Below are 55,236 nucleotides of genomic sequence, written 5' to 3'. Positions count from 1 at the left end.
AGATGGTCCTGGACACCTCGGCGGTCTTGGCGATCCTCCTTCGCGAGCCCGGTTATGAGACCTTGTTGCAGCGGATCGTCCGCGGAGGGCCTCCAAAGATAGGGGCGCCTACCCTTGCGGAAGCTGGGATAGTGGTGGTAGCAAGGTTGGGGTTCAGCTATCTCCATCTGCTTTACGAACTCCTGGAGGCGCTTGGAGCCGAGGTGATCCCCTTTACCGAGAAGCACGCTCGGGAAGCCATCCGTGCCTATAAAGAGTTCGGCCGCGCCCAACACCCTGCGGGACTAAACTTCGGGGATTGCTTAAGCTATGCCACAGCCCGTGTGGAGGGAATGCCTCTGCTCTATAAAGGGGATGACTTTGCCCAGACGGATTTAGGCCAAAAGTGAAATCGCTCCTTTTAGCCACCTTCCGCCAGGCCCTCGAGGAAGCCCACCCCTACCGCCTCACCCTTAGGGCCCTTCCCAAGGCCAGGCCCCACCTGATCCTAGCGGTGGGCAAGGGAGCCTCCTGGATGCTAAAGGCAGCCTTGGATCGCTACGGGGAGGTACCCTACCACCTCACCCTGCCCAAGGGGCAGGATGCCCTGGGGCTACGAGCGGTCTTCGCCGGCCATCCCTTGCCCGATGGGGAAAGCCTAAGGGCGGCCCAGGAGGTCCTGGAACTCCTCAAGGGGCTTTCCCCCAAGGCGCGGGTTTTAGCCCTGGTTTCGGGCGGGGGAAGCGCCCTTTGGTGCCTGCCCCTGGGGATCTCCCTGGAGGCGAAGCGGGCCCTCACGGAGGCCCTCCTGAAAAGCGGGGCCAGCATTAGGGAAATCAACGCCGTGCGCAAGCATCTCTCCCAGGTGAAGGGGGGAAGGCTTCTAAAGGCCACCCAAGCCCGGCTTCATGTGCTTCTCCTCTCCGACGTGCCAGGGGATGACCCCGGGGTTATTGCCTCGGGACCCTTCCATCCCGATTCCAGCACCTACCTCGAGGCCCTGGCCGTCCTGGACCGGTATGGCCTGGCCTTTCCCGAAGCCAGGCAGGTGTTGGAAAAAGGACTAAGAGGCCGGTTCCCCGAAACCCTGAAGCCCCAAGACCCCGCCCTAAAACAGCTTTCCTACCGGATCGTCGGGCGCAACCTGGACCTCCTAAAGGCCGCCCAAGGGTTCTTAAGGCGGCAAGGCTACCGGGCGGTGATCCTCTCGGACCGCTTCGGCGGCGAGGCCCGGGCCCTGGCCCGCTTCCATGCGGAGCTGGTGGAAACCCTCCGCGCCCATGGCTTTCCCTTCAAAAAGCCCCTTTTCCTCCTCTCCGGGGGCGAAGCCCAGGTACAGGTGAGGGGAAAGGGTAGGGGGGGCCGGAACCTGGAGTTCCTCCTCGCCCTCTACGCCCACCTCCAAGCCCCCCTTTACGCCCTGGCCGCGGACTCCGACGGGCTGGATGGACCCTCAGAAGCGGCGGGAGCCCTCCTCACCCCGGAGGTCTGGAACCTGGGGCTGGACCCAAGGCCCTTCTTGGAAGCCAACGACAGCTACGGCTTCTTTGAACAGGCGGGAACCCTCCTAAAAACCGGGCCTACCGGCACCAACCTCAACGACTTCCGCCTCCTCTTTGTAGACTGAAAAGGTGGAGTACCCAGAGCTGGCCCCGGTCCTCGAGGCCATCCTTAAAACCGTCCCGGCGCAGAAGATCATCCTCTTCGGCAGCCGGGCCCGGGGAGAGGCCCACCCGGAAAGCGACTACGACCTCCTCATCGTGGTGCCTCCAGAGTATAAAACCATGCGGGTGTGGAAAGACCTGTACCTGGCCGCCAGCAAGGCCCAAAAAGGCTTCAGCCTGGACCTGGTCTTGGCCACTGAGGAGGATCTGGCCAGGTACCGGGATGCCTGGATGACCATCTACCCGGAGGCGCTAAAGGAGGGCCGGGTGCTCTATGCTGCGTGAGACCTCGGACCCCTGGACCTGGCTTACCCGGGCCAAGAGCAACCTGGCCAGGGCCCGTCTGGGGCGGACCAGCCCGGAGGTGACCTGGGAGGACCCTTGCTTTGACGCCCAGCAAGCTGCGGAAAAGGCCCTCAAAGCCCTCCTCATCGCCCTTGGCATCCCCTTTCCCAAAACCCACGACCTGGCACGGCTTTTGGAGCTGATCCGTCCCCATCTCCCCGTGCCCGTGGAGCTAGAAGCCCTGGCTCGGCTTAACCCCTTCGCCGTGGCGGGCCGCTATCCAGGGGACCTCCCTGAGGCCACGGAAGAGGATTGGAAAGAGGCTCTTCTTCTAGCCGAGCAGACCGTGGCCTGGGCAGAAAGGGTCTTGGCTGGCGATTGACGCCCCGCGCCTCGGCGCAAAGAGATGGGCCTTTGAAGTCCATCCGCTAACCCACAAGCTTTCCTACCTATAGACTAAAGGGGTGGAGTACCCGGAGCTGGCCCCGGTCCTCGAGGCCACCCTCCAGACCGTCCCGGCATAGAAGATTTCCCTCCACCATGGCTAGCCTCTACCTCCACGTCCCCTTCTGCCCCACCCTCTGCCCCTACTGCGACTTCCACGTGGTGCGCCGGGGCCCAGGGTGGGTGGAAGCCTACCTGAAACGCCTTAAGGAGGAAGCCCAAAGGCTTTACGAGATCCACCCTGAGCCCCTAAAGACCCTCTACCTGGGCGGGGGTACCCCGAGCTTTCTCCGGGACCGGGAACTCATCGCCCTCTTCCAGGCCCTTCCCTGGAAGCTGGAAGCGGATGCGGAGGTGACCCTCGAGGCCAACCCCGGCACCTTGAACCGGCAACGGATGGCCCTTCTCAAGGACCTCGGGGTAAACCGCCTCTCCTTAGGGGTCCAGAGCTTCCAGGAGGCGGTGCTGCAGTTCCTGGGCCGGGCCCATGGACGAAGGGGCGCCTTGAAAGCCGTGGAGATGGCCTTGGAGGGGGGCTTCCGGGTTTCCCTGGATCTCATCCTGGGCCTGCCCATGCAGGAGGTGGAGAAGGATCTAAAGGAGGCCGCCTCCCTAGGGGTGGGGCATGTATCCGCCTACACCCTGCAGGTGGAAAAGGGTACCCCCTTCGCCCTGTCGGGCCTGAAGGAGGATCCGGAAGGGGAAGCCTGGGCCATGGGGAAGGCGGAGGCGATCCTGGAGGGTGCCGGCTTTGTGCGCTACGAGATATCCAACTTTGCAAGGCCCGGCGAGGAGGCCCGCCACAACCTGGCCTACTGGCGGAATGGCTTTTGGCTGGCCCTGGGTCCCAGCGCCGCAGGCCAGTACCCGGGCACGGGGCCGGTTTACGCCTTCCGCCGCACCAACCCTCCCCTTCCCCGCTGGCTCCTGGGGGAACCCCCCCAGGAGGAAGCCATCTCCCCTCTAGAACACGCCAAGGAAAGCCTGATGCTGGGCCTGCGCCTGAAGGAGGGGGTGGATGTGGAGGCCGTGGAGAGGAGAACGGGCCTAAGCCTCTGGCCCAGCCTACAGCCTGCTGCTATATCCCTGGCGGAAGCAGGCTTTTTGGAAGTGGAAGGCCCCCGCCTCAAGCCCACCCGCCGGGCTTTCCCCCTCCTCCATCCGGTGGTCCTGAAGTTGTGGGAGGCCCTCGAGGCCTCCTCCAGCCGCCGGATGTAATAAACTTTGACCCAGTTAAAGGAGGAGATCGTGGACCTGAACCAGCTGGGCAAAGAGGTGCTGAAGGCCCAACCCTTCAGCCAGTACCTGGGGATGGAGCTCCTTTCCGCAGGGGAGGAGGGAGTGGAACTGGCCCTAAAAGTCCGTCCGGAGTTCTACCAGCACCTGGGGGTGGTCCACGGAGGGGTCATCGCCGCGCTTATGGACAACGCCCTCACCTTCGCCGGAGGCCTGGTCTTAGGACCCGAGGTGCTCACCGTGGAGTTCAAGCTGAACTTTCTCCGCCCCGCCAAGGGGGAAAGGCTTTTGGCCCGCAGTAAGGTGGTGCAGGCGGGTAAACGCCTGGCGGTGGTCCAGGGCGAGATCTACAGCGAGGAACCCGAGCCCAGGCTGGTGGCCCTAGGCCAGGGCACCATCGCCAAGGTTTAGGCGAAGGCCAAGGCCTCCCGTGCCCGGTCGGCCAGGGCGAAGAAGCGCTCCTTGGTAAGGGGGATTTTTCCCGTCACCAAGCCTTTTCCTGGCTCGTAGTGGGCGTGCAGGTGGATGTGGGCCCGGGGAAGGCGGATGCCGATGCGCTTCAACTTGGCGTGCCGGGGAGAGACGTCCGCAAGAAGGAAGGGCTCCCCCAAGGCATCGGAAAGGGAAGCGGTCATGATGGTGGTGGGAAGGTCGTAGGGGCGCTCCATGCGGTAGATGAAATCGGGGAAGTCCGCCTCCTTCTCGAACCGGACCCCCTTCTCCCTGGCGTATTCCCGCATCCAGGAAAGGAGCTCCACCCAGGCCTCATAGAGTTCCCGTTCGTGCGAGGCGCTCATGGCCCGAGTATACCAAGAGGCTAGGGCGCGCTGGCCCTAATACAGGAATTCCCGGATGTCGTACCGGGCTACCCGCAGGCCCAAGCGGCGGAGTTCCCTGGCCCAAGCAGCAAGCTCCGCCTCCACATCGGGAAGAGGCTTTAGACCCAGGAGAGCGTAGGGGGTACCCGGCTCCTCCTGGAAAGGGGATAGGTAAACCACATCCTCTTTCCCCAAGGGGAGCTCGGCCAAAAGGGCCAAGCTCTCCCGGCGGTGGGCCTCAGCGTAGGCTAGGCCCCCAGCCCCCACCATGAGGATTACCCCCAAGGAAAGCCCCGCTTCCTTCAAAGCGTTCACCAGGGGTAAGGCCTCCCGGGGATGCCCGGGCTTGTTAAGGAGGGCAAGCAACGGAGCATGCCCGGTCTCGAGGCCAATGTAAACCCGTCTAAGCCCCAAGGCCCTAAGCCTTTCCCACCAAGCAGCCTCCTTCTTCAACCCGGTAAAGAGGTCCAAAAAGCCCAGGATGGGCTCCCCGGGAAAGGCCCGCCGGACCTCTTCCAGAAGGGGAAGAAGGGGCTCGCCCAGGGCCAAGGCGTTGCCATCTCCCAGGAAAACCCCCCGCCTTAAAAGCCTTCCCCTTCCCAAAAGCTCCAAAACCCGTTCCACATGCTCCCGGAAGGCGTCGGGACTGCGCTTCTGAAAGGGGCGGTCCTGGTAGAAGGAGCAGAAGGCGCACCGGTTCCAGGTGCATCCCGTGGTGGCCTGGAGGACCACGGAAAGGTAGGCATCCGGAGGGAGAATGCTCACGGGCCAGGCGTAGGCCCGGCGATAAGGGGTGGGGTCGGAAAGGGCCTCCGGGGTCCAGCGAAGCACCTCCTCCCGGCGTCCGGGATCCTTGAGATGGGCCTCCGCTATGCCCAGGATCTCGCGGTAGACCTCCAGGGCCTCCGCCTTCTCTAGGCGTCGCCTCCTCCTCTCCCCCTCCCGGTAGCGCAGGTGCAGGCTTCCGTCCAGGGCCCGCTTGTAGGTGAGCCCCTGGCGGAAGTAGTGGTAAGGCCGGCCCTCCCGGTCAAAGGAGAGGACCCTGTCCCCCAGGGAGAGGACCGTGGCCTCCGGGCGCAAAAGCTCCACGCCCTTAGGTTACGCGTTGCCGGGGATGGGGTTGAGGAAGACCTATGCAAAGCCATACTCACGGGGCATTTCATCCCCCTCGAGGCCCTTAGAATAAGCCCCGTGGTGCTCTCGGCCCTGAAGGGCCTCCTCTCCCCCGATACCCTCTCTCGCCTTACCCCCCTGGGCGGCTTTGAAGCCCGGGTGTACACGGATGGGGAAAGGGTCTACAAGGTATACCGGCCTGGCGAGGCCCACCTGGCGGCCCTCGAGGCCGAGAGGATGGCCCGCGCCGGCTTGGGAAGCTTCGTCCTGGGGGTGGCCCAGGTGGAGGGACAAGGGGTCCTGGTCATCCGCCGTTTTCCCGGAAAACCCTTCAGCCCCGAAGCCTTCACCCCCAAGGCCCTCGCCGCCCTCTCCCACCTCTTCCTCTCCCTCCACCGCCTCCCCGAGCCGGGGTATGTGGGGGGGGAAGAGCTTTTGGAGAGGCTAGAGCGCTTCGCTGAAAGCCTGGGCTCCGTGCCCGAGGCCTTAAGCCTCATCAAGGCCCTTATGCGGGAGGTCACCTGGGTGGCGGGGGTGGAGAAGCGCTTCTGCCATCGGGACGCCTGGGCGGGGAACCTCCTGCTTAAGACCCAGGAAAACCCCTCCCACGACGACCCCGAGGTGCTCCTGGTGGACTGGGTCCGCTCCGGAGGCGACGATCCCGCCCGGGACCTGGCCCTCCTCAAGACGGGAAGCCTGGACCTTCTGGGTGAAGAAGGGGCCCGGGAGGCCCTTTTCCGCCTGGTGCAGTTCTACCCCAAAGAGGTGCGGGAGCGCCTGGCCTTTTACGTGCCCCTCACCTACCTCCACGACCTCCACTGGTTCCGCACGAAAAAGCCCGAGGGATTCCTCGAGGCCTTGGCGGACAAGCTCCCCCGGGCCCTGAGCTTCTTTCAAGACTGCTTTCCCCTAAGAAACCGGGCGTGTTAGGCTTTGGGGGATGAGGATCACCCTGGTGGACCATCCCTTGGTCCAGCACAAGCTGGCCCACCTCCGGGATAAGCGCACGGGCGCCAAGGACTTTCGCGAGCTGGCGGAGGAGGTATCCCTCCTCATGGCCTACGAGGCCATGAGGGACCTGGAGCTTACGGAAACCACCGTGGAAACCCCCGTGGCCCCCGCCCGGGTCAAGGTGCTTTCCGGCAAGAAGCTGGCCCTGGTGGCTATCTTACGGGCTGGATTGGTCATGGTGGAGGGCATCCTCAAGCTGGTGCCCCATGCCCGCGTGGGGCACATCGGCCTCTACCGGGACCCCGAGTCCCTAAAGCCCGTCCAGTACTACGCCAAGCTACCCCCGGATATCCACGAGCGCCGGGTCTTCCTCCTGGACCCCATGCTGGCCACGGGCGGGAGCGCCAGCCACGCCCTTACCCTTCTTAAGGAGAAGGGGGCCACGGGACTCAAGCTCATGTGCCTCATCGCCGCCCCCGAGGGCCTGGAGCGCATCGCCCAGGATCATCCCGACACCGAGGTGGTGGTGGCGGCCATCGACGAGCGCCTAAACGACCACGGTTACATCGTTCCCGGCCTGGGGGACGCCGGGGACCGGATCTACGGGACCAAATGACCGAGCTTCTCAAGAAGATAGGCATCGCCGAACCCACGGGCACAGGCTGGCTCACCGTGGCCTTCGCCTTCCTGGTGGCCCTTTTCTTCACCTGGCGCTTCCTTCCCCATGTGCGCCGCTTCGCCCTCAAGGTGGGCTGGGCGGACATGCCCAACGAAAGGCGCCTCAACCGGGAGCCCTTGCCCAACGCCGGGGGCCTGGCGGTGTACGCCGGGGTGGTGCTGGCCCTGGTGGTGGCCGCCTTCCTAAGGCCCATCCTGGTGGAACAGGTGCTTATCCAAATCCTCGCCATCCTCTTGGGAGGAGCTTGGCTGGTGCTGGTGGGCTTCATCGACGATCAGTTCGGCCTCCCCCCCCTCTTCCGCCTCTTCGTGCAAACCCTGGCCGCCCTCCTCCTCATGGCGGTGGGGGTGCGGTTCGAAGCCGCCTTCGGCACCCCCCTGGATCCCGTCTGGGGGTTTTTCCTCACCTGGCTCTGGGTGGTGGGAATCACCAACGCCCTGAACCTCATGGACGGCCTGGATGGGCTGGCGGGCGGGGTGGCGTACATTAGCGCCACGAGCCTCCTCTTCGTGAGCGCCCAGTTTCCCTACTGGGCGGCAGGCACCCTGGTCCTGGCGGCCCTGGCCGGGGCAGCCCTGGGCTTCCTGCGGCACAACCTTCACCCAAGCCGCATCATCCTGGGGGATGCGGGGGCTTACTTCCTGGGCTTCACCCTGGCGGCCACCTCCCTTCTTGGCAACCTGAAGCTCACCACCTTTTTGGGCCTCCTGCCCCCGGCCCTTTTTCTTCTTCTCCCCATCCTGGACACCACCCAGGTGGTGGTGCGAAGGCTATTGCGGGGGCAAAACCCCCTTTCCACCCCCGGCAAGGACCACATCCACCACCGCCTTCTCGCCCGGGGACTTTCCCAAAGGCGGGTGGCCTTCCTCCTGTGGGGGCTTGCCCTCCTCTTCAACCTTCTGGCCATGGCCTACCTGGGCATGCCCAAGGAGGCCATCCTGGCAAGCCTTTTCGCCACGGTTTCCGGCCTGGGGTGGGTGACCTACCGCCGCCTCAGGGCCCTTTGGAGGGGGGCAGAATAGCATGAAGCGGGTGGTCCTAGCCTTCGGCACCCGGCCCGAGGCCACCAAGATGGCCCCGGTCTACCTGGCTTTGAGGGAGTATCCCCACATCAAGCCCCTCATCCTCCTCACCGGCCAGCATCGGGAACAACTAAGGCAGGCCTTGGGGCTTTTCGGCATCCAAGAGGACCGGAACCTGGACGTGATGCAAGAGCGCCAGGCCCTGCCGGACCTGGCTGCCCGCATCCTGCCCCAGGCGGCCAGGGCCCTCGAGGAGATGCGGGCGGACTACGTGCTGGTCCACGGGGACACCCTCACCACCTTCGCCGTGGCCTGGGCTGCCTTTCTGGTGGGGCTTCCCGTGGGGCACGTGGAGGCAGGCCTAAGAAGCGGTAACCTCAAAGAACCCTTCCCCGAGGAGGCCAACCGCCGCCTCACCGATGCGCTCACCGACCTGGACTTCGCCCCCACCCCCCTGGCCAAGGAGAACCTGCTAAGGGAGGGCAAGAAGGAGGAAACCATCCTGGTCACCGGCCAGACGGGGGTGGATGCCGTGCTCCTGGCCGCCCGGCTGGGCCGGCTTCCTGAGGGACTTCCCCCTGGCCCCTACGTGACCGTTACCATGCACCGGCGGGAAAACTGGCCCATCCTGGGGGAGCTGGCCCGGGCCCTCAAGCGGGTGGCCGAGGCCTTCCCCCACCTCACCTTCGTCTACCCCGTGCACCTGAACCCCGTGGTGCGGGAGGCGGTCTTCCCCGTGCTCAAAGGGGTGAAGAACTTTCTCCTCCTGGACCCCTTGGACTACGGGCCCATGGCCGCCTTGATGCGGGAAAGCCTCCTCCTCGTCACCGATTCCGGGGGGCTCCAGGAGGAAGGAGCCGCCCTGGGGGTTCCCGTGGTGGTGCTCAGGAACGTCACGGAAAGGCCGGAAGGCCTCGAGGCGGGCATCCTGAGGCTGGCGGGCACCGAGCCCGAAAGGGTTTACCGCACGGTGAAGGCGCTACTGGAAAACCCCGAGGAGCTTGAGCGCATGCGCCAGGCCAAGAACCCCTACGGGGATGGGAAGGCGGGGATTCGGGTGGCCCAGGGAGTGGCCTGGCGGCTCGGCCTGGGGCCTAGGCCGGAGGACTGGGTTCCTTAGAGAAAAGAGGGGGTGTGGGGGAGCTATAATCCCCCGGTTTCCAAGATAGCCCTACGGGCTGACCAAACCGGGGATACATGGACTTCCCCACGCCGCCCGGTTTTGGCGGCTGGGTCACGGGCGGTCACGGGTGAAGCCCGTATCTTGCAGCCCGTATCTTGATGCCGCACAAAGCTCGCCAAATGTCGTATCATGTGCAAGTACCGAAGACGATGCGTAAGGCTTTCAAGTATCGTCTCTACCCCACCAAGCCGCAAACCAGGGATCTGGAGAAGACCCTGGACCTCTGCCGCCAACTCTACAACGCCGCCCTGCAAGAGCGCAGGGATGCTTACAGGAAGGCGGGCAAGACGGTGGGCTTCTACGAGCAGAAGCGCTATTTACCGGAGATACGCCAAAATTTGCCAGAGTACAAAAGGATCCACTCACAGATCTTGCAGGACGTCATCCAACGGGTAGACCGGGCGTTCAAGGGCTTCTTCCGTAGGGTCAAGGCGGGACGGAAAGCCGGATATCCTCGCTTCAAGGGGAAGGGCCGCTACGACTCCTTCACCTTCCCTCAGGCCGGGACTGGCGGGGTCAGGCTCCAGAAAGACGGAAAGCGGGTCTTCCTCTACGGGATAGGCTCCGTGAAGATCAAGCTACACAGACCACTTGAAGGCAAGATAAAGACCGCCACAGTCAAAAGGGAAGAAGACCACTGGTACATCGTCTTTGTCTGTGAGGTGGAGCCCAAGCCTCTTCCTCCCACTGACAAAGCCGTAGGCATAGACCTGGGCACCAACCCCCATTTCCTTGTCACCTCGGACGGCGAAACGGTAGAGGCCCCACGGTACTTCCAGAAGGCACAGGAAAGACTGGCTAAAGCCCAGAGGGAACTTTCCCGCAAGAAAAAGGGTAGTTATCGTCACAAGCAGGCTAAGAAGCAGGTAGCTAAGCTACACCGCAAGATAGCCAATCAGCGCAGGGACTTCCACCACAAACTCGCCAGGAGATTGGTGGACGAATATGGTACCATTGTCCACGAAGACCTAAACATCACCGGTTTGGCCCGCTCCTATGTTGCGAAAGGAGTAATGGATGCGGGTTGGGGACAGTTTTTAAGAATCCTTGCCTACAAAGCGGCAGAGGCCGGTAGGCAGGTGATAAAGGTAGATCCAAAGTACACAAGCCAGGATTGCCCGGTGTGCGGGTACCGGGAGAAGAAACCCCTGTGGGTGCGGGAGTATACCTGCCCCCAGTGCGGGGCTCACCTACACCGGGACATAGCGGCGGCGCAGAACATCCTGGCTAGGGCTCGGACGGAGCCTGCGGGGATGGGTACGGCATGGGCCGTCCCGTGAGAACCGCGAAGCCCCGTTCTTCAGAGCGGGGAGTCGTCACGCCAGGAGCGCAGCTGGTAAAGCCCCACCATCAGCACCGCTCCTCCCAGGACCAAGGCGGCCAAGCGCCCCCCGAGAAGCTCAAAGAGAAGCCCGGTGAGGTAGGCCCCAAGGGGCCCGGTGCCCAGCATCACCAGGCTGTACACCGCCATCACCCGGCCCCGAATCCGGTCGGGCACGGATAGCTGCACCAGGGTGTTGGCGTTGATGAGCACGGAGATCATCCCGAACCCTCCCAGGGCCAAAAAGAAGGGGACCAGGAAGGCGTAGGGCAGGAAGAGGCCCAGGTGGGCCAGGGAAAGGGAAAAGACCCCAAGAAGAAGCCTCCCCGGCTTGGGCCTACCCGTGAAGGCCATGACCAAGGCAGCCCCCAGGGCCCCCAACCCCACGCTGGAAAGGAGGCCACCATAACCCGTGGCGGAAAGGCCCAGCACCAGCCGGGCATAGGCGGGCACCAGGGTCTGGAAGTTCATGCCCAAGAGGCTTGCGAAGAGCACCAGCCCCACCACCCGGCGCACCACCGGATGCTCGAGGACAAACCGCACCCCCTCCTGGGCCTCCCGCCACCAGCGGCCATCCCCTTCCTCCCCCCTAGGCCCCAAAGGGACCCGGCGCAGGACGAAGAGAAGGGGCAAAAAGGAGAGGGCATTGGCCAGATAGGCCACCCCCACGCCAAAGAGGGCGATCAACACCCCAGCTAGGGCCGGCCCCAACAACCTGCTGGTGTTGAAGCCAAAGGAGTTAAGGGCGATGGCTCCCGGATACCGGTCCCTGCCCGCCAGCTCCACGGTGAAGCTCTGGCGCACCGGGAGGTCCATGGCGTTGAGGGCCCCATAGAGGAAGGCGAAGAGGAGTACGTGGCCATAGCGCACCTGCCCGGTAAGGATGAGGAAGGCCATGAGGAGGGCCAGAACCATCATGCCCCCCTGGGTAAAAATAAGAAGGTTCCGCTTGGGGTAACGGTCCGCCAACACCCCGGCGGGGAGGGAGAAGAGCAAGGAAGGCAGGAACTGCAAGGCCACCACCAGCCCAAGCCTCTCCGCACTTCCCGTAAGGAGGAGGACCAGCCAGCCCTGGGCCGCCGACTGCATCCAGGTGCCCATCTGAGAGGTGAAAAGGGCGAGCCAGTAAGAACGATAAAGAGAGTCTTTCAGGAGGGCCAAGGCCAGCACCCCCTTATCCTACGGCTGACTGACCGGTCATTACCAACCCCACCGCCAGCCTGTGCCTATACTGAGGCATGTTCCAGCGCGGCTTTCCTCTGTTCCGCATTCTCGGGATCCCCCTTTACCTGGATTTCTCCTTTCTCCTGATGCTGCCCCTCCTGGCCTTCCTCATCGGTAGCAACCTGTCCCTTTATCTGGAGTTATTTCACCTTCCCCAGGACCCCTCCCTGCTCCAGGGCACCCTGCCCTTCCTTCTGGGACTTTCCGCGGCCCTTGGCCTTTTCGCCTCCGTGCTTTTACACGAGCTCGGGCACGCCCTGGTAGCCCAGTGCTTCGGTATAGAAACCAAACGCATCACCCTGTGGCTCCTGGGCGGGGTAGCCCAGATGGAAAGGATCCCCAGGGAACCCAAAAAGGAACTCTGGATTGCTTTGGCGGGCCCAGCGGTGAGCTTTGCCCTGGCCCTCTTCTTCCGTTTGGTGCAGGCGGAATCCGGGGCCTTGGGGTTTCTCACCCACTATTTGGCCTTGGTCAACCTGATGCTGGGGCTATTCAATCTCCTTCCCGCCCTGCCCTTGGATGGAGGCCGGGTCTACCGGGCGCTTTTGGCCATGCGCAAGCCCTACCTCCAGGCCACCCGGCAGGCCTTGGCCTTGAGCCAGGCGGTGGCCTGGGCCTTGGGGCTGTTCGGATTTCTGGCCTTCAACCCCTTCCTGGTCCTCATCGCCTTTTTCGTGTACATGGCCTCGAGGGCCGAGGTAGAGGGCACTCTGCTGGCCCAGGCCTTAAGCGGGTTAAAGGCCAAGGACCTCATGACCCCAAACCCCCTGGTCATCCCGCCAGAGCTTACGGTCCAGGAAGTCTTGGGCCTGGCCCTGGCCCACAAGGTTTCCGGCTTTCCCGTGGTGGAGGAGGGGCGGGTCCTGGGGGTGGTGGGCCTCGAGGGGCTGGAGGGTGCCGACCCCATGGCCCCCGTGGCTCACTACCTAAAAGAACCCCTGATCCTCTCCCCCGAGGAGGACGCCCTCACCGCCCTGGAGCGGATGGCCGAGCGGGGGTATGTCCGGGCCTTGGTCATGGAAGGGGACGAGCTTCTCGGCATCCTCAGCAAGACCGATCTCCTAAGGGCCTTCCAGGTGCGGATGCTGGGACAACCCTCACCTTGACAGGTACCCAAGGGTAGGGTAGGTTAGGAGCGCAAAAGTATACGGGAGGCGACCATGAAGCGAGCCCTTATCCTCATCGGTCTGGCAGCCCTAGGCCTTGGCCTAGCGCAGAAGCCCAAGGTGGTGATAGGTACGGGGAGTACCGGAGGCGTATTCTTCTACTACGGCACCGCCATGGCCGACATCCTCAACAAGGCCGGGGTAGTGGAGGCCCAGCCGGTGCAGACCGGTGGCTCCTATGACAACCTGCAGCTCCTGCGGGACCGTACCTCGGGCAACACCTACTACTGCGCCCTCACCACCACCGACTCCGCCTACGTGGCCTACACCGGGGAGGAGCCCCGCTTTAAGGACAAGCCGGCCAAAAACCAGCGGGTCCTCTTCTACATGTACCCCTCCTTCATCCACCTGGTGACCACGGAAAGGACCGGCATCAAGGTGGTGCAGGACCTCAAGGGCAAGCGGGTCTCCACGGGTCAGCCCGGCTCCAGCACCGAGAACCTCGCCCTTCTGGTGCTGCAGGGGGCCGGGGTAAAGCCGGAAACCTTCGCCAAGCGGGAGCGCCTGCCGGTGGCGGAAGGAGCCAAGGCCCTGGCCGAGGGCACCCTGGACGCCTTCTTCTGGGTGGGAGGCGTGCCCACCAGCTCCATCGTGGAGCTCTCCCAGACCCTCGCCCGCAAAGGGGACCGCATCTACCTGGTGCCGATTGATCCCAAGAGCACCACCGCCCAGGTGGTCATGAAGAGGTTCCCGGGCCTGGTGGATCCCTACAAGGTGCCCAAGAACATCTACAACACCCGCACCGATGTGCCGGGGCTCGCCACCGGCAACATCGTGGTCTGCCCGGACACCATGCCCGCGGAGGCCGGTTATGCCATCGTGAAGGCCGTCTTCGAGAACCTGGACACCCTCCGCACCGCCGTGGCCGCCGCCAAGGACACCAGCCTCGAGGCCACCGCCAGGCTGCATGGAAGACTCCCCATCCCCTTCCACCCGGGAGCCGAGCGGTACCTGAAGGAGAAAGGCCTCATCAAGTAAGCCATGCCTTAGCCCGGGTGCCCTGGAACCCTCCAGGCCCCGGGCTTTTTTGGAGGAAGCCATGGAGCTAGAACATCCCAAGACTCCATCCACCCCTCTGGCCCGGCTGACCCACTGGATCCTGATCCTGGGAGCTCTTTACAGTCTGTATCTGGTCCTTCATCCCTTCACCCCCTTGGCCAAGGCCGAGATCCCCATCCTGGACATCGTCCAGCTTCAGCGAAGCACCCACGTCCTCTTTCTCCTCCTGGGGGGGTATCTGGTTTCCTTCTACCTCCCCAGGAAGCGTACCCTAGGGGCCTGGGTGTACTTCGCCTTCACCTTGATCCCCCTCTACAACTTCCTCTTTCCCAGCGTGCCCGGGGTAACCCTGCCGTGGGAGGCCAAGGCGGTGGGCCTCCTGTACTGGGCGGTGGCGGCCCTGCCCGCCATCTTCCCGCGCTTAAAACCGCCTGCCGACCTCCTGGCGGCTCTCCTGGCCCTCTTCCCCACCCTCTACCAGCTCCGCTTCTTTGAGGAGCTGGTCTACCGGGCGGTGCTTCCCGAGCCTTGGGACATGGCCATGTCCTTCGGGCTCATCATGCTGGTCCTGGGCCTGGTCTACCGCCTTCTGGGGCCGGTAATGCCGGTGCTGGTCCTCTTCTTCTTCAGCTACAACCTCTATGCCGATCTCTTCCCCGGGGCCTTCAGGGGAAGCCGCCAGGGGATAGACCTCCTTCTGGGCAAAACCTTCAACGAAACCGAGGCCGGCATCTACGGGCTCATCACCGGGGTCTCCGCCAAGTACCTGGTCTACTTCACCTTGCTTTCCGGCATGATCGGGGCCTTGGGCCTGGGAAAGGTGGTGGCCAACCTGGCCCTGGCCCTGGTAGGTAAGCACCCCGCCACCCCTGGACGGGTTACCGGCCTGGCCAGCGTGTTCATGGGGATGTTCTCCGGCTCCGGGGCCGCGGACACCCAGTTTGTGGCCGCCCTCACCAAGCCCCTTTACGAGAGGGCCAACTACGATCGCCTGGTAGCCGCGGGCCTGGTGGCCACCGCAGGCACCATCGCCCTCATCACCCCCCCGGTCATGGGCTCCATTGCCTTCATCATGGTGGAGATCCTCCAGATCCCCTACCTGAAGGTGATCATCATGGCCCTGGGGCCGGCCTTGCTTTACCTGACCGCCGTTTTAGCCTTCAACGAGTTCTACTCCCGCAAGGCGGGCCTGCCCCCCGTGGGAGCGGAGCTGGGCATGAGCCGGAGGGCCTATATCCTCCGCTACAGCACCCTGTTTTTGCCCATCCTCCTCATCGTCGCCATGCTCTACATGGGCTACGAGGTGCGCACCGCCGCCAGCCTGGCCCTCCTCTTCTTCATCCTCCTCACTTATCTGGACCCCACCCTGAGGCCTAAGAACCTGGCTCCCATCTTCCAGGGGCTTTCCGAGGGCTTCCGCACCCTGCTCCCCATCGGCACAGCCGTGACCGCCGCCAACCTCATCTTCGCCATGATGGTGATCAGCGGCCTTCCTTCGAAGTTCAGCCAGCTTCTCCAGCAGGTATCGGGGGAAAGCCTCCTCCTCGCCACCCTCATCACCGCCATCTTCAGCCTGATCCTGGGCATGGGGGTGCCCCCCACCGCCACTTACGTGCTCACCTCGGCCCTCACCGCCCCTGCCATTATCGCCCTGGCCAAGCAAAACGGCATCCCCGATTCCGCCGCCATCCTCGCCACCCACATGTTCCTCTTCTACTACGCGGTCCTGGCCGACGTAACCCCGCCCGTGGCCCTTTCCGCCTACGCCTCAGCCAGCGTCTTCGGCACCAACCCCCTGGTCACCGGGGTCTATGCCGCCCGGGTGGCCCTCGCCAAATACCTGGTGGGCTTCTTCTTCCTGCTCTCCTACTCGGGCACCGCCCTCCTCATCGTGCCCGTGTTGGAGAACTCCCCTCCCGGCGCGGCCTGGGGCATGATCCTGGAGCGCTTCTTCTCCGTGGCCATCGGCATCGTTTACCTTTCGGCCTCCGCCGCAGGGTATACCCGCAGGCCCCTGGCGCGCTGGGAGGCCTGGGCTTTGGGTATCCTGGCGGTTTTCCTCTTCGCGCCCTACGGACCCCTGAACCTAGCAGCCTTCCTGCTCGGGCTTCCCTTCTTCCGCAAAGGGTTGACGGGAGCGCGCGGGAAGCCTTAGGGTAAGGCCGAAGGAAAGGAGGTAAGGCTATGAAGAGAGCCCTGTTGATCCTCTTGGCCTTGGCGGGTTTGGGTCTTGCCCAGAAGCCCAAGGTGGTGATCGCCACCGGGGGTGTGGGGGGGGTGTACTTCTACTACGGCACCACCCTGGCGGAGATCTGGAGCAAAGCCGGGGTAGCCGAGGCCCAGGCCATCCAGACCGCGGCTTCCATTGACAACCTGCTCCTCTTGGAAAACCGCACAGGCGGGGGCACCTACTACTGCGGCACCGTGTTGCCCGATTCCGCCTATTTGGCCTACACCGGCCAGCACGACCGCTTTAAGGACAAACCCGCCAAAAGTGTGCGCATCCTCTTCGCCATGTACCCCAACTTCCTGCACATCGTCACCCGGGAGGGAACGGGCATCCGGGTGGTGCAGGATCTGAAGGGGAAGCGGGTGTCCACCGGGGCCCCGGGTTCGGGCACGGAGGTGGAGGCCCTGCTGGTCCTGCAGGCCGCCGGGATCTCCCCCAAGGACTTCGCCAAGCAGGAGCGCCTGGGGGCCCAGGAAAGCGCCAACGCCCTGGCCGAGGGCAACATCGATGCCTTCTTCTGGTCGGGAGGCCTCCCCACCGGGGCCATCACCGAGCTTTCCGCCGCCCTGGCCCGGAAAGGGCAGAGGATCCACCTGGTGCCCTTGGATCCCAAGAGCACCGTGGTGCAGACCTTCCAGAAGCGCTTCCCCGGCCTCGCCGGCCCTGGGGTGATCCCCAAGGCGGTCTACGGGGCCCGGAGCGACACCCCCACCCTCACCTTCTGGAACCTCTTCGTCTGCCCGCAAAGCCTGCCGGAGGAGGCCGCCTATGCCCTCACCAAGGCCACCTTTGAGAACCTGGCCACCCTGCGCCAGGCGGTGGCCGCCGCCAAGGACACCACCCTGGAGAACGCCGTGCGCTTCGTGGGCGGCACCATCCCCTACCACGAGGGGGCCTTGCGCTACTTCCGGGAAGCCGGGGCCCTGAAGTAGGCCGGTGAAGCCCGCCATTTTCCGCACCAAGCTGGCCCAGCTCCCTAGGAGCTGGGCCTTTTGGCTGACCCTGGTCCTTCTCGGCCTGGTCCGGGTGGTGGTGGTGGAGGACGGACAGAAAACGTGGTACCTCTTTCTGAGCGCCTGGGAACAGGGACGGGTGGAGTTCGTCAACTCGGTGACGGGGAAGCCCGTCCTCTTGGAGTTCCACCTGCCCTGGGCCTTCCAGGGCTTCCGGGCCTTCACCGACCCGGAAACGGAAGCCTATTACACCGCAGGCGAATACCCCTGGAACCAGGCGCTGGCCAGGGAGAAGCGGAAAACCCTAGACTACTGCTCCGAGGTGGGCCTGGCCTTAAAGCTGGGAAGCACCTGGTTCCGCGTGGAAAAGGGGTGCCTTCGCCTCCGCCTCCTCTGGCCCCCTTAACGGAGGATCTGGGGGACTACCTTCAGGGTAAGGGTGCGGCCCTGGCGCCAGACCTCGAGGCTCACGGCCTCCCCTGGCTTCTTGCCGTAGAGCACCTGGCGGAGCTGGGCGATGGAGGAAAGAGGCACCCCGTCGGCCTTGAGGAGCACATCCCCATCCACCCCCACCTGCAAGGCCTCGCCCGTGGGAAGCTGGATGTAGGCAAAGCGGCTTGGAGCCCTTAAGCCCGCCCGGGCAGCGGGGCTATTCCTCTCCACCTCCTGCACCATGAGGCCGGAGGCAGGAAGCCCGTACTGCTGGCGAAGCCTCTCCGGGTAAATGGAAAGGGGGATGAGGGACACGCCAAGCCGGGGACGGCTCCTGACGATCTCCTCCGCGGTCAGGGTCTTCCCCACTTTCAGCTCGGGCAGGTACTGCTTCACCAGGTTGATGGGCAGGGCAAACCCCACCCCGGCGAACTGGGCGGCCCCGAACTGGCCCGTGGGGGTGAAGATGGCGGTGTTGATGCCGATCACCTCCCCGCGGGAGTTGAGGAGGGGTCCGCCGGAGTTGCCAGGGTTGATGGCGGCATCCGTCTGGATCACCTGGGGCACCAGACCCGATTCGTCCCCGATGGCCCCGGGGTTTTCCCGGATGGCGGAGACGATCCCCTGGGTCACGGTGAACTCCAGCCCGAAGGGGTTCCCCATGGCGATGGCCTTCTGCCCCACCCTAATGCGGTCGGAATCCCCCAGGACCAGGGGCACCAGCTTTTCCTTGGGCGCCTCCACCTTGAGGAGGGCCAGATCCAAAGGCGGGGCCGCCCCCACCAGGCGGGCCTGGTACTCCTTGGGGTCGCTGTGGAACTTCACGGTGATGCGGCTGGCTCCCTCCACCACGTGGTAGTTGGTGAGGATGTACCCCTCCTTGTCGATCACGAAGCCCGAGCCCGTGCCCTCCTGCGGGGGCATTTGCAAAAATGGAGCAAAAAACTCAAATCCGGGGGGAAGCTGGACATTTTGAGGACGGGTCACCACCCCCACGTAGACCACCCCGTCCCCGTACTTCTCCACGATCTCCACGGTGTTGCGCTCGTACTCCAAAAGCCCTGCCTCGGCAGGTGCGGGAGCAGGCTGGGAGCGCTGGGTCTGGCCGTTGCTCAACCCCCACCAGAGCACAGCCCCCGCCATCAGGGAAAGCACCAGAAAACCCACAAAGGAACGGGCTAGGTTCATACACCACCTCCCGAACTTACCTTACGCTTTCCTGGTTAGGCACCGATTAGACGAAGACCACGGTCTTGTTGCCGTGGACGAGGATGCGGTCCTCGAGGTGCCAGCGTACCGCCCGGGCCAGGACCGTGCGCTCCAGCTCCTGCCCAAGCCGCCGCATCTCCGCCACCGTGTGGCGGTGGGATACCCGCACCACGTCCTGCTCGATGATGGGCCCCTGGTCCAGCTCCTCGGTGACGTAATGGGCGGTGGCCCCGATGAGCTTCACCCCCCGCTCGTGGGCCTGGCGGTAGGGGTCGGCCCCGGCAAAGGCCGGCAGGAAGGAATGGTGGATGTTGATGATGCGCATGGGGTAGCGAGCCACGAAACCAGGGGATAGGATCTGCATGTAGCGGGCCAGAACCACCAGCTCCACCCTCTCCTCCTCCAGAAGGGCCAGGATCCTTTCCTCCGCCTCCTCTTTCCTTCCCTTCTCCACCGGCACGTGGTGGTAGGGGATACCGAAGCGCTCCACCTCCTCCTGGTGGTGGGGGTGGTTGGAGATCACCATCCGGAGGTCCATGGAAAGCTCCCCCACCCGGTAGCGCCAGAGGAGTTCCAAAAGGGCGTGGGCCGGCTTGGAGACTAAAATGGCCACCCGCTTTCTTTCCGAGGCATAGGCCAGGCGCCACTCCATATGGAAGCGGCTTGCCACCACGTCCTGGAAGGCCCTTTCCAGGGCAGGGCGGGAAAGGTCCAGGTGGGGGGTGGTGAAGGCCAGGCGCATGAAAAAGGTTCCCCCTTCGGGATCGGTGGAATACTGCTGCAAATCGGTGATGTTGGCCCCATGGGCGTACAGAAACCCTGAAACCGCGGCCACGATCCCGGGCCGGTCCGGGCAGGTGATGAGGAGCCGCGCCTCTTCCATAGGCGCTACTATATCCCCATGGACTGGCGGACCACCGACCTATCGGACGCCCATCCCGAGGCGGAAACCCTGCCCATGGTCTTCAGGAGCTTCGGCGGCAAGACCCGCTTCCAAGGGCGGGTGCGCACCCTGAAGGTCTTCCAGGACAACGCCCTGGTGCGAAGGGTGTTGGAGGAGGAAGGGCGAGGCCAGGTGCTGGTGGTGGACGGGGGAGGCTCCCTGAAGACCGCCCTTTTGGGGGGCAACCTGGCCCAGCTGGCCTGGGAGCGGGGCTGGGCTGGGGTGGTGATCCACGGAGCCGTGCGGGATACCGAGGAGCTCAAGGAAGTGCCCATCGGCATCCTGGCCCTGGCGGCCACTCCCAGGAAAAGCGCCAAGGAGGGCCTGGGAGAGGTGGACGTACCCCTTAACCTCCCCTGGGCCAGGGTTCTTCCGGGAGACCTTCTTCTGGCTGACGAGGACGGGATTCTCCTCCTGCCCTCGCCCCAGAGCGGCGGCCAAAGCGCCGGATGAGGTCCTCCTCCTTAAGGGCCAGCAGGGTGGGCCGGCCGTGAGGGCAGACCCAGGGGGTTTGGCACTGGAGGAGGGCGTCCAGAAGGGCCTGGCCCTCGGCCCGGGACAGGGGGTGCCCTGCCTTCACCGCCGGCAGGCAGGCCAGGCGGGCCAGAAGCTCCGTGAGGCTTTTCCCCTCTCCCCTCAGGGCCTCGCGGAAGATCTCCGGAAGGAGGAGGGGATAGGGATGGAGGAAGGAAGGGGCCGCCAGGAGCCTGACCCTGCCTGGGCCAAAGGCCTCGAGGGCAAAGAGGGAGGCCAAGGCCTCCTGCCTTTCCGGCAGAAGGACCTCCTCCGCAGGGGAAAGCTCCACCAGAACTGGATAGGGAAGCTCCTTTAACCCCTCCTCCTTAAGGCGCCTTTGAAACTCCTCGTAGAGGACCCGCTCGTTGGCGGCGTGCTGGTCCACCACGTAGAGGGTATCCCCCGCCTCCGCCAGAAGGTAGCTGCCCCGGAACTGCCCCAGGTACCGCAAAGGGGGAAGCCCTGAAGGGGTGGGCGGGCTTAAGGGCATGAGGGGCCTGGGTTCAGGGAGGCTACGGGCCAGGTTATGCCTTTGGAAGGCCTCCCTCAGACCTTCCTCCACAAAGGCCTCCACCCCCTCCAAGACCGCCACCTCCTCCTTCCTGGCATCCAGCCGCAGGCGGAAGGCCTCGAGGGGCAGGGTGAGGTTCAGGACGCCCACGGGAAAATGCCCCTCGGGAAGAAGCTCCCGGTAGGCCCGGCGCACGGTTTTCAGCAAACCCTCTGGCCAGGCCACGGGACGGCCATTTATGGCCAGGAAGAGAAGGTCGGGCCGGGTGCGGGAAGCCTGGGGTCCGGAAAGCAAGCCCTGAAGGCGCATGCCCCCGCCCTCCCGCTCCACGGGCAAGAGCCTTTCCGTCAGGACCCGGCCAAAGGCCAGCCGGGCTGCTTCCTTAAGCCCCGCACCCGGGAAGAGGAGCCGGGCCTCCCCCTCTGCGAAAAAGGCCAGGGAAAGCCAGGGATAATGGAGGAGGTAGCGCCTTAAAAGCTCCGCCACCTCCCGCTCCGAGCCTTCCCCTTCCCACCCCACCACCTCCACCCGGGTCCCCGGGGGGGCGGGCACCTCCCTAACCTCCACCCGCTCCCCCCGGGCCAGAAGAAGCCCCCCGCCCACCTGAAAGCGAGGCCGGGAGCGGATCCTGAGGAGGGCGGCCTGCCTTAGGGCGTAAAGGGCCTGGCCGCGAAAGCCCAGGGTGGTGATCCTCCCGGGGTCCAGAAGCTTGCTGGTGGCGAAGGGTTCCACCGCCAAGGGAAGCTCGGCCAAGGGAATTCCCTGGCCATCGTCCTCCACCACGATCCTCTCCCGTCCCCCGCCGTAAAGCTCCACCCGTACCCTCTTGGCCCCCGCGTCCAGGGCGTTTTCCAAAAGCTCCCGCACCGCGTCCTTCAGGGAAAAGACCACCTCGCCCCGGGCCAGGAGCCCCCGGAGCTCCTCAGGAAGCGGGCGGATCACCCCTTTATGGTATCCAGGGGAGCCCCCAGGGCCAAGGCCTTGAGCTCATGCAGGAGGCGGAGGGCCTCGAGGGGGGTCAGGGTGTTGGGATCCAGGGAGATGAGCTTCTCCAGTACTGCCTCCGCCACCCCCTCCCTGCGGGCGGTGAGGACCTGGAGGAGGGCCTTGGCCCGTTCCACCACCTCCTTGGGAAGCCCGGCCATCCTGGCCACCTCCACCCCGTAGCTCTTGGAGGCCGGGCCAGGCAGCACCTGGTGGTAGAAGGTCAGCCCTCCTTCCTCCTCCTTGGCGGCCACGTGCAGGTTTTTCAGTCGAGGCAGGGGCAGGGCGGTCAGCTCAAAGTAGTGGGTGGCGAAAAGGGTGTAGCACCGCCTCTCATGAAGGGCCTCGGCCACGGCGGTGGCTATGGCCACCCCGTCCAAGGAGCTCGTCCCGCGGCCCACCTCGTCCAGAAGGACCAGGCTCTTCTCCGTGGCCTCCTTGAGGATCAGGGCCACCTCCTCCATCTCCACCATGAAGGTGCTCCGCCCCCCTGCCAGGTCATCGGAGGCCCCGATCCGGGTAAGGATCCGGTCGAAGAGGGGAAGGACAGCCTCCTCCGCGGGCACAAAGCTTCCAATCTGGGCCAGAAGGGCGATGAGGGCCGTCTGACGCAGGTAGGTGCTCTTCCCCGCCATGTTGGGCCCGGTGACCAAGACGAGCTCGTGGGCCATCTCCAGGTCGTTGGGGACGAAGCTGGTGCGCCGCTCCACCACCGGGTGGCGCCCCCCGCGGATGTGAAGCCTATCGCCAAAACGGGGCCTTACGTAGCCATAGCGCACCGCCACCTCCGCCAAGGCGGCATAGACGTCCAGCTCCGCCAGGACCCTGGCCGCCTCCCTGAGGGCCTCCGCCTCCTTCCTGGCCTTTTCCCTGAGCTCCAGGAAGACCTCCTCCTCCCGGCGGCGGATCTGGGCCTCGAGGCGGTAGAGCTCCCTTTCCCTCTCCTTGATCTCCGGCAGGGTGTAGCGCTGCCGGTCCTTCAGGGTCTGGATGGCCCTGTACTCCGAGGGAACCCTTTCGTAGTAGGGTCGGGTCACCTCCAGGTAGTAGCCGAAAACAGCGTTATAGCCCACCTTCAGGGTGGGGATGCCGGTTCTGGCCTTCTCCCGCTCCTCCAGCTCCAGGAAGTAGGCCACCCCCTCCCGGTGGGCCTGCCGCAGGACATCCAGATGGGGATCATAGCCCTGGCGGATCAGCCCTCCCTCGGAGAGCTTGAGGGGGAGTTCCTCCTCCAAGGCCGCCCTCAACTCCTCCAGGAGGGAACCCAGGTCGGGAAGGACCACCTCCTCCCCCAAGAGGGCCCGGAGCTCGGGCAGGATCTCCAGGCTCCGGCGCAAGGAGCCCAGGTCTCGCGGGGATGCCCGCCCCATCTCCAGCCGGGTGGCCAGCCTTTCCAGGTCCGCCAGGCGGAAGAGGAGCCGCCTGACCCCTTCCCGCAGGGCCCCTTCCCTCACAAAGCGCTCCACCCGGTCCAGCCGGGCCTCCAAAGGACCCGCCTCCAGCAAGGGATGGCGCAGCCAGCTTTGCAACAACCTGCGACCAAAAGCCGTGCGGGTTTCGTCCAGAACGCCGAAGAGGGTGTCCTGGCCCCGGATGGGCTCGAAGACCTCGAGGGCCCTCAAGGTGGCCTCGGGCAGGTGCATGAAGGCCCCGGGGTCGTAGGGGCGGAAGGGCCTGGGGCAAAACCCCTCCCCTTGGGTCCAGCGGGCATACCAAAGGAGCGCCCCCTGGACCCGGCGCAGGGCCAAGGGCCCTTCCCCCATTGGTTCAAAGGGAGCCTCCGAAAGCATAACCGGAAAGCGCTGCTGGAACTCCACCATAAACTCCCGGTTTTCCCTGAGCTCCGGGGCCAGGAGCACCTCGGCGGGCCGGTGGCGGAATAGCTCGTCGTACAAAGCGCTCTTGCTCTTAAGCAGGGTACCCTTGAACTCCCCGGTGGACACGTCCAGAAAGGCCACCCCGAAACCATCTCCCGTGGCGATGGCCGCCAGGTAGTTGGCCTCCTTGGAAAGAAGGGCCTCCTGCACCAGAGTGCCGGGGGTGAGGAGCTGGGTCACCTCCCGCCGCACCAGGCCCTCGGCCTCTTCCGCGGGCTCCACCTGGTCCGCCACCGCCAGCCGGAAACCCATTTTTAAAAGCCTTTCCGCATAGGCGTCAAAGGCCCGGATGGGAATCCCCGCCATGGGGGTGGTGAAATCCTTGCTGGACTTGTGGGTAAGCACCAATCCCAAAACCCGGGCCAGCCTTTCCGCATCCTCCCCGAAGCACTCGTAGAAGTCCCCCACCTGGAAGAGGAGGAGGTAGTCCGGGTAGCGGTCCCTGAGCTCCACGTACTGCTGCAGGAGAGGGGGAAGGGGACCCGGGCCTTCACCCTTGAGCATGGGACTCATCATAACCCCGGCATACCCCTGGATAAGCGCTCTCGCATACACCCCTTAGCATGGGACTAAACCAGAGCCTACCCTAACTTGACACGGGTAAGGTTTGCCCTCTAGTATTGAAGCCACGAGGACTAGGGACAAACGTCTCTTGCTCATCCCCACGCTTTGTCTCTGTCCTCACAAGGGAGGGCCATATGGAAAAATCCATCAACCGTCGGTTATTGCTCAAGTTGCTGGGAGCTGGGGGGGCCCTGGCGACCCTTCGCCCCAGCCTGGCCCAGACCTCGGCCCAGGCGGAAACGCCCCTGCCTTCCTTCACCGGGCCCGGCCCCAACCCCTACTGGAACGGGGTTAACCCCTTTGTGGTCTACCCGCAGAAGCTTCCCCTCCTGCGCCTCACCGACCGCCCCGTCCAGCTGGAGACCCCCAGGCACTATTTCCGCACGGTTTTCACCCCCAACGAGGCCTTCTACGTGCGCTACCACCTGGACGAGCTCCCCAACGAGATCGATCTGTCCAAGTGGCGCCTGAAGCTGGAAGGCAACTTCGCACGGCAGCTGGAGTTCAGCCTCGAGGACCTCATCACCAAGTTCAAACCCGTTTCCATCGCCGCCGTCAACCAGTGCTCAGGCAACTCCCGTAGCCGCTTCCAGCCCCGGGTAGCCGGGGGCCAGTGGGGCAACGGGGCCATGGGCAATGCCCTTTGGACGGGGGTGCGCCTCATGGACCTTCTGGAGGCCGCTGGGGTTAAGCCGGGCACCGTCCAGATCCAGTTTGAAGGCCTGGACCGGGGCAAGGGGCCAGAGAACCTGGGCTCGGGCCGCTTCATGAAGTCCCTGGACTGGGGCGATCCCGTGCTGGAGGAAACCATCCTGGCCTATGCCATGAACGGGGAACCCCTGCCCATGCTCAACGGCTTCCCCGTGCGCCTGGTGGTACCCGGCAAGTTCGCCACCTACTGGCTGAAACACGTCACCTGGATCCGGGCCCTCACCGAGGAGGACAAGAACTTCTGGATGACCCCCGCCTACAAGGTTCCCGACACCCCCAACGGCTCCACCACCCCGGAGGACGTGGCCGCTGGCAAGGTCAAGATGGTTCCCATCGGCAAGGTGAACATGCCGGTCCGCTCCTTCATCATCGACCCTGACGGCTCAAGCCCCCTGGTGGTGGGGATGCCGGTGAAGGTGCGGGGCATCGCCTTCAGCGGCCATGGAAAGGTGGTCAAGGTGGAGGTTTCCACCGATGACGGCAAGACCTGGCGTCCCGCGCTTCTCGGGCCGGACTACGGCAAGTACTCCTTCCGCACCTTCGAGTTCACCTGGCGGCCCAGCGCGCCCGGGACGTACGTGATTGCGGTGCGGGCCACGGACGAAAAGGGCAATATCCAGCCCGATACCCCCGTGTGGAACCCCGGCGGTTACATGTGGAACAAGATCGAGCGCCAGGAAGTGGTGGTCCTGGCGGCCAAATAGGAGGCGGCGGATGAAAAGGATCCTGATTCTGGTGGCCCTTCTTATGGCTGTAGGCTTGGTGGTGGCTGAGGTCCCGGGGGCGGTGATTGGCCAGTGGACCCAGGGCCCCCTTGGAACCATTCTGCAACCCGCTCCTGTGGCCGCAGGCGAGGGCTCGACCATAAAGATCGGGCCCCTTCCCATGTACACGGCTGAGCTGGCTGACGGCGAGGGGAAGGAACTGGTCATGGGCTACTGCTCCATCTGCCACAGCGTGACCTACATCACCATGCAACCCCCGTTGGCCAACTGGAAGCCCACCATGGACAAGATGATGAAGACCTTCGGTGCCGAAAAGTTCATTCCGCCGGATGCCGCGGAAAAGATCCTGGCCTACCTCCAGGCCCATTACACCCCCCAGACGCGCAAGCAATGAACCGGGTTGTTTCCCTCCACCTGGGGCTGGGCTCGGGGCTCCCCAAGCCCCGGGTGGAGGTCTTGGAACTGCTGGCGGGCTTCGGGGCCAAAGGGGACCGGCATGCGGGTAAGGACCCCGACCGGGCCGTCCTGGTGGCGGGGCTTCCCGCCTACGAGAAGGCCAGGGAAGCGGGCATCGACCTCCCCTTCGGGACCCTGGGGGAAAACCTTCTCCTGGACCTGGATCCCCATGACCTGCCCCCGGGAACCCGGCTCCGGGTGGGGGAAGCTCTTTTGGAACTCGCCCAGGTGTGCACGGTCTGCTCCAGCCTCTCCCAGTTTGACCTGAGGCTTCCCAAGCTCCTCTATGGGGGCCGGGGTCTTTACGCCCGGGTGCTGGAAGGCGGTCTAGTTCGGGTGGGGGATCCCGTGCGCACCCTGGTCACCGCCGAATAGGCCTTCCGCAAGAAGGGCCCCGGGGACCGGTCCCCGGGGCCTTCTCCTCTGGCCTAAACCCCCACCCGCTCGGGAACCCGGTAGGCCCAGTAGGCGGGTTTTTCCCCTTTGGGTTCGTTGAGGATTTCTATCCGCCCCTCGAGGCCCACCTCCACCTCCTTGAGCTCCTTGAGGTAGTCCATGAAGCTTTCCGCATCGCTGAAGCCGGTGTCCACCCTAAAGCCTTGGGCCTCCTTGAGCACGGTGAAGCCGTCGCCCCCGTTGGCGATGAAGTTGTTCACCACCACCCGGTAGGTGGCCTCGAGGTCCAGGGGCACAAAGCCCTTCTCCGTCTTCACCTCCACCCGCACCACCCGGTCCCCTGCTGGCCGGGAAAGGTCAAAGGCGTAGCGCAGGCCGGAAACCTGGAGGAAGCGGCCCGCACCCTGCTCCCACTGGGAAACCCCGTTCTCCAGGGCCGCCTTGATCTCCCTGCCCTTTAGGTCCATCACCACCAAGGTGTTGCCGAAGGGCAGGACCTCGTAGACCTTGCCCACGGTGATGGGTCCCTTGGGGATGGTGGTGCGGATCCCCCCGCCGTTTTGCAGGGCGATCTGCACCCCGGCATTCCGGGTCTTCCAGACCATACCGTCGGCGATGAGGTTGCCCAGGTTGCTCTCCCGCTTGCGCACGATGGCCCTTTCGCCGATGAGGTCCACCTTGGCCTGGGCGATCACCTGGCCCATCAGGGCCATGACCGGTTGGGCGTAGGCCAGAAGGGCCTCCTTGGCGAAGAAGTCCTCGGGGGAAACCTCGGGGGTCATGAGGAGGGGCTCGCCCTTGTAGGCAAGGAGCTCCCCCTTGGCGTCAAAGGTGACCTCCAAGAGGCCCACCACCTTCCCCCACTCCCAGGCCTGTACCACCAGTACGTCCTTGCCCTCCGGGTTCTTCACCACCGTGGGGTAGGGTCCCGCCGGGGCGAGCTCCTTGTGGGGGAAGCTCCCCAAAAGGGTGTGGGAGTGGCCGCCCACGATCACCTGCACGCCCACGAGCCTCCTGGCCAGCTTCAGGTCCTCGCCGTAGCCCAGGTGGGAGAGGACCACGATCTTGTTCACCCCCTTTTTCAGCAGCTCGTACACCGCCTTCTGGGCGGTTTCATAGGGATCCAGGAAGTCCACGGTGGGCCCCGGGTTGGCGATCTCCCGGGTGTCCGGGGTGGTGAGGCCGATCACCCCCACCTTTTCCCCGCCCACCGGCACCACGGCATAGGGGGTAAAGAGCCCCTTGAGCCTGGGCTCCCGCTCCACCCCCACGTTGGCGGACACCACCTTAAACCGGGCCCCCTTCAAAAACTCCGCCAAAGGACCCGGCCCCAGGTCGAACTCGTGGTTGCCCAGGGCCATGACCCGGTAAAGGGCCCGGTGCATGAAATACCGGTCCGCCAGGCCCCGGTACTGGTTGAAGTACAGGGTACCCTGGAAAACATCCCCGGCGTCCAGGAAGAGGAGGTTTTTCCGGCTGGCCCTAAGCCGGTCAAAAAAGGCGATCCGCTGGGCCACACCCCCCACCCTCACCTTCTTGCCGGAAAGGGTGAGCTCCATGGGCTCCAGGTGGGCATGGGTGTCGTTGGTGTGCACCAGGGTGAGGGTAAACCCCCCCTGGGCCCGCCCCAAGCCCAGGCCCGCCAAACCTAAAGCCGCTCCTGCCTTCAATACCTCGCGCCGCTTATACATACCCGACCTCCAGGCTTCAGTCTACTCAAGGCCAGGTCAGCTTAGGGTCAAGGACCACCAGGCCAGACCTTCCTTGATAGGTGATGGGATAAGGCTTGACAGTGTGCATATATTTGCTGTACACTTTGCGCAATCTGCTGGGGAAAAGGGGTGAATGCCCGGCCTCAGCAGGTCAAGGGGGTCAAAAATGGCGTACACCAAGGCGGAAATCCTTAAGGCGCTCAAGGCGGAGAAGGTCAAGTTCCTCAGGCTCCAGATCATCGACATCCTGGGCGTGGTGAAGAACGTGGAGGTCCCCGAGTCCCAGTTTGAGAAGGCCCTGGACGGGGAGATCATGTTCGACGGCTCCTCCATCGAGGGCTTCACCCGCATCGAGGAGTCCGACATGCTCCTCAAGCCTGACTACAACACCTTCGTCATCCTCCCCGATGGCCTGGAAGACCCCGCCCGTGGCCGGGTGGCCCGGCTCATCTGCGATGTGACCTACCCCGATGGCCGTCCCTTCGAGGGGGACCCGCGGTACGTGTTGAAGCGCCAGGTGGAGCGGCTTAAGAAGCTGGGCTTTGACAACATGTATGCGGGCCCCGAGCCGGAGTTCTTCCTCTTCCTCAGGACCCCCGAGGGCCTTCCCACCGTGGAAACCCACGACCGGGCGGGCTACTTCGACCTAGCCCCCATCGACAAGGGCGAGGAAGCCCGGCGGGACATGGTGAACGTCCTGGTGGCCATGGGTTTTGAGATCGAGGCCTCCCACCACGAGGTGGCCCCGGGCCAGCACGAGATCGACTTCAAGTATGCGGATGCCCTCACCACCGCCGATAACATCGCCACCTTCAAGTGGGTGGTGAAGAAGGTGGCCCTGAACCACGGCCTTCACGCCACCTTCCTCCCCAAGCCCATCCGGGGCATCAACGGCAGCGGCATGCACACCCACCTCTCCCTCTTCAAGAACGGGGAGAACGCCTTCTTCGACCCCAAGGCCGAGTACCAGCTTTCCAAGACCGCCCTCCACTTCATCGCTGGCCTTCTGGAGCACGCCGAGGGTATGGTGGCCATCACCAACCCTCTGGTGAACTCCTACAAGCGCCTCACCCCTGGGTACGAGGCCCCCACCAACATCGCCTGGTCGGCGGCCAATCGCTCGGCCATGATCCGCGTGCCCGCCCGACGGGGCGTGGGCACCCGGGCCGAGCTCAGGATGCCCGACCCCTCCTCCAACCCCTACCTGGCCCTGGCGGTCATGGCCGCGGCGGCCATCGACGGGATCGAGCGCAAGCTCCTCCCCCCGCCCCCCATCCAGCGAAACATCTACCACATGAGCGTGCGGGAACGGCGTAAGCACAAGATCCGCGAGCTTCCGGGCACGCTTAGGGAGGCGCTCGAGGCCCTGCGCAAGGACCCGGTGATCCGCGAGGCCCTCGGCGAACACGTGTATACCCACTTCCTCCAGGCCAAGCAGATGGAGTGGGACGACTACCGGGTCACGGTCCACCAGTGGGAACTGGACCAGTACCTGGCCACGTACTGAGGGCGGGTATCGGGTCCCTCCTCCTAAAGGAGGAGGGGCTGACCCATTGGTCAGGCATAAACTTACGCGGGGGCATTGACAAGAACCGGTACCCCCCCCTTAGAATGGGGCCGCAACGCGAGCGCGTGCTCTTAAGGAGGTGTATATGAGGAAAATCGGCTTTTTGGTAGCAGGTGTAGCCGCCCTGGGCATGGCCCTAGGCCAGGCCAACGTCATCAAGATCGCCACCCAGTCCCCCCTCTCCGGCCCCCAGGCGGCCTTGGGGGAGCAGATCAAGCTGGGGGCGGAGCTGGCCATCGAGGAGGCCAAGGCCAAGTTCAAGGCCCTGGGCTTTGACCTGGTCCTGGTGCCCTACGATGACCAGGCCAACCCCGACGTGGGCGTGGCCAACGCCAACCGCATCATCAACGACCCCGACATCCTGGGCGTGGTGGGCCACTTGAACTCCGGCGTGGCCATCCCCTCCAGCGAGGTTTACGCCCGGGTGAACCTGGTCATGGTTTCCCCCGCCAACACCAACCCCCGGGTCACCGACCGCAAGCTCCCCAACGTGAACCGCATCTGCGGGCGCGACGACGTCCAGGGGCCTGTGGGGGCGGAGTACGCCTTCAACAACCTGAAGGTGAAGAACGTCTTTATCATCCACGACAAAACCGCCTACGGCCAGGGCCTGGCGGAGGAGTTCAAGAAGCGCCTCGAGGCTCTGGGCGGCAAGGCGGTGGCCTTCGTGGGCACCGAGGAAACCTCCAACTTCGTGCCCATTATCAACCAGATCCGGGCGGCCCGGCCCGTGCCCGAGCTCGTCTACTTCGGGGGCATCTACAGCCAGATCGGCCCCTTTGTGAAGCAGCTTCGCGAGCGGGGGGTCAAGACCCGGCTCATGGGTGGGGACGGGTTGGACTCCAGCGAGTTCGTCCGCCTGGCGGGTAAGGAGAACGCCGCTGGCACCTTCTACACCACGGTGGCCGGCCCGGTTTCCGCCTTCCCCAAGGCCAAGGCCGTGGCCCAGCGCTTCAAGCAGAAGTACGGCAAGGACATGGAGGGCTTCGGCATCTACGCCTACGACTCCGCCAACGTGATCCTGGCCGCCCTCGAGGCCGCCATCAAGGCCGCGGGGGGCAAGAAGCCCACCCGGGAGCAGGTGGCTCAGGCGGTGCGCCAGGTGAAGATGGAAGGCCTGACCGGCACCATCGAGTTTGACGACAAGGGCGACAACAAGAAGGCCAAGTACTTCGTCATGCAGGTGGCCTCCACCGGCAACTGGGCCGACAACAAGCTGATCCGCGTCATCGAGATGGCCGCTCCAGGAGCCAAGTAAACTGGGATTCCAACCCAAGGGGGTGGCCTTTAGGCCACCCCCTTGGCCCGGAGAAAGGAGGCACCTTGCTGGAGCAAATCCTAGCCCTACTGCCCCAGGTGATCTTCGACGGGTTCATCCTGGGCTTCGTCTACGCCATGGTGGCCCTGGGGTACACCATGGTCTACGGCGTCTTGGAGCTCATCAACTTCGCCCACTCCGAGATCTTCATGATCGGGGCGGTGGTGGGGGTGGAGGTCTTCCGCTACCTGGCTCCCCAGGTGGAAAGCGGTTTCCTTCTTCTCCTTCTCGCCCTAATCCTGGGTGGGGTGGTGGCGGGGATCACCGCCATCCTGGTGGAGCGCTTCGCCTACCGCCCCTTGCGGGCCCGGGGCACCACCAACCGCCTGGTGCCCCTCATCACCGCCATCGGGGTTTCCTTCATCCTCCAGGACCTGGTGCGCTTCATTGAGGGCCTTTGGCACAACGAGTTCTTCCTGCGCATGCGTACCGTGGAGGACCTCGAGGGCTCGGTGAGCCTCTTCGGGGGGGCCATCTTCGCCCAGACCAAGTCCTTCATCCTCATGGGGGTTTCCATCCTCATGCTGGTGGGCCTCACCTACCTGGTGAACCGCACCAAGCTGGGGGTGGCCATCCGCGCCGTGGCCCAGGACCTCCACACCGCAAGTCTCATGGGCATAGACCCGGACCGCATCATCTCCCGCACCTTCCTCATCGGGGGATCCTTGGGGGGTGTGGCCGGGGTGCTCTTCGCCCTGCAATACACCACCATCACCCCCTACGTGGGGTTCCTGCCCGGCATCAAGGCCTTCACCGCGGCGGTGCTGGGGGGTATCGGCAACATCCCGGGGGCCATGCTGGGCGGGCTCGTGCTGGGGCAGCTGGAAAACTTCTTCGGCACCTACCTTCCCATCCTCACAAACGGCAACTTCGGCACCGAGTATAAGGACGTGGTGGCCTTCCTCATCCTGATCTTCATCCTTCTGGTCAGGCCCCAAGGCCTTCTGGGACAGGTGGTCAAGGAGAAAGTATGAACGCCCTCTCCTTCCTTCTCAGCCTGGCCTACCTAGGCCTCGCCTTCCTGGCTCCAAGCCCGGTAAGCCACCTCTTCGGCCTGGCGGCCTTAGGGGTTACCGCCTTCCTGCGGCCTTCCCTGAACTGGCGAACCCTGAACCTGGCCCTCCTCACCCTGGCCTTCACCGTGGGCCTCATGCGCTCGGGGAACACCCTGGGCCTCATCGGCCTAGTGGGGATCCTGGTGGCCCTCACCACCCTGCCCCGCATCCCCACGGGAATCCGCGTACTCCTGGCCCTGGCCATCCTCCTCCTTTCCGTGCCCCTGGCGGGCTTCGCCAACACCTTCGTCTTTGAGCTCGGCATCCAGATCGGCATCTATGCCGCCATGGCCCTGGGGCTCAACGTGGTGGTGGGGATGGCGGGGCTTCTGGACCTGGGCTACGCCGCCTTCTTCGCGGTGGGGGCCTACACCTGGGCCATCTTCGGCAGCGAGCAGGCCAAGAACTTCATGCAGGGCAACTTCCCCCTCCCCGGCGAGTACATGTACCTCTTCATGGGGATCGCCATCGTCACCACCGCCCTAACCGGTCTGGTCATCGGCCTTCCCGCCCTTAGGCTTCGCGGGGACTACCTGGCCATCGTCACCCTGGGCCTGGGGGAGGTGGTGCGGATCCTGGCCAACAACCTGGACCACCCCATCAACTTCACCAATGGTCCCCAGGGGATCACCCCCGTGCAACGCCCCCCCATCGACTGGTTCCGGCAGCTGATGGCCACCCTGGGGGTGCACCTGGACCGGACCACCGATTACCAGCTCTTCTTCTACTTCCTGGTCCTCCTCATGATCGGGCTGGTGGTGCTGGTGAACGTGAACCTGGCGAACTCCCGCTTCGGCCGGGCCTGGGTGGCCATCCGCGAGGACGAGGTGGCCGCCCGCTCCATGGGCATCCCCCTCCTGCCCACCAAGCTCCTGGCCTTCATGACCGGGGCCGCCTTCTCCGGGGTAATGGGGGTGATCTTCGCCGCCCAGCGCACCTTCGTATCCCCCGAGTCCTTCACCCTCTTGGCCTCCATCACCATCCTGGGCATGGTGATCCTGGGAGGGATGGGATCCATCCCCGGGGCCATCCTGGGCGCTGCGGCCCTCACCATCCTCAACCTGGACGTGCTCAAAACCTTCAGCGAGTTCGTGCGCACCAGCCTGCCCCAGATCCCCAACCAGGTGGATCCCGCCAAGTACGAGCGGCTGGTCTTCGGCCTTATCCTGGTGCTGATGATGATCTTCCGCCCGGAAGGCCTCATCCCTGAGAAGCGGCACCGGGCAGAGATGGAGGAAGCATGAAGGCCCTCGAGGTCACCCAGGCCACCAAGCGCTTCGGCGGTCTGGTGGCGCTGAACGACGTGAGCCTCAGCGTGAACCAGGGGGAGATCTTCTCCGTCATCGGCCCCAACGGAGCGGGCAAGACCACCTTCTTCAACCTCCTAACCGGCATCTACCCTCCCGATGAGGGAAGGATCCTCCTATTCGGGAAGGATGTGACCGGCCTACCCCCGGACCGGATCGCCAAGGAAGGGGTAGGGCGCACCTTCCAGAACATCCGCCTCTTCGGGGCCATGACCGTGCTGGAAAACCTCCTGGTGGGCATGCACATCCACATCCACGTTCCCTACTTCCATGCGGTATTCCGCACCCCCCTGGCCCGGAGGGAGGAAAAAAGGGCCGAGGAGGAGGCCAAGGGGCTTTTGGAGTACGTGGGCCTCCTCCACCGCAAGGACGAGCTGGCCAAGAACCTGCCCTATGGGGAGCAACGAAAGCTGGAGATCGCCCGGGCCCTGGCCCTAAAGCCCAGGCTCCTCCTCCTGGACGAGCCTGCGGCGGGCATGAACCCCCGGGAAACCGAGGAGCTCCAGGCCTTCATTCAGCGCCTCAGGGAGGAGTTGGGGGTCACCATCGTTCTTATCGAGCACGACATGCGCCTGGTCATGCGCATCTCCGACCGCATCGCCGTGCTGGAGTATGGCTCCAAGATCGCCGAGGGGACCCCGGAAGAGGTGCGTACCAACCCCAGGGTCATCGAGGCCTACCTGGGTAAGGGGGCTGCGGGAGGTGCGGCATGAGCCTTCTGGAGCTTAGGGACGTCCACACCTACTATGGCCACATCCACGCCCTCAAGGGCATCTCTCTGAGGGTGGAGGAGGGGGAGATCGTGACCCTTATCGGCTCCAACGGGGCGGGCAAGAGCACCACCTTGCGCACCATCAGCGGCCTGGTCAAGCCCCGACAGGGGGAGGTCCTCTTCCAGGGAAGACCCATCCACCGCCTCCCCGCCCACCAGATCGTGGCCCTAGGGGTAGGCCACGTGCCCGAGGGGCGGAAGATCTTCCCCCGCCTCACCGTGGAGGAGAACCTGGAGATCGGGGCCTACCTGGAAAACGACCGCAAGGTGGTGCAGAAGCGTAAGGAGGAGGTGTTTGCCCTCTTCCCCCGCCTCTACGAGCGCCGGGCGCAGAAGGGGGGCACCCTGTCGGGCGGGGAGCAGCAGATGCTGGCCATCGGCCGGGCCCTGATGCAAAACCCCAGGATCCTCCTCATGGACGAGCCCTCCATGGGCTTGGCCCCGGTGCTGGTGGATTTCATCTTTGAAACCATCCAAAAGCTGAACCGGGAGGGTAAGACCATCCTCTTGGTGGAGCAAAACGCCCGCCTGGCCCTGCAGATCGCCCACCGGGGCTACGTCTTGGCCACGGGGGAGATCACCCTGGAAGGCCCGGCCCGCGACCTGGCGCAAAACCCCGAGGTGCAGAAGGCCTACCTGGGGGAAGGTTAGGCCGCGTCCCTTGCCTTATACCCAGGCTTGCGCTCCCTTATGGGAGCGCTTTATACTTGGTCCGGATCAAAGGGGAATACCCCGGAAAGGAGTGGTATGGAGAGGAAAATCCTTCTCGGCCTTGTGGTCGCCCTGGGCCTGGGGCTTGCTCAAAAGACCCTGGTCTTCGGCTCCAACGGGGAGCCGGTGAGCCTCGAGCCCGGCAACATCACCGACGGCATCTCCATCTACGTGCAGCGGCAGATCTACGACACCCTGGTGGACTTTAAGCCCGGCTCCACCGAGGTGACCGCTGGGCTGGCCACCAGCTGGTTCAGCTCCCCGGATGGCAAGGTCTGGACCTTCCGCCTGCGCCAGGGGGTCAAGTTCCAGGACGGCACCGAGCTGGATGCGGAGGCGGTCAAGTTCAACATCGAGCGCTGGTGGGACCCCAAGAACCCCACCCGCATCGACGCCGCTGCCCGGTACGAGATCTGGCCTGAGCTCTTCGGAGGCTTCAAGGGGGATCCGGGCTCCATCCTGAAGGATATCCAGGTGGTGGACAAGTACACCATCCGCTTCATCCTTAACCAGCCCTTCCCCGCCTTCCCTGCCGCCATTGGCTCGGGCTACTTCGGCATCGCAAGCCCCGCCGCCATCAAGAAGGATGGGGCCAAGTACGGCTCCCCCACGGGAAGCGCCGTGGGCACGGGCCCCTTCCGCCTGGTGGAGTGGCGCCCCGGGGAGCAGGTGGTCCTGGAAAAGAACCCCACTTACTGGAAGCAGGGCTTCCCCAAGGTGGACCGGGTGGTCTTCCGGGTCATCAAGGACCCCGCTGCCCGCCTGGCGGCCCTGAAGGCCGGCACCATTGACTTCACCACCGACATCCCCCCCGCCAACCTCAAGGACCTCGAGGCGGACCGCAACCTGGACGCCGTCTTCCGTCCCTCCTTCAACGTGGGCTACCTGGCCCTGAACCCCTCCCACAAACCCCTCTCCGATCCCCGGGTCAGGCAGGCCATCGCCATGGCGGTGAACAAGAAGGCCATCGTCCAGGCCTTCTGGGGCAAGCTGGGGCTCACCGACGGCCACTTCACCCCGCCCTCCATGAAGGCCTTCCAATCCCCGAAGGTCACGGACTTCGAGTTCAACCCGCAGAAGGCCAAAGCGCTCCTGGCGGAGGCCGGGTACCCCAACGGGTTTGTCCTGGAGCTTTGGTACATGCCCGTCTCCCGGCCCTACTTCCCCACCCCCAAGGAGATCGCCGAGGCCATGGCCGCCGACCTCTCCGCCATCGGCATCCGGGTCAAGCTCCAGACCAAGGACTGGGCCAGCTACCTGGCGGACCGCAAGAAGGCCCCTGGCTTCCAGGCCTACATGCTGGGCTGGACCGGGGACTACGGCGACCCGCAGAACTTCTACGATCCCCACTTCGCCTGCCCCATCGCCGACCTCTTCGACAGCGCAGGCAAGCCCCTTTGCGTGAAGGAGCTCGGCGACATCCTCACCAAGGCCGCCACCACGCCGAACCTCGTGGAGCGCAAGCGCCTCTACCAGCAGGCGGACGAGATCACCTTCAACCTGGCCCTCCGCATCCCCATCGTCCACTCCCAGCCCCTCCTGGCCAAGCGCAAGAACATCTCCGGCTGGGTGCCGAGCCCCTTGGGTTCCGAGTCCTTTGAGAGCATAGAGAAGCGCTAAGCGCTTCCGCCCCGGACCCCCTGCGGGGGGTCCGGGCTTTTTGAGGCGGACAAATGTGGAGCTACGTTTTGCGACGCCTGCTGGGCTTGGTCCCCGTCCTCTTCGGGATCACCCTTTTGGTCTTTCTGTTCCTGCAGCTCATCCCCGGCGACCCCGCCCAGGCCATCCTCGGGGAACGGGGCACCCCGGAGCAGCTTGCCGCCCTTCGGGAAAAGCTCGGGCTCAACAAGCCCCTATACGTCCAGTACCTCACCTTTGTCAAGAACATCCTCACCGGGGACCTGGGCACCAGCGCCGTGTCCACCATTCCCGTGGCCGAGGAGCTGAAAAGGCGCTGGCCCGCCACCTTTGAGCTGGCCCTGGCCGCCACCTTGGTGGCGGTGGTCTTTGGAATTCCCGTGGGCATTCTGGCGGCGGTACGGAAAAACAGCCTTTTGGACACGCTTTCCATGAGCCTCTCCCTGGTGGGGGTTTCCATGCCGGTCTTCTGGCTGGGCCTCCTCCTGGTCTATCTCTTCGCCGTGAACCTGCACTGGTTGCCCACGGGGGGAAGGCTTTCCACCGACTTGGCCATAGATTTCCGGCCCATCACCGGTTTCCTGGTCCTGGACGGGATGCTGTCCCTGAAACCCGAGGTCCTGATGGATGCCCTCAGGCACCTGATCCTCCCCGCCCTCACCCTGGGTACCATCCCCTTGGCCATTCTCACCCGCATCACCCGTAGCGCCATGCTGGAGGTGCTCTCCCAGGATTACGTGCGCACCGCCAGGGCCAAGGGCTTGGCGGAGCGCCAGGTGATCCTGAAGCACGCCCTAAAGAACGCCCTCCTACCCGTGGTCACCATCGTCGGCCTGCAGTTCGGTACCCTTTTGGGCGGGGCCATCCTCACGGAAACCATCTTCTCCTGGCCGGGCATCGGCTCCTACATCTACGAGGGCATCCTCAACCGCGACTACCCCGTGGTCCAGGCCGGGGTGCTGGTGGTGGCCACGGTCTTCGTCCTGGTCAACCTCCTGGTGGACCTCTCCTACGCCCTTTTGGACCCTCGCATCCAGTACAGGTGAACCCATGGAAACCCCCACTCGTCAGGCTCTTCGGCGTTTCCTGAAATCGCCTTCCGGCAAGGTGGGCCTGGTTTTGACCCTCTTCCTGGTCCTTCTGGCCCTGTTCATCCCCTTGCTGAAGCCCTATGACCCCAGCACGGACCGGGACTACCTGAACCGGCTCAAGCCCCCCACCCTGGAACACCCCTTCGGCACCGACCACCTGGGGCGGGATGTCTTCACCCGGGTCCTCCACGGTAGCCGCATCTCCCTCCAGGTGGGCGTGATCTCGGTAAGCATCGGCCTTTTCCTGGGTACCCTCCTGGGCCTCCTGGCCGGGTTCTACCGGGGAAGGACCGAGCTTCTCATCGGCTGGCTTGCCGACCTGCTCCTGGCCTTTCCCGGAACCCTTTTGGCCATCGCCATCGTGGCCGTTTCCGGCCCCAGCCTGCAAAACGCCATGCTGGCGATCGGCATCGTGCAGGTGCCCGTCTACATCCGCCTGGCCCGCTCCATGGTCCTCTCCTTAAGGGAGCTGGACTTCGTGCAGGCGGCCATCGCCCTGGGGGCGGGGAATGGACGGATCCTCTTTCGCCACATCCTCCCGGGTACCCTGGCCCCCCTGGTGGTGCAGGCTACCTTGTCCATCGGCACCGCCACCCTCGAGGCGGCCGCCTTGGGCTTTCTGGGCCTTGGGGCCCAGCCCCCTGCTCCCGAGTGGGGAGCCATGATCGCCGACAGCTTCAAGGGAGGCTACGCCATGAACGCCCCCTGGACCATGATCTTCCCGGGGCTTTTCATCATGCTCACCGTTTTGGCCTTCAACCTCCTGGGGGATGGCCTCAGGGACGCCCTGGACCCGAGAAGCCGCTAAAGGCTAAAGGCGGCCTTAAGAAGGAGGCAAGCTCCAAAGGGGTATCATGGAACCATGAGAAAAGGCTTCCTCTTTCTCCTGCTCTTTTTGCCTCTCCTCAGCGCCTGCGAGCTTCTGGAAGGCACGGGCTACCGGGTGGCCGAGGCCCAGCTCCTCTTCCCTGAGGCCACGGAGCGCTGGACCTACTTCTACGGGGAGCCCCGGGAGGTCCGGCTCGGCACCCAGGTCCTCCGCCTGGAAAAGGCCTCGGGGGAAAGCCTCTGGGCGGTGCCGGGAGCCCTTTGGGTGGGGGGAAATCCCGTGCTCAGGGAGGTGGGACCTGCCCTCCGCCCCCTGGCCGAGGCGGTGCGGGGAATCCAGGGAAGCCTCCTCGAGGTCCGGGCCCAGGCCAACCTGCGCGCCACCTGGTTCTACGACGGGGTAGGCTGGGTCAGGCTTACGGGGAGCCTGAGGGAAGGGGAAAGCCGGAGCCTGGTCCAGCCCGCCCAGTACCAGACCCCGGACCTCTACGCCTTCACCGGGACGGAAACCCAGGTCCTCCTCCGGGAGATCCTGGCCCGGCGGGGGGGAAGGCAGGTGGTGGTCTTTGAGCTTTCCGATCCCGTCTTAAGGCCCCTGGCCTTTGACCCCATCCCCGATGGTTACCGGGTGGGGGCTCTGCAGGTGCAGTACGGGCTTAGAGTGGAGGTGGTGACCCCACCCCCTCCCGCCTACCGCATCCTGGAACGCGGGGCCAATGCCGCCTACCAGGAAACCGAGCCCAAGGCCTTTCTGGCCAACAATCCCACCCGCTTCGCCGAGGTCTGGAACCTGGTGGTGGCGAACCGCATCCCCCGCCCACCCGCCCCTAGCGTGGACTTCCGCACGAGGAGCGTGGCCGCCTTCTTCTGGGGCTTGAAGCCCACCGGAGGGTATGGCCTCGAGGTGGTGGGGGTTACCTATGCGGGCGGAACCGCCCGGGTCATCCTGAACCTGCAAAGCCCACGGCCCGGGGCCATCGTCACCCAGGCCCTCACCAGCCCGTACGTGATCCTGGAGCTGGAACGGGTGAGCCGCGTGGTCTTCACCGACCCTTCAGGGCGGGTCCTGGCCGAAGCGCGGGAGTAGCCTACCCCTTAAGGCGCCCACCAGGTACAAGGAGCCCGTGGCCAAAACGGGAACGCCATCCCCTTGCGCCGCCTTGACGGCCTCCCCCAAGGCCTCCCAGGGATCCTCAAAAAAGGGTTCCCCAAGCTCCCTTCCCAAGGCCCCCTCCCCCGCCCGGGTGTAGCGGACGCTTCTGGCCTTGGGAAGGAGGTGGGCCAGAACCCCCTTCACGTCCTTCCGGGGAAAGGCCCCAAAGACCAGATGGTAGGCGGAAAGCTCCCGGCTAAGGGCCAGGGCTGCCGGGGGATTGTGGGCTCCATCCAGGTACACCTCCACCCCCTCCAAAAGGAAGCGCTCCAGCCGGCCTGGATGCCTTGCCTCCCGAAGCCCTTGGGCAATGGCCTCCTCGGGGAATCCGAGGAGCCTCAAGGCCGCTGCCGCCAGCCGGGCGTTCTCCTCCTGGAAGGCCCCCTTCAGGACCGGTGGCGCAGGCAGGGCAAAAAGAGGGTCCAGGGGGTCCAGAAGGTAAAGGGGGCTTCCCCGGGTGCGGGCCACTTCCCGCACCACCTCCAGGCCTACCCCCCTGGCCCCGGTAACCGCCGGTACCCCCTTGCGGAAGGCTCCTGCCTTTTCCCGGGCCACGGCCTCCAGGCTCCCCCCCAGGGCCTCCAGGTGGTCCTCTCCCACGTTGGTGAGCACGGTGAGGGCCACCCGGGGAAGAACATTGGTGGCGTCCTTCTCCCCGCCCACCCCTGCCTCCACCGCGGCCCAGGCCACCCCTTTTTTGTGGAAGTGGTGAAAGGCCATGGCGGTGGCCAGGTCAAAAAAGCCGGGGGGTTCGGGCCAGGCTTCCTCCTTGGCCCAGGCCACAAAGCCCACCACCTCCTCCTCGAGGATCCACCCTCGGTGGGTGCGGATCCTCTCCCGGAAGTCCAGGAGGTGGGGGCTGGTATAGGCTCCATAGGGAAGCCCTGCAGCGCGGAAGGCCGCCTCCAGGTAGGCCACCACGCTTCCCTTGCCGTTGGTGCCCAGGACGTGCACCGCCTGAAAAGCCTCCTCCGGATGTCCAAGCCGCTCCAGAAGGGTCCTCACCCGGCTTAGGCCCCGCTCTCCCTGGCGGCGCTGGGCGAAGAGCCACCCCGTGGCCTCCTGGTAGGTCATGGCCTAGCCCTCCGCATACTGGAGCCGGTACAGGGTGGCATAGTAGCCCCCTTTCTGGAGGAGCTCCTCGTGGGTACCCTCCTCCACCAGGCGCCCTCTTTTGAAGACCAGGATGCGATCCACCCGGCGGATGGTGGAAAGGCGGTGGGCGATGATAATGGAGGTCCTTCCCTCCATGGCCCTGTAGAGGGCCTCCTGTAAGCGCCTTTCCGTTTCCGAATCCACGTTGGCCGTGGCCTCATCCAGGATGAGGAGGATATCCGGGTTGGCCAGAAGGGCCCGGACCAAGGCCAGAAGCTGCTTTTCCCCCGTGGAAAGCCCGGCCCCCCTTTCCCCCACCCGGGTGTGGTAGCCCTGGGGTAGGCGCAAAATGGCCTCGTGCACCCCCAAAAACCGGGCCACCTCCACCACCTTCTCCTCGGGGATGGTCTCGTCAAAAAGGCGCAGGTTGTCCAGAATGGTGCCCGAGAAGAGGAAGGGATCCTGGAGCACGATCCCCACGTGCCGCCTTAGGTCCTCCTGGCGGTAGTTCCGCACATCCTCCCCATCGATGAGCACCCGGCCCCTTTGGGGGTCGTAGAAGCGGGCGATGAGGCTCACCACGCTGGTCTTCCCCGCCCCCGTGGCCCCCACCAGGGCCACCTTCTCCCCCGGGCGGATGCGGAAGGAAACCCCCTTGAGCACCCAGTCCTTGTCCGTGGGCTCCACGCCCTTGGGGGTATAGGCCAGCCAGACCTCCTGAAACTCCACCTCCCCCCGGAAGCGGGCGATGGGCTTGGGATTTTCCGGGTCCTCGAGCTCCTCCTCCGTGTCCAAAACCCCGAAGATGCGCTCGGCGCTGGCCATGGCTCCCTGGAAGAGGTTGAACTTATCCGAAAGGTCCTGCAGGGGCTGGAAAAGCTGGCGGGTGTAGTCCACAAAGGCCACCAGAAGCCCTAGGGTGGCCACCCCCCGCACCACCTCACCCCCGCCGTAGAAGAGGAGGCCCGCCACCGCCAGATCCCCCAGGAACCCCACCACGGGAAAGAAGAGGGCAAACCAGCGCACGATCTCCACCCAGGCCCTAAGGAGGTCCCGGCTCAGGCGGTCAAACTTCTCCTCCCGTTCCCTCTCCTTCACAAAGAGCTGGATGGTCTCCACCCCGGAAAGGTTTTCCTGCAGGGCAGCGTTCAAGCGGGCCAGGCGCAGGCGCATCTCCCGGTAAGCGGCGCGCATGCCGTTCCGCACCCAGGCGGTGACCCAGAGGAGCACGGGCACCACCAGGAGGACCACCAGGGTGAGCTTGGGGCTTAAGACCATCATGAAGGCCAAGAGGCCCAGGATGGTAAAGAAGTCGGCGATCACCCCCACGAGCCCCCCGGTGATGAACTGGTTGATGGCGTCCACGTCGGAGGTGATGCGGGTCATGAGGCGGCCCACGGGGTTTTTGTCGTAAAAGCCCAGGTGGAGGCGCATGAGCTTGCCGAAGAGGGCGCTCCTTAAGTCGAAGAGCACCCTTTGCCCCACCCACTGGATCAGGTAGGTCTGGCCGTAGGTGGCGGCGAAGTTAACCCCCCGCACCAGAAGGAAGCCCAGGCTCACCCAAAGGAGAAGGGCAAAGCGCTCCGCCAGGGGCTTGGCCTCCTTGGGAACCAGGGCCCCGTCGATGGCCCACTTGAAGAAGAGGGGGGTGAGGGCGGCGGTGAGGGTGGTGAGGAGGAGGAAGAGAAGGGCCAAGGCCACCTGGGCCCGGTAGGGCCTCACGTACTGGAGGATGCGGGCGAAGAGGACCCGGTCGAAGGCCTTGGTGTAGGCGTCCTCCTGCTCCCTATGGGAGGCATCCTGGCTCATCCCTCCACCTCCCCTTCCACCTCCATGCGCTGGATGCGGTCCAGCTCGGCATAGAGGCCCCCGGCCTCGAGGAGGCTCTCATGGGTGCCCTCCTCCACGATCCTTCCCTCGTCCAGAACGATGATCCAGTCCGCATGGCGCAGGGTGGCGGTGCGGTGGGAGATGAGGAAGGTGGTCTGACGGCCCAGGACGCCTTTCAAGCCCTGAAGGATCCTGGCCTCGGTTTCCGTGTCCACGGCGCTTAGGGCATCGTCCAGGATGAGGATCTTGGGCCCCTTGGCCAAGGCCCGGGCCAGGGCCACCCGCTGCCGCTGGCCACCCGATAGCGTCACCCCCCGCTCCCCCAGCACGGTTTCGTACCCCCTGGGGAAGGCGAGGATCTCCTCGTGGATGCCGGCAAGCCTCGCCGCCCACTCCACCCGCTCCCGATCCAGGGTTTCCAGACCGAAGGCGATATTTTCCAGAATGGTTTCGCTAAATAGGAAGGGTTCCTGGGGGACCACCCCCACCGCCTGGCGCAGGGTGGCCAGGGGGATCCTCCGCGCCTCATACCCCCCCACGTAAACCCGTCCCTCCGTGGGGTCCATAAGACGGGGTACGAGGGCGGCAAGGAGGCTTTTCCCCGAGCCCGTGCGCCCGGTGATCCCCAGGGTCATGCCCTCGGGGACGGTGAGGGTGAGGTCCTTAAGAAGCCAGCGCCCATCCCGCCAAAGCCCCACCCCCTCGAGGCGCACCTCCCCGGAAAGATCGGCCACGGAAAGGGGCAGGGGATCCTCGTCGCGAACGGCGGGCTCCCGGTCCAGAAGCTCCAAAAGCCTTTTCAAGCTGGTGAAACCCCGCTGGTACATGGCCATCACCCAGCCGAGGCCCAGAATGGGCCAGGTGAGCTGGGCCAAATAGGCGTTGAACTGCACCAGCTGGCCCACGCTCATCTCCCCCCGGACCACCATCCCCCCGCCCACCCAGAGGACGGTGAGGAAGGCAAACCCCATGAGAAAGCCCAGCAGGGCCTGCATGGGCCCCTCCACCTTGGCCAGGGCCAGGCTCTTGCCCATGTAGATGCGGTTCAGCTCCTGGAAGCGGGATAGCATGCGCCCTTCCAGGGCGTACCCCTTCACCACCCGGATGCCGCTAAAGGCCTCCTGGGCCAGGGTGCTGATCTGGTCAAAGGCCTCCTGGGCCTCCCGGTAGCGGCGGTCGATGAGGCGCAGGAGGTAGAACATGGCCAAGGCGATGAAGGGAAGGATCAGGCTGAGGTAAAAGGCCAGCCTGACGTTCACCGCATACATGGAGAAGAAGGCCAGGAGGACCAGGAAGGAAAGGCGGCTACCCATCATGATCCCCGGCCCCACCATCTCCCGCACCGCGGAGAGATCGCTGTTCAAGCGGTTCATCAGGTCCCCCACCCGGGTGGCGTGGTAGAAGGAGCGGTCCAGGCGGAGAAGGTGGTGGAAGAGATCCTTCCTGAGGTCGTACTCCACCAGGCGGCTGGCCACCACCGCCAGCCGGCGCATGAAGAAGGAGAGAAGGGCGCTGATCCCGGCGGAAAGAAGCAAAAGGGAGGCATAGCGCCCGTAGGGCCCGCCATGACCCAAGGCATCCACGGCCAGGCGCAGGAAGTAGGGGCTCAGCACGAAAAAGAAGATGGAAAGAAGGCCCAGCAGGACCCCCAGGGCGTACCGCCCCCGGTAAGGGTAGAGGTAGGCCCCCAGGCGGCGGAGGGAAGCGACTGACCAACCGGTCATAGCCATGAGTTTACCCTAATCCGGGCGGGCGGAAAAAAGACCCGGCCACACCGTATACCCGTTCTCGTCCCATTGCACCTCCTAGTGTCCCAGAACCTCACGGGGGCAAAGGATTTTCCAGGGTCCCCACCCTGGCGAAAGCCAGGGGTGTGGCATTAGCCCCCCTGCATCTCCTCCTTCAAGGAGCGCAGGGCCTCCTGCCAGTCCTCCCCCAGGGTGACCAGGCGGTGGGGCTTGGCAAGCCGCCGCACGGCCTTGCGCAAGATCCCGGGAATGGGGGGACAGGCGTAGGAAACCACCAGCAAAAGGCCCTTCACCCGGCCCAGGCGGTGGAGGTAGTGGACCATGCCCACCAGTTCCCGGTCGGTGGGAAGGTCCATGGGGAGGAGCCTATCCCCCTCCTCCCTGAGCTTCTCCGGGGGCAGGTCGGGGAAGTAGGGGATGAGCCCCTCCCGGGCCAGGGCCTCCTCCACCGTCCTCCGGAAGGACTCCTCCTCGAGGAGGTAGGGCTGGGCCACCACCCCCACGCTCCCCAGGGGGGTCTTGAGGGGAGGAGGAGGTTTCAAAAGGCCCCGCACCCGGTCCAGGGCCCGCCCCACCAGCATGGGGTTCTGGGTGAGGAGGTGGCCCACCTCCCCCGCCCGGCCCAGGACCCGCTCGGAGAGCTCTGCAGGCACCTTGAGCACCGGGGGAAGCCCCGGAAAGTAGCGGAGGAGGGTGGCCTCGAGGTCCAGAAGCCACGGGCACTGCCCCCCGCCCTTTTCCGACTCCATCCCTCCTTGGAGGTCGGGAAGGAGCAGGTAATCCACCCCTTGGGCCTTCAGGGCCTCCACCTGGGCCAAAAGCTCCTGCACCGGCAGGCAGTAGGGCTGGTGGCGGGCAGGCGGCACCTCCACCCGCACCACCTCCACCCCCAAGGCCTTTAAATACGCTTCCCAAAAGCCCAGGTATCGCCGGGACAGGAAGCCCCTCAGGACACCCACGCGCATACGCCCTATCCTACGCCAAGGGCCTTTAAAAAAGCCAGAAGCACCTCCCGCCCCTCCCAAAGGCTTTGGGGAAGTACCCATTCCTCCGGGGTGTGGGCCCCACCCCCCCGGTACACCCCCAGGGCCAAGGCGGGGATACCCCGTTCGATGGCGGCGCTGGCATCGGTGGAACCCGGCTGGAACTGGGGCCTTTCCCCGATCTTGGCCAGCGCCACCTCCGCCGCCTGCAGGAGCTTAGGCGTGGCGGTGCTCCCCGCAGGCCTCGTCCCCAGGACCTCCGAGGAAACCTCCACCCCGTGGAACCTGGCCACCTCTTCCAGGACCTCCTGGGCCTTGTGGTAGAGGGTGCGAAGCGCCTCCTCCTCCAAAGCGCGGATCTCCAGCAAGGCCGAGGCCTCCTTGGGGATGGCGTTTACCGCCTCGCCCCCCCGGAGGCCGCTGGCGTTCAGGCTGGCCTCGCTCCCCACCTCCTTGAAAAGGGTGTGTAGCCGGGAAAGCCCCTCTGCCAGGGCAAACACGGGATTGGGAGTCCCCCTGTCCCCCCAGGCGTGCCCCCCCCGGCCCAGAAAGGTGATCCGGAAACGGACCGAGCCCAAAGCCCGGTCCACCACCCCCGGCAGATACCCATCCACCGCCACCACTACCTCAGGAGCCAGGGTTTCCACCAGGGCCCGTGCCCCCTTGAGGTTCCCCAGGCCCTCCTCCCCCACGGTGAAACCCCGCACCACCCCGGGCATCTCGGGAAGGGAGAGGAGGACGGCCACCCCGCTGGAGTTGTCCCCCACCCCGGGGCCATAGAGCCTCTCCCCCACCCGCCTCGGGGGCTTTGGCGGCAACACCGTGTCCAGATGGGCGAGGAGGAGCACCGGCCCCTCCCCCGCCCACACGTTGCCCAGGCCATCCCTTCGGGCCCTGGGCAGATGGGCGGCCACGAACTCCCCCCGCGCCCCCTCCCCCGCCAGGGGGGAGAGCTCCAGAAGAAGCCGCACCGGGTCCACTACTCCTGGGGCTCGGGTCCGGCCAGCCCCTCCCGTATGGCGTAAAGGGCCGCCTGGGTGCGGTTGTTCAGGTGGAGTTTCTGGAAGATCTCGGAGAGGCGGTTGCGCACGGTCTTCTCGGAAAGCTGAAGCTCGGCGGCGATCTCCAGGTTGGTGTAGCCCTGGGCCACCAGCTTGAGGATTTGGATCTCCCTCTCGGAAAGCTCCGCATGGAGGGGAAGGCTGGACTCCTTCTTGGCCCGGAAGTCCTGGATGATCCGCCCGGCCAGATCGGCATCCAGGAGCACCTCCCCGGCGTGCACCCGGCGGATGGCCCCGATGAGTTCGCTGGCATCGGTATCCTTGAGGAGGTAGCCCCTGGCCCCTGCCTTTACCGCCTCGAAAACGTAGGCATCCTGGCGGTACATGGTGAGGATAATCACCTTGGCCTCGGGCCACTCCTTGAGGATGGCCTGGGTGGCCTGCACCCCATCCAGGTTCGGCATCTGGATGTCCATGAGGATGACATCCGGCCTGGCCTCGAGGGCATGCCTTAACGCCTCCCAACCGTCCTTGGCCTCGCCCACCACCCGGAAATCCCCTTCCGCCTCCAAAAGGCTTTTGAGCCCCTGGCGGAAGAGGGCATGATCGTCCGCTAACAGTACCCGAATCACCCCTCCATCTTAGCGCTGGTGGGCTTGGTGTAGGGTGAAAGGGTGAAGGTTCTCACCGTGGAGAAGCTGGTGCCGGGAGGTTATGGCCTCGCCCGCACCGAGGAAGGAGCCGTCCTCATCAAGGGGGCCCTGCCGGGGGAGGTGGTGCGGGGAAAACCCGTGCGCCGCAAGGGAACCCTTTTCCTGGAGGAGGTGGAGGTGCTCACCCCCCGTCCCGACCGCTACCCCCACCCCCTCCCCCCTTCCGCCGACCTGCCCCTAGCCTACGAAAGCCAGCTTCCCCTGAAGGAAGGCCTGGTGCAGGACGCCCTTATGCGCATCGCCAGGCTTTCCCTTTCCCTGGCCCCCATCCACCCCTCCCCCAGGCCCCTGGGCTACCGTACCGCCGCCCAGTACGCCCGCCATCCCCTGGGGGGCCTGGCCTACCGCCTCCCGGAAACCCAGGAGCTTTTCCGGCTGGAGGAGGACCCCCTTTTGGCCGAGCCCTTAGCCTGGGCCTTCTCCCTTCTCAAGACCTGGCCCTTGCCGGTGGAGGAGGTGGCCTTAAGGGGAAGCCTCCTCGAGGGCCGGGTGCTCCTCGGCCTCATCGGAGGCAACCCGGAAAGCCTCAAGCGCCCCGCCAGGGCCCTGGTGCGGGAGGGGTTCGCCGGGGTGGTCTGGGCCGAACCCTCCCCCAAGGGCCGCTTCCGGGGAAGGGTCCAACCCCTTTACGGGGAAAGGACCCTGCTGGAGCGGTTCGGCCCCCTCACCGCCACCGTGAGCGTGGAAAGCTTCAGCCAGGTGAACCCCTTGGCCATGGGGGAACTCCTGGAGGAGGCCCTGAACCTGGTTTCCGGCGGGAAACGGGCCCTGGAGCTCTATGCGGGAAGCGGCCTTTTCTCCCTTCTCCTGGCCCCCCGTTTCCAGGAGGTGGTGGCGGTGGAGATCAGCAAGGAGGCCGTGCGCCGGGGAGAGGCGGATAGGAGGCGGCTTGGCATAGAAAACGTGCGCTTCCACCGGGGGGACGCCAAGGAGGCCAGGAATCTCGGCAGCTTTGACCTGGTGGTCCTGGACCCACCCCGCACCGGCCTTTCCCCGGAGGTGAGGGCCTACCTTTTGGAGTCCCGGCCCAGGGAGGTCCTCTACGTGGCCTGCGACCCCGCCACCTGGGCCAGGGACGTGGGAGAGCTGGTGGGGGGTGGCTACCAACTGGCCTTCGCCCGGCCCTACGACTTCTTCCCCTTCACCCACCACGTGGAGGTCCTCTCCCTCCTGCGGCTAGGGTGAGGGAAGGCCCTGGAAGAAGGGCGCGGGGTCCACGGGGATGCCGAAAAGGCGCACCTCGAGGTGCAGGTGGGGCCCGGTGGAAAGCCCCGTGCTCCCCAAAAGGCCGATGACCTGGCCCCCTTTCACCCTCTCCCCCACCCTCACCCTCCTTTCCGAAAGGTGCCAATACCCCGTGCAAAGGCCCATCCCGTGGCTTAGGATCACTGCCTCCCCCCGCACCCTTAGCCTTTCCGAAAGCACCACCACCCCCCCGGCCACCGCCCGCACGGGGGTGCCTAAGGGGGCAGCAAAGTCCAGGCCCTCGTGATAGGAGGTGAAGAGGGTGCCGTAGCGCCGACGGGTACCGAAGGCGCTGGTGATGCGCCCACCCTCCAGGGGCTTCAGGAAGCGGGAAACGGTCAAGGGCCCTTCCCTCGGGCAGGCCCCCACCACCTTCTCCCGCTCCGCCTTCAGGCCGGGATCCTTAAGAAGCTCCTCCAGGGATGGGGTCAGGGCCAGGGTTTCCCGGCGGTAATCTCCCGGGGCCACCTCGAGGGTAAGAGGGCTTTCCTCCCCCTCGAGGACCAGGCGTAAGGGATACCCTTTGGGCTCCACCAGGGCTCCCACGGCTAGAAGAGCCCAGAGGCCCTTCTCCCCGGGCACCAGGGGGTAGCGCACCCCCAAGAACTCCGCATACCCCCAGGTGTATCCCTCCACCCAGAGGGCAAAGGCCCGGCCCTGGATCGGGGGGAAATAAACCAGGCTTCCCCTGGGCAGGGCCACCTCCACCCCGGGGCGCACCCGGAGCACCTGCCCGGCCCGGATGCGGCTGGGATCCTTAAGGCCGTTCAGGCGGGCCAGCTCCTCCACCGTGGTGCCGTAACGGCGGGCAAGGGAAAAAAGGGTTTCCCCGGGGGCCACGGTGTGCCAAAGGGTAGCCCCCTCCAGGTGGCTCCTTTGGGGCGGATTGGGACCCACCTGGGCCAGGGCCAGAAGCCAGAGGACCACCAGGGCCAGGAACCTGGGCATGGGCTTATCCTATGGGCAAAGGAGCCTCTATGGTGCTGATCCTGAACGGACCCAACCTGAACCTTCTGGGCCAGCGGGAGCCCGAGGTGTACGGGCGCACCACCCTCGAGGAGCTGGAAGCCCTCTGCGAGGCCTGGGGTGCGGAGCTGGGCCTGGGGGTGGCCTTCCGCCAGAGCAACTACGAGGGGCAGCTGATCGAATGGGTACAGCAAGCCCATCGGGAAGGGTTCTTGGCCATCGTCCTTAACCCCGGAGCCCTCACCCACTACTCCTACGCCCTTCTGGACGCCATAAGGGCCCAGCCCCTTCCCGTGGTGGAGGTGCACCTCTCCAACCTCCACGCCCGCGAGCCCTTCCGCCAGCACTCGATCACCGCAGGAGCCTGCCGGGGCATTGTCTCCGGGTTCGGGGTGCTTTCCTACAAGCTGGCCCTGGTCTACCTGGCGGAGGTCCTGGAGGTGGGAGCCCCCTAGGGCTCCATCCCCTCCTGGCCGGGGAAGGCCCCGGCGGGGAAGTTGCTATACTTAAAGGAGGCGGAAACGCCCAAGGAGCGCTATGTCCCAGGTTCTGCCTGTAGAGATCACCGAGGAACTTAAACAGAGTTTCATCAACTACGCCATGTCCGTCATCGTGGACCGGGCCCTGCCCGACGTGCGGGACGGGCTCAAGCCGGTCCAGAGGCGGATCCTCTTCGGCGCCTACCAGGAGGGGGTGCTCCCGGGCCGGAAGCACGTGAAAAGCGCCAAGATCGTGGGCGAGGTCATGGGCAAGTACCACCCCCACGGGGACGCCGCCATCTACGACGCCCTGGCCCGTCTGGCCCAGCCCTGGAACCTGCGCTACCCCCTGGTGGATGGCCAGGGGAACTTTGGCTCCTTAGACGGGGACCCTCCGGCGGCCCAGCGCTACACGGAGGCCAGGCTCTCCCCCCTGGGGGCGGAGATGCTTCTGGACATCGACAAGGAGACGGTGGACTTCCGCCCCAACTACGATGGCTCCCTTAAGGAGCCCGAGGTCCTCCCCTCCGCCATCCCCAACCTCCTGGTAAACGGGGCGAGCGGCATCGCCGTGGGCATGGCCACCAGCCTTCCTCCCCACAACCTCTCCGAGGTGGTGGATGCCCTGGTGGCCATGATCGACAACCCCGGGATCACCCTCGAGGAGGTCATGCGCTACCTCCCCGGCCCCGACTTCCCCACCGGGGGGAAGCTCTCCCGGAAAGGCATCCAGGAGGCCTACGCCACGGGACGGGGAAGCCTCAAGGTGCGGGCCAAGGTGCGCATCGAGGAGAAGGGCCAGAGGCCCATGCTGGTGGTCACGGAAATCCCCTACCAGGTCAACAAGGCGGGCCTCATCGCCCAGATCGCCGCCCTGGTCAAGGCCAAGAAGATCGAGGACATCGTGGCCCTGAGGGACGAGTCCGACCGCCAGGGCCTGCGCATCGCCATAGAGCTCAAGCGGGGGGCAAGCCCCCAGGTGGTCCTGAACCAGCTCTACAAGCACACCGCCTTGCAGACCTCCTTCACGGTGAACCTCCTGGCCATCGTGAACGGGGAGCCCAAGGTCCTCCCCCTTCTCTCCCTCATGCGCCACTACCTGGACCACCGCAAGGAGGTGGTGCGCCGGCGGAGCCTCTTTGACCTCAAGAAGGCCGAGGAGCGGGCCCACGTCCTGGAGGGCCTCCTCATCGCCCTGGACCACATCGACGAGGTCATCGCCTTGATCCGGGCCTCCCAGGATGCCAGCGAGGCCCGAAAGGGGCTCATGGAGCGCTTCGGCCTCAGCGAAATCCAGGCCCAGGCCATCCTGGACATGCGCCTGCAACGCCTGGTGGCCCTGGAGCGGGAAAAGCTCTTAGAGGAGTACCGGGAGCTCATGGAGGAGATCGCCCGGCTTAAGGCCATCCTCGAGGAGGAAGGGAGGCTTTGGGCCGAGGTCAAGAAGGACCTCCTTAGGGTCAAGGAGAAGTACGGGGATGCCCGGCGCACGGTGATCACCGAGTTCGAGGAAAGCTTCAACCCCGAGGACCTCATAGAGGACGAGCCCATGGTCATCACCCTCACCGCCCAGGGCTTCCTAAAGCGCCTTCCCCTGGAGAGCTACCGGGCCCAGGGGCGGGGGGGGAAGGGGCTGATCGCCGGCAAGACCAAGGAGGAGGACGAGGCCATCCAGGTCTTCGTGGCCCAGGCCCATGAGGACCTCCTCCTCTTCACCAATCGGGGCCGGGTCTACCGCCTGAAGGTCTACGAGCTACCGGAGATGGGCCGCCAGGCCCGGGGGGTGCACGTGAAGACCCTTCTTCCCCTGGCCGAGGAGGAGGAGGTGGCCGCCCTGCTTTCCGTAAGGGGCCTGGACGGGGAGGGCTACCTGGTCTTCGCCACGGAACGGGGCCTGGTGAAGCGCACCGCCTTAAGGGAGTACCAGAACCTGGGGGCGGCGGGGCTCATCGCCATCCGCCTCCTGGAAGGGGATCGGCTGATCGGGGTGGCCCTTTCTGACCCCGAGGACGAGGCCATCCTGGCCACGGAGGAGGGGCAGGCCATCCGCTTCGCCCTGGAGGAGGTGAGGGCCACGGGCCGGGACAGCCAGGGGGTGACGGGGATCCGCTTCAAGAAGCCGGGCGACCGGGTGGTCTCCCTGGTAACGGTGAAGCCCGGGGAGATGGTGGACCTCCTGGCGGTGAGCACCCGGGGCTACGGCAAGCGCACCCCTCTCGCCGAGTACCCCCTGCAGGGCCGGGGGGGAATGGGGGTGATCACCTATAAGGTTTCCACCAAGGTGGGCCGCCTGGCCGCCCTCCTCAAGGTGCGGGGCACGGAGGACCTCCTGGTCCTTTCCAAGAAGGGCCTGGCCATCCGCACCCCCGTGGCCGATATCCGCCAGTACTCCCGGGACACCGCCGGGGTCAAGGTGATGAACCTCCCCGAGGACGACGAGGTGGTGAGCGCCTTCGCCGTGGAGGAGGAGCAGTGATGGAGGAGGTGGTCCTGATCACCGCCCCCAGCGAGGAGGTGGGCCGCACCCTGGCCCGCACCCTGGTGGAGGAGGGCCTGGCCGCCTGCGTGAACCTGGTGCCGGGCCTTACCTCCGTCTACCGCTGGCAGGGGGAGGTGGTGGAGGACCGGGAGGTCCTCCTCATCGCCAAAACCACCACCTTCGCCTTCCCCCGGCTTAGGGAGCGGGTTCTCTCCCTCCACCCCTACACCGTGCCCGAGATCATCGCCCTGCCCATCGCCGAGGGGCACGGGCCCTACCTGGACTGGCTTAAGGAGAACGTGCGGTGACCCCTGACATGCTGGACTTCCTCCGCGCCCTGCATGGGGCCGGGGCCAGGTTTTTGGTCATCGGCGGGTATGCCCTGGCCTTTTTGGGACGACCCCGTTTCACCAAAGACCTGGACCTATGGGTGGACGCCAAAGAGGCGGAAAAGGTCCTGGCCGCCATCCGGGCCTTCTTCGGTGGGGACGACCTTGGCCTCACCCCTTCCGATCTCGCCACCCCTGGGGTGGTCCAGCTGGGGTATGCCCCTAACCGCATCGACCTGGTGATTCTGGAAAGCCCCTCCTTTGATGAGGCCTTCGCCCGGGCCAGCAAACACACCGTCCAGAACGTAACGGTTTACGTGGTCCACCCCGAGGATTTCAAAACCCTAAAGGGGGCCTTTGGACGCCCTTTAGATCTGCGCGATCTGGAGGAGCTATGAGAAAAATCCGGCCCATCGCCCGCAGGTTTCCCCTCACCACCCCTATAGACGACCGCAGCGAGTGGCAGAGCCTGCCCCTGGAAGAGCGGCTTGAGGCCGTGTGGGAGATGGCCCTTTTCTGGGCGGAGCTGGAAAGGGAGAAGGCCAGGCGGGAGGGAAGGGAAGCCGAGATCGCCACGGACCGCCTTCTGCCCGTGGCGAGGAAACGCCCCCTGCCAAAACCGTAGCCGGGGACGATTTTTGTAACCCAAAGGTTTACAAAACCGGGAGGGCGTGCTAGTCTAGGGGCAAGGAGGCAGCCATGACCCAGGCCCGCGAAACCGTAACCTTCAAGCCCGGCGAGGTCATCCTGTACCCGGGGGTGCCGGGGCCCCGGGACCGGGTCTACCGGGTCCTCGAGGGGCTCGTGCGCCTCGAGGCGGTGGATGAAGAGGGGAACGCCCTCACCCTGCGCCTGGTTCGCCCCGGGGGGTACTTCGGCGAGGAGGCCTTGGCAGGCATGGAGCGCACGTACTTCGCCGAGGCGGTGACCGAGGTGGTGGCGGAGCCCCTCCCCAAGGAACCCCATCCCGAGGAGATCCGCCAGGTGCTCCTCAGCCTGGCCCAGGCCCTTTCCGAATCCTACCGGCGCATTGAGCGCCTGGCCACCCAGCGCCTGAAAAACCGCATGGCCGCGGCCATCCTGGAGCTGGCGGAAACCCCCTTGGCCCACGAGGAGCCGGAGGGCTTGGTCCTCCGCGCCACCCACGACGAGCTGGCCGCAGCGGTGGGGAGCGTGCGGGAAACCGTGACCAAGGTCATCGGGGAGCTTACCCGGGAAGGCTACATCCGCTCCGGCTACGGCAAGATCATCCTAAAGGACATCAGGGGCCTCAAGGAACTGGCCCAAAGCCGCGGGGACGGGCGCTAAAAGTTACCCCACACGGCCTTCCCCCGTGTGGGGATCCCGGGTAAACCTTGCCGCCAGCCCGCCCCGACGGGGGATTTTCCCGTAAACTGAAAGCCATGCGCCTGCGCCAGAGGTTCCTCACCGGGCTGGTTACCCTTCTTCCCCTTCTGGTCACCCTCTACTTTCTGGCCTGGGTGTATACCTATTCCGGGGGCTACATCCAGAGCTTCCTGCGCCTCCTGAACCTCGAGGTGCACCGAACCTACCAGCCCCTCCTACCCTTCGTGGGGCTCTTCCTGGCGGGGGTGCTCATCTACCTGGTGGGCACCGTGGCGGAAAACTACCTGGGCCGAAGGCTCATCGTCTCCCTGGAGCGCTCCCTTCTCCTCTTCCCCATCGTGCGGGACATCTACAAGGCGGTGCAGCAGATCACCCACACCCTCTTCGGCCACCAGGAGGTGAAGTTCAGCCGGGCCGCGGTCATCGAGTACCCCCGCAGAGGGCTTTACACCCTCTGCTTCGTGGTGCAACCGGTGGATGGCCGCCTTCCCCCCTTGCCGGAAGGGTACACCGCCGTCTTGGTGCCCACGAGCCCTGTGCCCGCCAGCGGCATGGTCATCCTGGTGCCCACGGAGGAGGTTATCCCCTTGGAGATCAGCGTGGAGGATGCCCTCAAGTACGTGGTTTCCGCAGGCTTCCTCCTCCCGGAAAAACCTTCAGGCTCCTTAACCTCCCTCCCACAAAGGGCCGGGCCCTCGGCGTAGAATGGAAGGCGATGCGTTCCCTGGCCCTCCTTCTCCTTTTTGTGGGGATGGTGTTGGCCGCCCTCCCTCCCCTCCTGGGGCCTGGACTCCCCCCGGGCACGGAGCTAAGGCTTTTCTCCCAGGACCTGCGCATCCTGCACGGGGCTTGGCGGGTGGAGGGCAAAAGGCTGATCCCCCTCTCCGCCCCCGTGCCCCCTAGGCTGGGCCAGGAGGTACAGCTTCTTCTGGTGCTCCCGGGGGACAAGCCCCGCACCTTTCCCGGGGTGGCCGACCGCGGGGATGTGGTCCTCCTGCAGGACAAGGAGCGGGTGAGCCTCCTTAGGCTCCTCAAGGAGGTTTATGGCCTCGCCCCTCCGGAAAGGCTCTGGCCATGAAGCGCATCCTGCTCATCGAGGACGATGCGGAGGTGGCCCGCCTGGTGGAGCTGGAGCTCAAGGAGGCAGGCTTCACCGTGGAATGGGCCAAAAGCGGCATGGAAGGCCTGGTGAAGCACCGCGAACGGAAGCCTGACCTGGTGGTCCTGGATCTCGGCCTTCCGGACCTGGACGGAGCCGAGGTGGCCCGGCGGATCCGG

General features: G+C 65.1%; 56 protein-coding genes (1 of these 56 running past the window's edge). 41 read left to right on the top strand and 15 right to left on the bottom strand.

Features of this window, described 5'->3' with window-relative positions; all coding sequences use genetic code 11:
• From AC27GT_RS10305 to AC27GT_RS10275, 7 genes are all read left to right on the top strand, one after another.
• Positions 1-2: a 2-nt sliver of a type II toxin-antitoxin system VapB family antitoxin gene (locus AC27GT_RS10305; protein ID WP_219760386.1), read on the top strand. Its footprint begins 259 nt before the window's first position; only 2 of the gene's 261 nt are visible here; its start codon lies beyond the left edge, outside the window; only part of the stop codon is in view: it crosses the left edge, with 2 bases visible at positions 1-2.
• Positions 3-389, top strand: a complete 387-nt coding sequence (locus AC27GT_RS10300; RefSeq protein WP_219760387.1) for a type II toxin-antitoxin system VapC family toxin — start codon at positions 3-5, stop codon at positions 387-389. It abuts the gene before it with no gap.
• Positions 386-1,606, top strand: a complete 1,221-nt coding sequence (locus tag AC27GT_RS10295; RefSeq protein ID WP_219760388.1) for a glycerate kinase type-2 family protein — start codon at positions 386-388, stop codon at positions 1,604-1,606. The genes AC27GT_RS10300 and AC27GT_RS10295 overlap by 4 nt, the downstream gene beginning before the upstream one ends.
• Before the next feature lie 4 nt (positions 1,607-1,610).
• Entirely contained in the window at positions 1,611-1,928 is a 318-nt protein-coding gene (locus AC27GT_RS10290; RefSeq protein ID WP_015716451.1) for a nucleotidyltransferase domain-containing protein, read from the top strand.
• On the top strand, positions 1,918-2,310 hold the full coding sequence (locus AC27GT_RS10285; RefSeq protein WP_219760389.1) for a HEPN domain-containing protein: 393 nt from the start codon (positions 1,918-1,920) through the stop codon (positions 2,308-2,310). Before AC27GT_RS10290 ends, AC27GT_RS10285 begins: the two co-directional genes overlap by 11 nt.
• A gap of 158 nt (positions 2,311-2,468) precedes the next feature.
• Positions 2,469-3,590 carry a radical SAM family heme chaperone HemW gene (gene hemW / locus AC27GT_RS10280; RefSeq protein ID WP_219760390.1) on the top strand — a complete coding sequence of 374 codons (1,122 nt, stop codon included), beginning with the start codon at positions 2,469-2,471 and terminating at the stop codon, positions 3,588-3,590.
• A gap of 6 nt (positions 3,591-3,596) precedes the next feature.
• Positions 3,597-4,019 (top strand): PaaI family thioesterase, encoded by a 423-nt coding sequence (locus tag AC27GT_RS10275; protein WP_246584457.1) that lies wholly within the window; start codon positions 3,597-3,599, stop codon positions 4,017-4,019.
• On the opposite strand, the gene AC27GT_RS10270 is transcribed toward AC27GT_RS10275, so the two are convergent.
• On the bottom strand, positions 4,016-4,405 hold the full coding sequence (locus tag AC27GT_RS10270) for an NADH-quinone oxidoreductase subunit 15 (RefSeq protein ID WP_019551701.1): 390 nt from the start codon (positions 4,403-4,405) through the stop codon (positions 4,016-4,018). The two genes, AC27GT_RS10275 and AC27GT_RS10270, sit on opposite strands and share 4 nt — an antisense overlap.
• Before the next feature lie 36 nt (positions 4,406-4,441).
• A complete protein-coding gene (locus AC27GT_RS10265) occupies positions 4,442-5,515 on the bottom strand; it encodes a radical SAM protein (RefSeq protein ID WP_219760391.1) in 1,074 nt (357 codons plus the stop codon).
• Between AC27GT_RS10265 and AC27GT_RS10260 the strand changes: the two genes are divergently transcribed.
• The 5 genes from AC27GT_RS10260 (at position 5,432) to AC27GT_RS10240 (ending at position 10,654) form a co-directional block, all read left to right on the top strand.
• On the top strand, positions 5,432-6,469 hold the full coding sequence (locus AC27GT_RS10260) for a phosphotransferase (protein ID WP_370534246.1): 1,038 nt from the start codon (positions 5,432-5,434) through the stop codon (positions 6,467-6,469). The two genes, AC27GT_RS10265 and AC27GT_RS10260, sit on opposite strands and share 84 nt — an antisense overlap.
• A 10-nt stretch (positions 6,470-6,479) precedes the next feature.
• A complete protein-coding gene (gene upp / locus AC27GT_RS10255) occupies positions 6,480-7,106 on the top strand; it encodes a uracil phosphoribosyltransferase (RefSeq protein ID WP_219760393.1) in 627 nt (208 codons plus the stop codon).
• A complete protein-coding gene (locus tag AC27GT_RS10250; protein ID WP_219760394.1) occupies positions 7,103-8,191 on the top strand; it encodes an MraY family glycosyltransferase in 1,089 nt (362 codons plus the stop codon). Before upp ends, AC27GT_RS10250 begins: the two co-directional genes overlap by 4 nt.
• A 1-nt stretch (position 8,192) precedes the next feature.
• The gene (gene wecB / locus AC27GT_RS10245; RefSeq protein WP_219760395.1) at positions 8,193-9,311 is read left to right on the top strand and encodes a non-hydrolyzing UDP-N-acetylglucosamine 2-epimerase; all 1,119 of its coding nucleotides are present in this window, start codon (positions 8,193-8,195) and stop codon (positions 9,309-9,311) included.
• A gap of 212 nt (positions 9,312-9,523) precedes the next feature.
• Complete coding sequence (locus AC27GT_RS10240; protein WP_487224112.1) at positions 9,524-10,654, top strand: RNA-guided endonuclease InsQ/TnpB family protein; 1,131 nt, start codon at positions 9,524-9,526, stop codon at positions 10,652-10,654.
• A 20-nt stretch (positions 10,655-10,674) separates the two neighbouring features.
• Here AC27GT_RS10240 and AC27GT_RS10235 read toward each other — a convergent pair whose 3' ends face one another.
• Positions 10,675-11,865, bottom strand: coding sequence for an MFS transporter (locus tag AC27GT_RS10235; RefSeq protein WP_487224111.1), 1,191 nt, complete (start codon positions 11,863-11,865; stop codon positions 10,675-10,677).
• A 68-nt stretch (positions 11,866-11,933) separates the two neighbouring features.
• Between AC27GT_RS10235 and AC27GT_RS10230 the strand changes: the two genes are divergently transcribed.
• The 5 genes from AC27GT_RS10230 (at position 11,934) to AC27GT_RS10210 (ending at position 17,673) form a co-directional block, all read left to right on the top strand.
• Positions 11,934-13,025, top strand: coding sequence for a site-2 protease family protein (locus tag AC27GT_RS10230; RefSeq protein WP_219760397.1), 1,092 nt, complete (start codon positions 11,934-11,936; stop codon positions 13,023-13,025).
• Positions 13,026-13,079: 54 nt separating this feature from the next.
• Entirely contained in the window at positions 13,080-14,063 is a 984-nt protein-coding gene (locus AC27GT_RS10225) for a TAXI family TRAP transporter solute-binding subunit (protein ID WP_219760398.1), read from the top strand.
• A gap of 61 nt (positions 14,064-14,124) precedes the next feature.
• Positions 14,125-16,239 carry a TRAP transporter permease gene (locus tag AC27GT_RS10220; RefSeq protein ID WP_219760399.1) on the top strand — a complete coding sequence of 705 codons (2,115 nt, stop codon included), beginning with the start codon at positions 14,125-14,127 and terminating at the stop codon, positions 16,237-16,239.
• Positions 16,240-16,268: 29 nt separating this feature from the next.
• A complete protein-coding gene (locus tag AC27GT_RS10215; RefSeq protein ID WP_487224110.1) occupies positions 16,269-17,246 on the top strand; it encodes a TAXI family TRAP transporter solute-binding subunit in 978 nt (325 codons plus the stop codon).
• A 4-nt stretch (positions 17,247-17,250) separates the two neighbouring features.
• A complete protein-coding gene (locus tag AC27GT_RS10210; RefSeq protein ID WP_343231620.1) occupies positions 17,251-17,673 on the top strand; it encodes a hypothetical protein in 423 nt (140 codons plus the stop codon).
• On the opposite strand, the gene AC27GT_RS10205 is transcribed toward AC27GT_RS10210, so the two are convergent.
• Together AC27GT_RS10205 and purU are read right to left on the bottom strand one after the other, a co-directional pair.
• Positions 17,670-18,887, bottom strand: coding sequence for a S1C family serine protease (locus AC27GT_RS10205; RefSeq protein ID WP_219760401.1), 1,218 nt, complete (start codon positions 18,885-18,887; stop codon positions 17,670-17,672). The two genes, AC27GT_RS10210 and AC27GT_RS10205, sit on opposite strands and share 4 nt — an antisense overlap.
• A 46-nt stretch (positions 18,888-18,933) precedes the next feature.
• Positions 18,934-19,791: a formyltetrahydrofolate deformylase gene (purU, locus tag AC27GT_RS10200; protein ID WP_219760402.1), complete on the bottom strand. Its 858-nt coding sequence runs from the start codon at positions 19,789-19,791 to the stop codon at positions 18,934-18,936.
• 18 nt (positions 19,792-19,809) lie between these two features.
• Here purU and rraA point away from each other — a divergent pair, with 18 nt between their 5' ends.
• A complete protein-coding gene (rraA, locus tag AC27GT_RS10195; protein ID WP_219760403.1) occupies positions 19,810-20,304 on the top strand; it encodes a ribonuclease E activity regulator RraA in 495 nt (164 codons plus the stop codon).
• Here rraA and AC27GT_RS10190 read toward each other — a convergent pair.
• Together AC27GT_RS10190 and mutS are read right to left on the bottom strand one after the other, a co-directional pair.
• Positions 20,198-21,820 (bottom strand): ATP-binding protein, encoded by a 1,623-nt coding sequence (locus AC27GT_RS10190; RefSeq protein ID WP_219760404.1) that lies wholly within the window; start codon positions 21,818-21,820, stop codon positions 20,198-20,200. The two genes, rraA and AC27GT_RS10190, sit on opposite strands and share 107 nt — an antisense overlap.
• Positions 21,817-24,252: a DNA mismatch repair protein MutS gene (gene mutS, locus AC27GT_RS10185; protein WP_219760411.1), complete on the bottom strand. Its 2,436-nt coding sequence runs from the start codon at positions 24,250-24,252 to the stop codon at positions 21,817-21,819. Before mutS ends, AC27GT_RS10190 begins: the two co-directional genes overlap by 4 nt.
• Before the next feature lie 185 nt (positions 24,253-24,437).
• On the opposite strand from mutS, the gene AC27GT_RS10180 reads away from it, so the two are divergent.
• The 3 genes from AC27GT_RS10180 to AC27GT_RS10170 are packed head-to-tail and all read left to right on the top strand — an operon-like array spanning position 24,438 to position 26,570.
• Entirely contained in the window at positions 24,438-25,718 is a 1,281-nt protein-coding gene (locus AC27GT_RS10180) for a molybdopterin-dependent oxidoreductase (protein WP_219760405.1), read from the top strand.
• A gap of 10 nt (positions 25,719-25,728) precedes the next feature.
• Positions 25,729-26,133 carry a sulfide dehydrogenase gene (locus AC27GT_RS10175; protein ID WP_219760406.1) on the top strand — a complete coding sequence of 135 codons (405 nt, stop codon included), beginning with the start codon at positions 25,729-25,731 and terminating at the stop codon, positions 26,131-26,133.
• Positions 26,130-26,570 (top strand): MOSC domain-containing protein, encoded by a 441-nt coding sequence (locus AC27GT_RS10170; RefSeq protein WP_219760407.1) that lies wholly within the window; start codon positions 26,130-26,132, stop codon positions 26,568-26,570. The genes AC27GT_RS10175 and AC27GT_RS10170 overlap by 4 nt, the downstream gene beginning before the upstream one ends.
• A gap of 53 nt (positions 26,571-26,623) precedes the next feature.
• Here AC27GT_RS10170 and AC27GT_RS10165 read toward each other — a convergent pair whose 3' ends face one another.
• Positions 26,624-28,282, bottom strand: a complete 1,659-nt coding sequence (locus AC27GT_RS10165; protein WP_219760408.1) for a bifunctional metallophosphatase/5'-nucleotidase — start codon at positions 28,280-28,282, stop codon at positions 26,624-26,626.
• A 187-nt stretch (positions 28,283-28,469) separates the two neighbouring features.
• Between AC27GT_RS10165 and glnA the strand changes: the two genes are divergently transcribed.
• The 10 genes from glnA to AC27GT_RS10115 all read left to right on the top strand — a co-directional run bounded on the left by glnA (position 28,470) and on the right by AC27GT_RS10115 (position 39,677).
• The gene (gene glnA / locus AC27GT_RS10160) at positions 28,470-29,810 is read left to right on the top strand and encodes a type I glutamate--ammonia ligase (protein WP_219760412.1); all 1,341 of its coding nucleotides are present in this window, start codon (positions 28,470-28,472) and stop codon (positions 29,808-29,810) included.
• A gap of 145 nt (positions 29,811-29,955) precedes the next feature.
• The gene (locus AC27GT_RS10155; protein WP_219760413.1) at positions 29,956-31,128 is read left to right on the top strand and encodes a branched-chain amino acid ABC transporter substrate-binding protein; all 1,173 of its coding nucleotides are present in this window, start codon (positions 29,956-29,958) and stop codon (positions 31,126-31,128) included.
• Positions 31,129-31,193: 65 nt separating this feature from the next.
• Complete coding sequence (locus AC27GT_RS10150; protein WP_219760414.1) at positions 31,194-32,162, top strand: branched-chain amino acid ABC transporter permease; 969 nt, start codon at positions 31,194-31,196, stop codon at positions 32,160-32,162.
• A complete protein-coding gene (locus AC27GT_RS10145) occupies positions 32,159-33,487 on the top strand; it encodes a branched-chain amino acid ABC transporter permease (protein ID WP_219760415.1) in 1,329 nt (442 codons plus the stop codon). Before AC27GT_RS10150 ends, AC27GT_RS10145 begins: the two co-directional genes overlap by 4 nt.
• Positions 33,484-34,263 carry an ABC transporter ATP-binding protein gene (locus AC27GT_RS10140; protein ID WP_219760416.1) on the top strand — a complete coding sequence of 260 codons (780 nt, stop codon included), beginning with the start codon at positions 33,484-33,486 and terminating at the stop codon, positions 34,261-34,263. Before AC27GT_RS10145 ends, AC27GT_RS10140 begins: the two co-directional genes overlap by 4 nt.
• Complete coding sequence (locus tag AC27GT_RS10135) at positions 34,260-34,973, top strand: ABC transporter ATP-binding protein (protein ID WP_219760417.1); 714 nt, start codon at positions 34,260-34,262, stop codon at positions 34,971-34,973. Before AC27GT_RS10140 ends, AC27GT_RS10135 begins: the two co-directional genes overlap by 4 nt.
• Before the next feature lie 96 nt (positions 34,974-35,069).
• Positions 35,070-36,653: an ABC transporter substrate-binding protein gene (locus AC27GT_RS10130; RefSeq protein ID WP_219760418.1), complete on the top strand. Its 1,584-nt coding sequence runs from the start codon at positions 35,070-35,072 to the stop codon at positions 36,651-36,653.
• 53 nt (positions 36,654-36,706) lie between these two features.
• Positions 36,707-37,717, top strand: a complete 1,011-nt coding sequence (locus AC27GT_RS10125) for an ABC transporter permease (RefSeq protein ID WP_219760419.1) — start codon at positions 36,707-36,709, stop codon at positions 37,715-37,717.
• Positions 37,718-37,721: 4 nt separating this feature from the next.
• A complete protein-coding gene (locus AC27GT_RS10120) occupies positions 37,722-38,570 on the top strand; it encodes an ABC transporter permease (protein ID WP_219760420.1) in 849 nt (282 codons plus the stop codon).
• Between the two features lie 54 nt (positions 38,571-38,624).
• Positions 38,625-39,677, top strand: a complete 1,053-nt coding sequence (locus AC27GT_RS10115; RefSeq protein WP_267262127.1) for a protease complex subunit PrcB family protein — start codon at positions 38,625-38,627, stop codon at positions 39,675-39,677.
• On the opposite strand, the gene AC27GT_RS10110 is transcribed toward AC27GT_RS10115, so the two are convergent.
• The 6 genes from AC27GT_RS10110 to AC27GT_RS10085 form a co-directional block, all read right to left on the bottom strand.
• A complete protein-coding gene (locus AC27GT_RS10110; RefSeq protein WP_487224109.1) occupies positions 39,645-40,817 on the bottom strand; it encodes a bifunctional folylpolyglutamate synthase/dihydrofolate synthase in 1,173 nt (390 codons plus the stop codon). The genes AC27GT_RS10115 and AC27GT_RS10110 overlap by 33 nt on opposite strands.
• 3 nt (positions 40,818-40,820) lie before the next feature.
• Positions 40,821-42,647, bottom strand: a complete 1,827-nt coding sequence (locus tag AC27GT_RS10105; RefSeq protein WP_019551045.1) for an ABC transporter ATP-binding protein — start codon at positions 42,645-42,647, stop codon at positions 40,821-40,823.
• Positions 42,644-44,392 carry an ABC transporter ATP-binding protein gene (locus tag AC27GT_RS10100; RefSeq protein ID WP_487224108.1) on the bottom strand — a complete coding sequence of 583 codons (1,749 nt, stop codon included), beginning with the start codon at positions 44,390-44,392 and terminating at the stop codon, positions 42,644-42,646. The genes AC27GT_RS10105 and AC27GT_RS10100 overlap by 4 nt, the downstream gene beginning before the upstream one ends.
• Before the next feature lie 155 nt (positions 44,393-44,547).
• The gene (locus AC27GT_RS10095; RefSeq protein ID WP_219760425.1) at positions 44,548-45,381 is read right to left on the bottom strand and encodes a hypothetical protein; all 834 of its coding nucleotides are present in this window, start codon (positions 45,379-45,381) and stop codon (positions 44,548-44,550) included.
• A 5-nt stretch (positions 45,382-45,386) separates the two neighbouring features.
• Positions 45,387-46,379: a M20/M25/M40 family metallo-hydrolase gene (locus AC27GT_RS10090; RefSeq protein ID WP_219760426.1), complete on the bottom strand. Its 993-nt coding sequence runs from the start codon at positions 46,377-46,379 to the stop codon at positions 45,387-45,389.
• Positions 46,379-47,032 (bottom strand): response regulator transcription factor, encoded by a 654-nt coding sequence (locus AC27GT_RS10085; RefSeq protein ID WP_219760427.1) that lies wholly within the window; start codon positions 47,030-47,032, stop codon positions 46,379-46,381. The genes AC27GT_RS10090 and AC27GT_RS10085 overlap by 1 nt, the downstream gene beginning before the upstream one ends.
• Before the next feature lie 42 nt (positions 47,033-47,074).
• Between AC27GT_RS10085 and AC27GT_RS10080 the strand changes: the two genes are divergently transcribed.
• Positions 47,075-48,298, top strand: coding sequence for a class I SAM-dependent RNA methyltransferase (locus AC27GT_RS10080; protein WP_219760428.1), 1,224 nt, complete (start codon positions 47,075-47,077; stop codon positions 48,296-48,298).
• Here AC27GT_RS10080 and AC27GT_RS10075 read toward each other — a convergent pair.
• The gene (locus AC27GT_RS10075) at positions 48,290-49,306 is read right to left on the bottom strand and encodes a LysM peptidoglycan-binding domain-containing M23 family metallopeptidase (protein WP_487224107.1); all 1,017 of its coding nucleotides are present in this window, start codon (positions 49,304-49,306) and stop codon (positions 48,290-48,292) included. The genes AC27GT_RS10080 and AC27GT_RS10075 overlap by 9 nt on opposite strands.
• Positions 49,307-49,335: 29 nt before the next feature.
• Between AC27GT_RS10075 and aroQ the strand changes: the two genes are divergently transcribed.
• The 9 genes from aroQ to AC27GT_RS10030 form a co-directional block, all read left to right on the top strand.
• Entirely contained in the window at positions 49,336-49,779 is a 444-nt protein-coding gene (gene aroQ / locus AC27GT_RS10070; RefSeq protein ID WP_219760430.1) for a type II 3-dehydroquinate dehydratase, read from the top strand.
• A gap of 82 nt (positions 49,780-49,861) precedes the next feature.
• A complete protein-coding gene (gene gyrA / locus AC27GT_RS10065; RefSeq protein WP_038071468.1) occupies positions 49,862-52,279 on the top strand; it encodes a DNA gyrase subunit A in 2,418 nt (805 codons plus the stop codon).
• Positions 52,279-52,590, top strand: a complete 312-nt coding sequence (gene cutA, locus AC27GT_RS10060) for a divalent-cation tolerance protein CutA (protein WP_219760432.1) — start codon at positions 52,279-52,281, stop codon at positions 52,588-52,590. The genes gyrA and cutA overlap by 1 nt, the downstream gene beginning before the upstream one ends.
• Complete coding sequence (locus AC27GT_RS10055) at positions 52,587-53,009, top strand: nucleotidyltransferase (protein ID WP_015716404.1); 423 nt, start codon at positions 52,587-52,589, stop codon at positions 53,007-53,009. The genes cutA and AC27GT_RS10055 overlap by 4 nt, the downstream gene beginning before the upstream one ends.
• Positions 53,006-53,236 carry a hypothetical protein gene (locus AC27GT_RS10050; RefSeq protein ID WP_015716403.1) on the top strand — a complete coding sequence of 77 codons (231 nt, stop codon included), beginning with the start codon at positions 53,006-53,008 and terminating at the stop codon, positions 53,234-53,236. Before AC27GT_RS10055 ends, AC27GT_RS10050 begins: the two co-directional genes overlap by 4 nt.
• Positions 53,237-53,310: 74 nt before the next feature.
• The gene (locus tag AC27GT_RS10045; RefSeq protein ID WP_038030904.1) at positions 53,311-53,919 is read left to right on the top strand and encodes a helix-turn-helix domain-containing protein; all 609 of its coding nucleotides are present in this window, start codon (positions 53,311-53,313) and stop codon (positions 53,917-53,919) included.
• Positions 53,920-54,014: 95 nt separating this feature from the next.
• A complete protein-coding gene (locus AC27GT_RS10040) occupies positions 54,015-54,662 on the top strand; it encodes a DUF502 domain-containing protein (protein ID WP_219760433.1) in 648 nt (215 codons plus the stop codon).
• Positions 54,663-54,673: 11 nt separating this feature from the next.
• Positions 54,674-55,036 carry a hypothetical protein gene (locus AC27GT_RS10035; protein WP_219760434.1) on the top strand — a complete coding sequence of 121 codons (363 nt, stop codon included), beginning with the start codon at positions 54,674-54,676 and terminating at the stop codon, positions 55,034-55,036.
• The coding region (locus tag AC27GT_RS10030) for a response regulator (protein WP_487224106.1) at positions 55,033-55,236 on the top strand (204 nt) is incomplete at its 3' end. The genes AC27GT_RS10035 and AC27GT_RS10030, both read left to right, overlap by 4 nt.

Source organism: Thermus sp. KWY1 (genome assembly GCF_057547025.1).
Note: the sequence above shows the minus strand (reverse complement) of the source record. Positions and strands in the feature narration are given on the sequence as shown.

What these genes read in the sequence shown, in the direction of transcription:
- AC27GT_RS10250 (WP_219760394.1), top strand. Translation starts at nt 7,103, where the DNA reads ATGACCGAGCTTCTCAAGAAGATAGGCATCGCCGAACCCACGGGCACA.
- AC27GT_RS10100 (WP_487224108.1), bottom strand. Translation starts at nt 44,392, where the DNA reads ATGACCGGTTGGTCAGTCGCTTCCCTCCGCCGCCTGGGGGCCTACCTC.
- AC27GT_RS10270 (WP_019551701.1), bottom strand. Translation starts at nt 4,405, where the DNA reads ATGAGCGCCTCGCACGAACGGGAACTCTATGAGGCCTGGGTGGAGCTC.
- purU (WP_219760402.1), bottom strand. Translation starts at nt 19,791, where the DNA reads ATGGAAGAGGCGCGGCTCCTCATCACCTGCCCGGACCGGCCCGGGATC.
- AC27GT_RS10040 (WP_219760433.1), top strand. Translation starts at nt 54,015, where the DNA reads ATGCGCCTGCGCCAGAGGTTCCTCACCGGGCTGGTTACCCTTCTTCCC.
- AC27GT_RS10115 (WP_267262127.1), top strand. Translation starts at nt 38,625, where the DNA reads ATGAGAAAAGGCTTCCTCTTTCTCCTGCTCTTTTTGCCTCTCCTCAGC.
- hemW (WP_219760390.1), top strand. Translation starts at nt 2,469, where the DNA reads ATGGCTAGCCTCTACCTCCACGTCCCCTTCTGCCCCACCCTCTGCCCC.
- AC27GT_RS10045 (WP_038030904.1), top strand. Translation starts at nt 53,311, where the DNA reads ATGACCCAGGCCCGCGAAACCGTAACCTTCAAGCCCGGCGAGGTCATC.
- glnA (WP_219760412.1), top strand. Translation starts at nt 28,470, where the DNA reads ATGGCGTACACCAAGGCGGAAATCCTTAAGGCGCTCAAGGCGGAGAAG.
- aroQ (WP_219760430.1), top strand. Translation starts at nt 49,336, where the DNA reads ATGGTGCTGATCCTGAACGGACCCAACCTGAACCTTCTGGGCCAGCGG.
- cutA (WP_219760432.1), top strand. Translation starts at nt 52,279, where the DNA reads ATGGAGGAGGTGGTCCTGATCACCGCCCCCAGCGAGGAGGTGGGCCGC.
- AC27GT_RS10175 (WP_219760406.1), top strand. Translation starts at nt 25,729, where the DNA reads ATGAAAAGGATCCTGATTCTGGTGGCCCTTCTTATGGCTGTAGGCTTG.
- AC27GT_RS10120 (WP_219760420.1), top strand. Translation starts at nt 37,722, where the DNA reads ATGGAAACCCCCACTCGTCAGGCTCTTCGGCGTTTCCTGAAATCGCCT.
- AC27GT_RS10140 (WP_219760416.1), top strand. Translation starts at nt 33,484, where the DNA reads ATGAAGGCCCTCGAGGTCACCCAGGCCACCAAGCGCTTCGGCGGTCTG.
- AC27GT_RS10180 (WP_219760405.1), top strand. Translation starts at nt 24,438, where the DNA reads ATGGAAAAATCCATCAACCGTCGGTTATTGCTCAAGTTGCTGGGAGCT.
- rraA (WP_219760403.1), top strand. Translation starts at nt 19,810, where the DNA reads ATGGACTGGCGGACCACCGACCTATCGGACGCCCATCCCGAGGCGGAA.
- gyrA (WP_038071468.1), top strand. Translation starts at nt 49,862, where the DNA reads ATGTCCCAGGTTCTGCCTGTAGAGATCACCGAGGAACTTAAACAGAGT.
- AC27GT_RS10170 (WP_219760407.1), top strand. Translation starts at nt 26,130, where the DNA reads ATGAACCGGGTTGTTTCCCTCCACCTGGGGCTGGGCTCGGGGCTCCCC.
- AC27GT_RS10205 (WP_219760401.1), bottom strand. Translation starts at nt 18,887, where the DNA reads ATGAACCTAGCCCGTTCCTTTGTGGGTTTTCTGGTGCTTTCCCTGATG.
- AC27GT_RS10105 (WP_019551045.1), bottom strand. Translation starts at nt 42,647, where the DNA reads ATGAGCCAGGATGCCTCCCATAGGGAGCAGGAGGACGCCTACACCAAG.
- AC27GT_RS10075 (WP_487224107.1), bottom strand. Translation starts at nt 49,306, where the DNA reads ATGCCCAGGTTCCTGGCCCTGGTGGTCCTCTGGCTTCTGGCCCTGGCC.
- AC27GT_RS10165 (WP_219760408.1), bottom strand. Translation starts at nt 28,282, where the DNA reads ATGTATAAGCGGCGCGAGGTATTGAAGGCAGGAGCGGCTTTAGGTTTG.
- AC27GT_RS10145 (WP_219760415.1), top strand. Translation starts at nt 32,159, where the DNA reads ATGAACGCCCTCTCCTTCCTTCTCAGCCTGGCCTACCTAGGCCTCGCC.
- AC27GT_RS10215 (WP_487224110.1), top strand. Translation starts at nt 16,269, where the DNA reads ATGAAGAGAGCCCTGTTGATCCTCTTGGCCTTGGCGGGTTTGGGTCTT.
- mutS (WP_219760411.1), bottom strand. Translation starts at nt 24,252, where the DNA reads ATGAGTCCCATGCTCAAGGGTGAAGGCCCGGGTCCCCTTCCCCCTCTC.
- AC27GT_RS10225 (WP_219760398.1), top strand. Translation starts at nt 13,080, where the DNA reads ATGAAGCGAGCCCTTATCCTCATCGGTCTGGCAGCCCTAGGCCTTGGC.
- AC27GT_RS10135 (WP_219760417.1), top strand. Translation starts at nt 34,260, where the DNA reads ATGAGCCTTCTGGAGCTTAGGGACGTCCACACCTACTATGGCCACATC.
- AC27GT_RS10110 (WP_487224109.1), bottom strand. Translation starts at nt 40,817, where the DNA reads ATGACCTACCAGGAGGCCACGGGGTGGCTCTTCGCCCAGCGCCGCCAG.
- AC27GT_RS10035 (WP_219760434.1), top strand. Translation starts at nt 54,674, where the DNA reads ATGCGTTCCCTGGCCCTCCTTCTCCTTTTTGTGGGGATGGTGTTGGCC.
- wecB (WP_219760395.1), top strand. Translation starts at nt 8,193, where the DNA reads ATGAAGCGGGTGGTCCTAGCCTTCGGCACCCGGCCCGAGGCCACCAAG.
- AC27GT_RS10125 (WP_219760419.1), top strand. Translation starts at nt 36,707, where the DNA reads ATGTGGAGCTACGTTTTGCGACGCCTGCTGGGCTTGGTCCCCGTCCTC.
- AC27GT_RS10050 (WP_015716403.1), top strand. Translation starts at nt 53,006, where the DNA reads ATGAGAAAAATCCGGCCCATCGCCCGCAGGTTTCCCCTCACCACCCCT.
- AC27GT_RS10130 (WP_219760418.1), top strand. Translation starts at nt 35,070, where the DNA reads ATGGAGAGGAAAATCCTTCTCGGCCTTGTGGTCGCCCTGGGCCTGGGG.
- AC27GT_RS10285 (WP_219760389.1), top strand. Translation starts at nt 1,918, where the DNA reads ATGCTGCGTGAGACCTCGGACCCCTGGACCTGGCTTACCCGGGCCAAG.
- AC27GT_RS10300 (WP_219760387.1), top strand. Translation starts at nt 3, where the DNA reads ATGGTCCTGGACACCTCGGCGGTCTTGGCGATCCTCCTTCGCGAGCCC.
- AC27GT_RS10230 (WP_219760397.1), top strand. Translation starts at nt 11,934, where the DNA reads ATGTTCCAGCGCGGCTTTCCTCTGTTCCGCATTCTCGGGATCCCCCTT.
- AC27GT_RS10155 (WP_219760413.1), top strand. Translation starts at nt 29,956, where the DNA reads ATGAGGAAAATCGGCTTTTTGGTAGCAGGTGTAGCCGCCCTGGGCATG.
- AC27GT_RS10220 (WP_219760399.1), top strand. Translation starts at nt 14,125, where the DNA reads ATGGAGCTAGAACATCCCAAGACTCCATCCACCCCTCTGGCCCGGCTG.
- AC27GT_RS10240 (WP_487224112.1), top strand. Translation starts at nt 9,524, where the DNA reads ATGCGTAAGGCTTTCAAGTATCGTCTCTACCCCACCAAGCCGCAAACC.
- AC27GT_RS10095 (WP_219760425.1), bottom strand. Translation starts at nt 45,381, where the DNA reads ATGCGCGTGGGTGTCCTGAGGGGCTTCCTGTCCCGGCGATACCTGGGC.
- upp (WP_219760393.1), top strand. Translation starts at nt 6,480, where the DNA reads ATGAGGATCACCCTGGTGGACCATCCCTTGGTCCAGCACAAGCTGGCC.